The following is a 57,671-nucleotide window of genomic DNA, read 5'->3' as shown; positions in this document are numbered from 1 at the left end:
AGCTCATGGGAAATAGTGGCTATAAAATTGGTTTTGGCAAAATCAAGCTCTTTGAAAGGTGTAATATTCCTCAAAAGAATTACCTTTCCGATATATTTTGTCTCCTTTTCACCGGTCTTTACAATATTGATTGGAACAATATCCTGTTCAAAATAATTCTCTTTATTATCACGAACGATCTTGATAGGTTCTTTCGCCGGATGATCAATATTTTTAAGCAGTTCGCGCATCAGGTCATTATTGACCGCCACTTCATGAGCCGTTTTTCCGATGATCTCTTCTTTATGAAGATTGGTGATCTTTAATGCTTCATCATTAATCATATAAATGAAATGGTTTTCATCCAGCCCTATTACAGCATCATGCATGTTATTCACCAGCGTTTCTATTCTTTTTTTCTCCATCAATTGCTTGGAAAGACTGCTGCTTTCATATTCCTGAAGCTTTTCCGCCATGGTATTAAAAGAATCTGCAAGGCTGTTAAATTCTTCACTCCCTTTGAAATGTACCCTTTCATTATAGTTTTTAGCAGCAATCTGCCTGATACTGAATGTAAGCTGGTTAATAGGCTCTGCAATAGTTTGTGGCAGGTTAAAAAGCAGGGTAAAAGCAATCAGGAAACATACGGTTCCCAGGCTTACAATCCAAAAAGTGGCATTTTCAGCAGTAATAATAGCAATATCACTTTTTCTTTCAATGCCTTTCATATTCAGGGACATAATCTTGGCAAGATCTTCACGGATCAGTTTTTCCTTTTCCGGAGAAGGCTGGTTGAGATAACTGTTGAAATGAAGATTCAGGCTTTGGGTAGCCTCTTTTTCTCCAAATTCAGTAAGATTCTTTTCCTGTAGTTTATTGTTTTTCTGAAAATCCGTAACGGCAACAGCACTGTCGGTACTGATCTTATCCAGCGCAAGAAGCATATTTTTGGAAAATTCCAGGCTGTTGTAATTGGCAGTAAGGATCTTTTCAGTATCTGATTTCAGTTTATTGATATAGACAGACCCTATCACTGACATGAGAACGATCAGTAAAAATAAAAGACCTACGCCTAAGGTGAGTTTTGTTTTAAGTTTCATTACTTCTAAGATAAAATAATAATATCTATCTGTCTTTCGTTCAGCCTGTTCATTAGCGTATAAATCCAACTGTAACCGGAAAGACGCTGCCAAAGCTGTGCATGAGGTTTCCCAATACAGACTGTCGTGATATTATGGGCAATCACATAGTCCAGAATTCCTTTGTGGACACTGTTTTCTTTTACCCGGACCACTTTTGCCCCCAATTCCTGTGCTAAATTAAAATTATTAATTAAATACCGCTGTTTGTCAAGCGCAATTTTTTCAGGATTTTCCGAAGGCTTCTGAATATATAAAACCGTCCATTGGCTGTTGTAATAACTTGCCAGACGGGCTGTTTTCCGGATGATGTTTTTGGCAATTTTCTCATTGCTGCTGATGCAGGCCAGAAATTTTATAGGCTTGAAATTCTCTGTCTTAATCTCCGTTTCTACCTTTCTTTCAACATGGGCTGCAACTTCTTTTAAAGCAAGTTCCCGAAGCTGCAGAATATGCCCGCTCTGAAAAAAATTGGTAAGCGCAGTCTGAATCTTTTCTTTTTTATAAATCTTTCCTTCTTTCAGACGGGTCAGCAGTTCATCAGCGGTAAGATCTATATTGACTACCTCATCAGCCAGGCCTAGGATTTTGTCAGGAACACGTTCCGATACTTCTATTCCCGTAATATTTTTTACTTCCTCGTTCAGGCTTTCGATATGCTGGATATTCATCGCACTGATGACATTAATCCCGCTCTCAAGGATTTCCAGCACATCCTGCCATCTTTTTTTGTTTTTTGAACCCTCTACATTGGTATGAGCCAGTTCATCCACCAGAACCACTTCCGGATGCTCGTTGATAATAGCCTGAACATCCATTTCTTCCAAACTTTTGCCTTTATAAAAGACTGATCTTCTTGGTATTTCAGGGATTCCATCTGTAAGAGCTACCGTTTCTTCCCGGCCGTGGGTTTCTATATACCCTATTTTTACATCAATGCCGTTACGCAAAAGAGACTGCGCTTCCTGAAGCATACGGAATGTTTTCCCCACACCTGCGCTCATCCCGATATAGATTTTGAATTTTCCTTTCCGGGATTTCTGGATCAATTCTAAAAAATGTTTTGCTGATGACATTGATTTTTGTTTTATTTTTTGCTACAAAAGGGACAAAATTTGGATATTCGACATACATAAGTAAGTTACAGTTATTCTGAATGTTTTTTTAAACCACCCCGTCAAAAATTCTTTGAATTTTCGCCACCCCTCCAAGGGAGGGGAATTCTTGTCGGGTAATTTGATAGTGATTATTGCCAGAATCTTTGGTTATTTTAAAACTGTCTTATCTTTATAGTTAATATTTTTCATCTCCCACAGAGTACACGGATTATACAGACCTTTATAAACTGGCAGAGTAAAACTTTTATGACTTTTGTGGTTAATTATACTATTTTTCAATCTCCATTTTTCACTACCTAAAACCATGCTGCCAGACTTGTTGTGATAAAGAAATTTCCCTGTTTCATTTCATCATTTTTTACAAAAATGGCATCTTTGGAAGTAAATCCTCTCGCCTCTGTACGGAAAACTACGTTCTTCAGAATTGCATAGTCTATATTCAAGGAATACCCGAATGTTTGAAAACCATTTGGAGTTTTTGTACTGATAATTACTCCGTTTTTATCGTTATAATACTCAAACCTTCCTGCAAGAGCCCATTTACTATCAAATTGATATTTCATCAATATGTTTGGAGTGTACCAAATGTTATAACTATTGCTTCCTTTCGTTTTCTGCTCTGCTCCGATATCAAAACCCAGTAAAGCTGAAAATTGCTCCATCAGTTGAAAACTTCCATAAAGATCATGGAAATAGCGCATTCTTTTTTCCTCCTTAGATTTGTCATTTCCGATGAATGAACTGCTGTTCAGTGTAATTTTTTCATTCGGTTTGTAGGTTACCTGATGCCCGAAAGAGATACTTTGGTTTCCTTCCGGTTTTGCAATACGCTGCCAGCCATTAAGCACCAAACCACTTAAAAACCATTTTCCACTATCTGATGTATAGGAAATCTTGGCTCCGGTTTCGAAATATGGCGAATTTTCAGCGGCCAAACTTCTTGTCAGGTTGGTATTGTCTTTTCCTATTGCACTTTCCCAACCGATATGGGAGGGCATGATTCCTGCATCAATCCACAGGTTTTTAGTTCTGGAAATCCTGATTCCCACATTGGCTTCATTTACATAACGTAAAGCTTCCTGCTCGGCCACCATATTGTCCTGAGCATAGGTTCCGGCCATTAAAGCTACATTAGCACGGAGGTTCTCACTTTGGTAGTTTGCTTTTACCAATCCTAAATTCAGATTGACTTCATTATGTCTGTTGTAAGAATACAAAAAATTCTGACGGATATGGTTGGACGGTTCATTAAAATCATAAGTATAGAAAAGTTCCGCATAGGCAGAAAATGTTACTTTATGTTCTGTTTTTAATGAATCCGATGATTGTGCTTTTGGGAAAAATATTCCTGATAATACTGCACTGATGATGATATATCTTTTCACGGTAGTTTTTATTATTTTAATTGATCCAAAGCTATATTCAGCTTCAGTACGTTTATTTTTGCAGGTCCTAAAAGCCCTAAAAGTGGTTTTTCTGTCTGATTTTTAACCAAATCTCTTAATTTTTCCTCAGAAATATTTCTTACCTGTGCAATTTTCTTTATCTGATACAAAGCACCTTCTTCAGAGATATCAGGATCTAAGCCGCTTCCACTTGCTGTAACCAGTTCTACAGGAACTCTTGTATTTTCCATTCCCGGATGTTCCATCTTTAAGGTGTCTATCCTTTTCTGAACAACTTCCAGATATTCCGTATTGCTTGGACCTTTATTGCTTCCGCCGCTTCCTGCCGCATTATAATTAACGGATGACGGACGCCCGTGGAAATATTTCTCGGATTTAAATTCCTGTCCGATGTTTGCGTAAAATTTCTGTCCGTTTTGGGCAATGATCTCAGCATTTCCATTGGTAGGCAATACTTTCGAACCTCCATAAACAATTAATAGATAAATTCCGATAACAGCCAGCATTACCAAAGTTAGCCTGAATGCTGTAATAATATGATTTTTCATTTTTTAAATTTTAATAGAATAAACTGATCAATAAATCAATAATTTTGATACCGATAAACGGAACAATCACACCACCCAAACCATAAATCAAAAGGTTTCTTCTTAAAAGCGCACTGGCGCCGATCGGCTTATAGGCAACTCCTTTTAAGGCTAATGGAATAAGGAAAGGAATGATCACAGCATTGAAAATAACAGCCGATAATATTGCGGTTTCCGGGCTGTGAAGATTCATGATATTCAATTTTTGAAGTGAAGGAATAAAAGTGATGAACAGTGCCGGAATAATGGCAAAATATTTAGCAACATCGTTCGCAATACTGAAAGTAGTCAGCGTTCCGCGGGTCATCAGCAATTGTTTTCCGATTTCTACAATTTCAATCAGTTTTGTCGGATCATTGTCAAGATCCACCATGTTTCCTGCTTCTTTGGCAGCCTGAGTTCCGCTGTTCATTGCTACACCTACATCGGCCTGGGCCAGCGCCGGAGCATCATTTGTTCCGTCTCCCATCATGGCGACCAGTTTTCCCTCCTGTTGTTCTTTTTTGATGTAATTCATTTTATCCTCAGGTTTGGCTTCAGCAATAAAATCATCTACTCCAGCTTTTTCAGCAATAAATTTTGCAGTCAGAGGATTATCTCCGGTTACCATCACCGTTTTCACCCCCATTTTTCTCAATCTCTGAAAACGTTCCTGAATTCCTGTTTTAATGATATCCTGAAGCTCAATCACTCCCCATACTTTTTCATTTACACTTACTACAAGAGGAGTTCCTCCGTTTTCGGAGATTTTGGTAACGGCAGCCTGGGTTTCTTTCGGGAAGCTATTCCCGGCTTTTTCAGTCAGTTTTTTTATCGTGTCATAAGCTCCTTTTCTGATTCTTGTCTCTTCAAAATCAATTCCTGAGGTTCTGGTTTCTGCTGTAAAGTCTATATAAACTGGATTGGGAACAAGAAGGTCCTCAGATTTCAGCTGGCTTAATTCTATGATGGATTTTCCTTCCGGCGTTTCATCTGCTACAGAACTTAATGCAGAGGCTTTAATAAAATCCGGCAGCCTTATTCCGTCTGCAGGATGAAATTCTGTTGCTTTACGGTTTCCTATGGTGATAGTTCCTGTTTTATCAAGCAAAAGAACATCAATATCTCCGGCAGTTTCTACTGCTTTACCACTTTTGGTGATTACATTTGCTCTTAAAGCCCTGTCCATTCCGGCAATTCCGATTGCAGAAAGCAGACCTCCAATAGTTGTAGGAATCAAGCAAACGAAAAGTGATATAAATGCCGCAATGGTAATCGGAGTCTGCGCATAATCTGCAAAAGGTTTTAAAGTGAGTGTAACGATAATAAAGGTCAGGGTAAATCCTGCCAGAAGTATGGTTAATGCAATTTCGTTGGGCGTTTTCTGTCTTGAAGCACCTTCCACAAGGGCAATCATTTTATCTAAAAAAGATTCTCCCGGTTTAGTGGTTACTTTTACTTTGATTCTGTCCGAAAGAACCTTTGTACCGCCAGTCACAGAGCTTTTGTCTCCTCCGGCTTCACGGATCACAGGGGCGCTTTCGCCTGTAATGGCAGATTCATCAATGGTGGCAAGTCCTTCAATAATCTCACCGTCCATCGGGATCTGATCTCCTGTTTCGCACAGGAAAATATCTCCAAGCTTCATTTCGGCGGATCTTTTTAAAGCAGTCTCTACCTGAAATCCCGGCTTGTTCTCCAAAACTACTTTAGCAGGAGTTTCTTCGCGCGTTTTTCTAAGGGTGTCTGCCTGTGCTTTTCCTCTGGCTTCTGCGATCGCTTCCGCAAAATTGGCAAACAGAACAGTAAAAAATAATATAATAAATACAGTAAAATTATAAGTAAAGCTTCCCTGTGATGTATCTCCCATAAGACTGAAAAGACTTACGATGAGCATGACAACAGTTCCTACTTCCACCAGGAACATTACAGGATTTTTAAACATGATTTTCGGATTCAGTTTAACGAAGGACTGTTTAATGGCTTCGTTTACCAAATCTTTTTGAAACAATGTCTGGGATTGATTTTTCATTTTTTTGAAAGAGTTATATCATTATAAACCAACGGCAACCATTAAGACAGATTAAAACAGCAAGGAGTGAAAATGGATAATATATTCAGGTGAATGTTTGATGAGACTAGTTTCCTTATATTTCAACCTTCCTAATGGGTTACTATTGATTTTAATTTTTTAATATTTATTTAGAGAAATACTGGATCTGTTCTGCGATAGGCCCCAATGTGAGTGCCGGGAAGAAAGACAGTGCTGCAATAAGAAGGATCACCGCTAAAGTCATAAAACCAAAAGTAGCCGTATCCGTTTTCAATGTTCCTGAGCTTTCCGGAATGAATTTTTTCTGAGCTAATAATCCGGCAATTGCTATAGGTCCGATAATTGGAATAAATCTGGATAACAGCAACACAATTCCTGTTGAGATATTCCACCAGGGAGTATTATCGCCAAGCCCTTCAAATCCGGAACCGTTGTTTGCAGATGAAGAAGTAAATTCATACAGCATTTCACTGAAGCCGTGGAAGCCAGGATTATTCAATGTTTTGGCTCCGAATTCCGGCAAATAAGCCGTTAATGCTGTTCCTACAAGTATTAAAAACGGATGAAAAAGGGCTACAATCATTGCAATCTTCATTTCTTTAGCTTCAATCTTCTTACCCATAAATTCAGGTGTTCTTCCCACCATCAGACCACTGATGAACACAGCAAGAATGATGAATATGAAATAATTCAGGATTCCTACGCCGCAGCCTCCGTAGAAACAGTTGATCATCATGGCCAGCAGCTCATTCATTCCTGAAAGCGGCATTGTACTGTCGTGCATGGCATTTACGGAACCAGTTGAGATCACTGTTGTTGCAATACTCCAATATCCTGAAGAAGCACTTCCGAAACGGATCTCTTTTCCTTCCATAGCACCAAGACTGCTGTCGGCACCCATTTGTGTGATGAGAGGATTTCCGTTTGTTTCATTTACGATATTGGGAACGGCGAGTGCCAGAAAACCGACTGTCATTACAGTAAAGATCACCCAGGACAGTTTTCTCTTTTTCAGGTAAAATCCTAATGCGAAAACCAATGCAAACGGAATGATCATCTGAGTAACCATTTCAGTCATATTGGTCACATAATTAGGGTTTTCAAGCGGGTGTGCTGAATTGGCACCAAAGAAACCTCCTCCATTGGTTCCCAAATGCTTGATCGCTACAAAAGCGGCTACAGGACCTCTGGAAACATCAACTTTCTGACCTTCTAACGTTGTTATATGGTCTTTTCCCTCGAAAGTCATCGGACTTCCGTTGGCAGAAAGAATCAAGGCAACAAGGATGCTTACCGGAACTAGTATTCTGATTACAGATTTGGTAAAAAAATCATAGAAATTTCCTAATTCTGTGGTGGTTTTTTCTTTGAAAGCTTTAAAAAGGACAGCCATTGCCGCCATTCCGGTGGCTGCGGTCACAAACTGCAGGAACATCAGATAAAGCTGGCTTAAATAGCTTACTCCCGTTTCTCCGGAATAATGCTGAAGGTTGCAGTTCACCAAAAAGGAAATAGCCGTATTAAAAGCAAGATCCGGTGACATATTCGGGTTTCCGTCAGGATTTAAAGGAAGCCACGACTGGTTCAGCAGGATCAGGAATCCTATAATGAACCAAACCAGATTGATCGTCAGCATGGCATACATATTCTGTTTCCAGGTCATCTGACGAACCGGGTTGATTCCGGATATTTTATAAATTAATTTTTCAACAGGTTCAAAAACGGGATCTAAAAAGGTCTTTTTGTACCCGTATACATTAGCAATGTATTTTCCAAGAAATATTCCAATCACTAATGTTATCACAAACATGGCAATAACGCCTATAATTTCTGTATTCATGACCGGTTAAAATTTTTCAGGTTTTATCAGAACATAGCAGATGTACACAAAAGCCAGAACTGAAAGAAAAAATAAACTCCACATAATTTTATATTTTATCAAAAAATTCAACGGATTTATAGAGAAGCCAGAACATCACTGCAAAAAGCAGGATTAAACCAATAAGCATCATATACAAATTATCAGGATTAAAAGGGTCAGAATTACATACGATACCAACAGCCGGCTGAAGACGGCATGTTCACGTTTTTTGAACGTTTTTCTTGAAATTGTCATTTTTAAAATATTTTATTCATAACCTACAGGCCAAAATAAAGTCCATTTTAAAAACAAACTACATAAAAAACTGATTTACAATTATTTAAATTATAAAACATTCATATATAAAAACAGAAAAACCTATCAAAATGATAGGCTCGTTTATTGAAATGATAATGTTCAGAGATTAAAAAATTGTTTGAAACCTATTATCGTAATCCATATTCTTCCAGTTTGCGGTAAAGTGTCGCAATCCCGATCTCTAACAGTCTTGCGGCTTCAGCTTTGTTTCCTTTGGTATATTGAAGAACTTTCTGAATATGTATTTTTTCCAGAGATCTTATGCTTAAAGAATCGTTTTCAGGGACAGCTTTATCCGAATAATGCGGAAGACTTTCTGCATCCAGCATATTGTTTTCCATTAAAATAAGACTTCTTTCCACTGCATTTCTAAGCTCGCGGATATTTCCCTTCCAGTCGTTTTTCTCCAATGTTTTATAGTAGTCCGGACTTATCTGAAGGCCTGAAAGATGTAGTTTTTGGGAAAAAATATCTAGGAAATTTTTGGCCAGCATTTTCAGATCTTCTTTTCTTTCACGTAGCGGCGGAAGATGAATTTCAAAAACATTCAAACGGAAATAAAGGTCTTCCCGGAAATGTCCCTGTTTTATTTCTTCTTCCAGATCTCTGTTGGTCGCAGCGATAAGTCTGAAGTTGGATTTGGAAACTTTGGTCTCTCCCATTTTGATAAACTCTCCCGTTTCCAGAACACGAAGCAATTTGGCCTGTAATTCTACCGGCATCTCTCCTATTTCGTCTAAAAATAAAGTTCCCCCGTTGGCCTCTTCTATAAGACCTTTCTTGTCTTTTACCGCACCGGTAAATGCCCCCTGTTTATGCCCGAAAAGTTCGCTTTCCAGAATTTCTTTACTGAATGCCGAACAATTGATTGCCACAAAATTATTTTTCTTTCTTTCGCTTCCTTCGTGGATGGCATTGGCAAAAACCTCTTTCCCGGTTCCTGTTTCTCCGGTCAGAAGGACGGCAGCATCCGTTAAAGCTACTTTTTCAGCCAGTTTTTTAGACTGAAGGATCAGTGGTGAAGTTCCTATGATCTGCCCGAATCCTTTTGATATGACGGTTTTCTGGCTAATTTTCGAACGGTTATCCTTTACTTTTTCCAGGGCTTTATACACCAGCGGAATGATCTTTTCGTTGTCATCCCCTTTTACCAGATAATCATAAGCTCCGTTTTTCATGGCCTGAACTGCATCGGTGATATTTCCGAAAGCGGTCATCAGAATAATTTCAAGATGCGGATATTTGGTTTTGATGGATCCCGCCAGCTCTACTCCGAAAGCATCAGGAAGCCGGACGTCGCATAAAACGACATCAAATTCATACTGTTCAAGCATAGTCATTGCGGAACGTGCTGTTGAAGCTTCTTTTACGTTAAAATCTTCCTGGGAAAGAATCATTCCTAATAATTTCAGGAGCTTGATCTCGTCATCGATGATCAGAATGTTTCCGTGCATGGTGTGAATTTTTGGAAAACTACTGCAAACTTATTGATTTTATTTTGGAAAAGAAGCAAAGAAAGGGAATGATCGTTTTTTAATATTTACTGATTTTAATGTAAATGAAAACCATAGATGCAATAATAAGGAAATTCCGGTTTGTTCTTTTCTGATTCCTTACATTTGTAATGCATTCTGATTTTTAAGAATGAAATGAGTTAGCTTATGATTGACAAAAGATACAAAGAAACGGTTCACACAGATAAAAACAACTACGAATATATCACAATTCCCAATGACGAAAACAAGGTAAGAATTTATACTTTAAAGAATGGTTTAAAGATTTTTCTTGCCCAGAATTCTGATGCTCCGAGAATTCAGACTTACATTCCTGTAAGAACGGGAAGTAATAATGATCCATCTGACAATACAGGTCTGGCGCATTATCTTGAGCATATGATGTTTAAAGGAACTTCCAGGATCGGCACTCAGAACTGGGGAAAAGAAAAGGAGCTTCTTGACCAGATTTCTGCCTTATATGAAGAGCATAAAGCGGAACAAAGTCCTGATAAAAAGAAGGAAATCTATAAAAAAATAGATGAGGTATCCCAGGAAGCCAGCCAGTATGCTATCGCCAATGAATATGATAAGGTCATTTCTTCACTGGGAGCCAGCGGTACGAACGCCCATACCTGGTTTGATGAAACGGTCTATAAAAATAATATTCCGAATAATGAGCTTGAAAAATGGCTTAAAATAGAAAAAGAGAGGTTTTCAGAAATTGTATTACGTCTTTTCCATACAGAGCTGGAATCTGTATATGAGGAATTTAACAGAGCCCAGGATAATGATTCAAGGCTTGTGAATTATGAGCTGATGAGCGCTCTTTTTCCAACGCATCCGAACGGGCAGCAAACGACACTCGGAAAGCCTGAACATCTGAAAAATCCTTCGATGAAGGCAATCCATAAATATTTCGATGAATATTACGTTCCGAATAATTATGCTATGGTTTTGGTGGGAGATCTGGATTTTGAGGAGACTATTCAACTTGTTGACGAATATTTTGGAAGTATTCCTTACAGAGAACTTCCGAAAAAAACTTCGGTAGTTGAACAGCCATTAACTGAAATTGTAAAAAGAACAGTAAAAAGCCCTACCACTCCAAGGGTACAGTTAGCCTGGAGAACGGACAGCTATGGTACCAGAGAGGCTATGCTTGCAGATATTACAGCCAATATTCTCAGCAATAAAGGGGAAGCCGGCCTTCTTGACCTTAATATCAATCAGACGCAAAAAATGCTTTGGGCACAGGCGTTTTCTGTAGGCTTGAAGCAGTACGGATATTTTTCCATTGTAGCTGTTCCAAAGGAAACACAAACGATGGATGAAGCAAAAGAAATGGTTCTGGAACAGATCGAACTGATTAAAAAAGGAGATTTTCCCGACTGGATGCTTCCTGCCATCATCAGTGATTTTAAACTTCAGCGTTTGAAGGGACTTGAAACAGCCGACGGACTGGCTACCAATCTTTATGATACTTACATCAAAGGAAGGTCTTGGGAGCAGGAGCTGAATGAATTAGATGAATATCAGAGTTTCACGAAGGAAGATGTGGTAGATTTTGCCAATACTTTTTTTAAGGACAATTATGTGATTGTTTATAAGGAGAAAGGTGTTAATGATCAATTGATAAGGGTTGAAAATCCCGGAATTACACCAATCAAAATAAACCGTGACGCACAGTCTGATTTTCTAAAGGAAATTATTTCAGAAAAAACGGAAGATATACAGCCGGAATTTATTGATTATGAGAAAGAAATTCAGACAGAAACAATAAAGGATAAGAAGCTGAGTTTTGTCCGTAATAAATACAATGATATAGCGCAGGTTCATTTTATTTTTCCTTTCGGAAGTGATCATGACAGGGATCTTGGAATTTCCACCCAGCTTCTGCAATATCTCGGGACTGAAGATCTTTCGCCGGAGGATTTAAAGAAGGAATTCTTTAAGATCGGGATCAGCAATGATTTTAAAACAACGAATGACCAGCTTCTGATCTCACTGAGCGGACTGGAAGAAAATATAGAAAAAGGAATTGCTCTCTTACAACATTGGATGTATGGAGTGAAGCCGGATCAGGAGATTTACAGGCAGTTTGTAGAGACAGTATTGGAAAACCGTCAGGCTACGAAAAAGGACAAAAACCGTATCATGACCGCCCTGACCAACTATACAAAACTGGGCAGTTTTTCACGGTACACGGATATTATTTCGCAAGAGGAGCTTGAAAGCAGCCATGCAGAAGTGTTTACAGACAGGATGAAAAAACTTTTCAAATACCCTTATGAAGTATTTTTCTATGGAAAAGATCTTGAAAATTTCAGACAGTATATTGGAAAATACGTCGAAAATGAAAGTTATCAGATTCCTGAGCCTAAAAAATATCCTGAACCGGAAACGGACGGAAACGTTTATTTCATGAATTATGACATGGTACAGATGGAAATGAGCAAAGTGGGAAGAGGACATGAGGTGAATACATCAAACTTTGGAAAGGTCAATGTTTTCAATGAGTATTTCGGAAGAGGGCTTTCATCTATTGTTTTCCAGGAAATCCGCGAAAGTAAAAGCTTAGCTTATTCTGCTTATGTTTCTTATGCTGCCAATTCAGAATTGGGCCATCCCGATTATGTCACCACTTACATCGGAACACAGCCGGATAAACTTCAGACTGCTGTAAGCACGATGGGAGAATTGATGAGTGAACTTCCTGAAGTTCCGATCCAGTTTGAAAATGCCAGAAATGCTGCCCTGAAACAGATTGCCTCAACAAGAATCACCCGTAATAATATATTTTTCAATACGTTACGGCTAAAAAAACTGGGAATTTATCATGATTTCAGAAAAGATATCTATGGACAGATTGAGAATCTGAACTTTGAAGAACTGAAAAAGTTCTACCAGACAGAAATCAAACCTTTATATTTTAATACGGCCATTATCGGTAAGAAAGAAAACCTGGATATGGATGCAGTGAACCAGATGGGAACATTTAAAGAATTGACTTTGAAAGAGATTTTCGGACATTAATCAAACAATGTATCAATAAAAAAGCGGGAATTGTTTCCCGCTTTTTTATTGATATTTAGAAATAGAATCTTTTAGAATTTCCTTTGCATTTTTCTCTACATTCTGATAAGAATAAAAACCATAGATCGTATCAAAGCGGATATTTTCAAAACGGTTTTCAATCTTCTTAATTTCACTCAATGGTAACGGAATCCTGTTTGGATAACTTCTCATAATGGCAAAATGCTTCATAGAGGGAGATAAATACATGGTATCACCAATTAATAAGGTTCCGTTTTCACTCATCCAAGGAATTTCAATAATAGAGCTTCCGTCAAAATGTCCCCCGATATTATGCAGTTTCAAAGTATCCCAAAGCTCCAGTTCTTCACCGCTCCAGTATTCTACTGAATTTCCTCTGTTTACGACCCATTCTTTATCATTTTCATGAATCAGAATTTTGCAGTCAAAAGTTTCCGCCCACATTCTCATAATGGAGTAATAGTGAGGATGAGAAAGAGCAATAGTTTTTAATCCGCCTTTTGATTTGATAAATTCAATGACTCCTTCATCAATTAAGGGAATACAGTCCCACATAAGGTTTCCATGCTCAGAAATTACAAAAAGAGCACGCTGGCCTATGGAAAATCTGGGATTTACTGTAAATTCATAGAGGTTATCGTTTATTTTTTTGATTTTTACGCTGTGGTTTTCCAACAGCTTGTCATGAGTGGTCCAGGACTGGCCGCTTTGTGGTACGGACTGACGTTCATCAGCACAGATTATACATACATTTCCGGTATAACTGTCTGGATATTGTGTTCCGCATTCCGTACACATTCTGAGAGTATTACTTTCCATAAGAAGTTTTTCTTAAAGTTACATAGGTCAATGCAATTGAAATTTATTTTTCAAGAGAAAAAATCTATATTTAATGTTGAGATTCCTTACTCTTATGTCATCATACAATCACCGTCACCATCCTGATATTCGGGATCAAATCTTTCAGGAAGATGTTCAATCAGCTGTTTGTGAAAAAGATATCTCCTTTCAAAATCACGTTCGTAGATTTTCGGGAATATTTTAGATTTCTCCAGCTTTTTATTAAGTTCCTTTTGATAGCTGGTTAAGTTTTTTATTTTATGCTGAACAATATAATAGCTCAGGAATTCAATAAAATAATCTAAATCTGAAGTTTCTGAAAACAGGTAAGGAATTTTAAGGTTTCCGTCCCTGAGCTGCAGCAGTGAACAAGCCGCAAGCTCTCCGTTAATACCATATGCTTTGACCCAAATATATTTAAATACCTCAGCATAACTCGAAAACAGATATTGGTCTTCTTTCTTTTTACTTTCCAGAACCCACGGATTTTTCATGTAAACATTGATTTCACCAGCGCTACGTCTGCATTGAAATTTAGACATAAATTCAGAGCTTTCCTCATCAATCTGATCAAGGATTTCAAACCTGAATTCAGGCTTTTTTATAGCAATATTTTTTACCTTCAATAAAGAATTGGCAGCAGCATCCGCTACCTGGAAAAGTGGTTTCAGTGCCTTTGTTCCGGGCTTCTTCTCGGGAATAATAAAGGCTGCATCGGAACGGAAATAATATCTTTTCCCTACTTTTGGATAAACATATTCGAAAACACCCAGCATATTGTAGAGAGCTTCTGCTTCTTTGGTAAATTCAGTTGCGATGATATTGCCGTCATATTCCTCAAACATCTTATTCAACAGAGCTTTTGCAATCCTTTTTCCACGGAATGCTTCACTTACAAACAGCGTACTCAGCCAGGCATAATGGAATATTTTTCCGTCAATCAGATAGTTATCGGGAAAACATCCTACATACCCTGCCAGTTTGCCATCATAAAAAGCCAGCACCAGAAGAGTCTGGTCATCTAAAGCTTTTGGATTCCTGATCTGGGATTTTGCCCTGTGCTCTGAAATGGGAAGAAAATCATAGCTGCTGAATTCTCCTGATGAAATAAAATCCTCAAGTTCTTTTTTATTAAATGTCTTCAGCTCCGTCATCTTCTCACTATTTTATTTTTATTTATGATTTTTTTCAACCTGAAATAGGCCGTTTCCTTTTTTACTGTTTTCTCTGCACTTTCTCCCATTTCCATAGGAATTCTGTGGAAAAGTCCCGGGACACTGTCTAATTTTGCCCCTGCGCTTCCAAAACAGCAGAACATATCCTCGTTTTTAAATAACTCATCAAAGAAATCTTTTTTTACTCCAAAATCCGTAAACGGAAATGCAAAGCTTTCGTACATAAATCCGTTTTCCTTTAAATAATGAAAAGTCCGGTCCGTACTTTCCATCTGCTCCTTTAATAACAATTCCCCGTATTTCGGATGGTCCCAGCTGTGGGAGGAAATTCCGAATCCTTTTCCGGTAAGTGTTTTTAACTGATCTGTTGTGAGATAGGGAGTGTGCTCTTTTAAGTAAGCATCACAATCAATTTCCATTCTTTCGGTAAGTTTATCCAGAAAATCTCTTTTATGATAATTAATCTTTAAAATTGCCTGTTTTACACTTTCTTTTGATGAATTTTTTAAAGAAAGCAACTTATCAATTTCCGGATCCGGTGTTTTTGTTTTTTCTGCAGCGTCAATAATTAAACTTGCCTTACATCTGAACATCAGCTCCCGGTTGTCAATAAATGCGGGATTGATAAAATTACAGGCGTATATTCCTTTCCGTTCCAGAACCGGAAGAACTACATCGTAAAACTCCCTGAAACCGTCATCAAAAGTCAGCAGGGCAATTTTTTTCTTAGGTTTAAAATTTCCTTTGACAAAGTCTTTGAATTCTGACCAGCTTACAAACTGAAAATGCCTTGAAAGATAATCCAGATCCTCTTCAAACTGCTTCGTATTTTTATACTGAATAATGTGTCTGATATGCGGTAAATTTTCATCAGAAACACAGTGATAAACAGGCAGACAGTAATCCATTGGAAAAGATTTTCCAATATTTTCCGTCTCAAAAGCGGCGAGTAAACTGATGATCTTATCTTTCATCTTTATTAAATAAAAAGAATCTATTCAAAATGTATTCAAATAGATTCTTAAAGGTATGATTTTTATGTATTATTTTATCACCTTCATTTCGTCGATAAGCCATTTGGAATCGGCATATTTGTCGATAATGAAAAGGATGTATTTTGTATCTACCATAATGTTTCTGCTGAAACGCGGGTCGTAGTTGATGTCACTCATTGTTCCCTCCCACTGTCTGTCAAAGTTAAGTCCGACAAGGTTTCCGTTGGCATCAAGCGCCGGACTTCCTGAATTCCCTCCGGTAGTATGGTTGGTAGCCGTAAATCCTACAGGAACATCACCTGTTTTGTCTTTATAAATGCTGTAATCTTTTTTGTTGTAAAGATCGATCAGCTTTTTAGGAACATCAAATTCATAATCTCCAGGAACATATTTTTCCATCACTCCTGACAAATGGGTCTGGTAATCATAAGAAACAGCATTTCTAGGTGTAGAGCCTTTTACTTTTCCATAAGTTACACGAAGTGTAGAATTGGCATCCGGGAAGAATTTTCTGTCTTTATCGGTAGCCATCTGCTGTGCCATGAATTTTTTCTGAAGATCGTCAATTTTCCCCTGAAGAGAAGTAAACTGAGGATCAGCATTTTTCATATATGTTTCTTTCATAGAAGCATACAGCTGATAAACAGGGTCTTTTTTCAAGGTTTTAACCAATTTGTCCGGATTGGAGAATGCTTTTTCAATATCTCCGTTCAGAGCTGCTCCATTGACCTGGGTTCTTCCTGTGATGATTGAATTTTTAGACATTTCTTCGATCATCGGAATGTTCTGGTTCTCGTCCTTATATTTGGCAAAACCTACAGGCAGGAATTGGGAAGCAGTTTTATTGGCATACAGGGCAAGCAATTTTGCCGTCACTTTAGCATCAAGCTCTGCGCTGTAATCTTTATAGAATGAAGTCAGCTTGGTCTTTAATTTGGCAAGATCTTTTTCGTCCATCTTTCCTGCCTCAACGGAAGCTATATAGTCGTAGTAATCACCTGCAAGCTTCAATGTTTCTGCATTTTTTACCACTTCTGTATAGTATGCATTGTTCAGAGCGTAAGGAGCCTGATCATTGTACAGTTTATTCAGCTGATCCAGTGTAGACTTGATCTCATGATTTTTAGAGACCAAAGAACCTTCGTACATTACTTTTTTCTCAACTGCATTGGATTTTTTCAAACCTTCTACCTCACCGATCCATTTTTTCCAGTAATTGGCTACTGAAGCATATTTTGAAGCATATTTAATACGGGTTTCGCTGTCTGTACGCATTTTTTCGTCCAACGTCTTCAGAGCCACTTCACGTACTGCAATTCTTGCAGGATCTATATCCGTCATGATTTTTTCAACAGCCACTGCCGGAAGATATTCTGTAGTTTTTCCAGGGAATCCGAATACAAATGTAAAATCGTTCTCCGATTTATCTTTTATGGAAACCGGAAGGTAATGTTTCGGAACATAAGGGACATTGTCTTTTGAATATTCTGCAGGCTTATTATCTTTTCCTGCATAAATTCTGAACATTGAGAAGTCTCCGGTATGTCTAGGCCAAACCCAGTTGTCCGTATCACTTCCGAATTTACCTATGCTCTGTGGCGGTGCTCCAACCAGACGGATATCTTTGTATGTTTCAGTAGTAAAAGCGTAATATTTATTTCCGTAATACATTGATTTTACAACGATCGACTGGTAAGATTCTATTTTCTGAGAGTTTTTATAAACCTCGATATTTTTATTGATCTTTTTAGTCAGCTCAGGTTCTACAAGGTTATCCGTACCTTCGAGGATCTGATCTGTCACTTCTTTGATATCAACAATAAAGTCTACTTTTACCCCCGGATTAGGAAGTTCCCCGTCCGGATTTTTAGCCCAGAAACCATTGGAAAGAAGATCATTCTGAACGGTAGAATGTGCCTGAATCTGGCCATATCCACAGTGGTGGTTTGTCAATAATAATCCTTTAGGTGAAATGATTTCAGCAGTACATCCGCCGTTAAACTGTACCACTGCATCTTTTATGCTCGGCTTCTGAGTGTTGAAAATGTCTTTGGCAGAGATCTTCATTCCCAAATCCTTCATTTCCTTTTCATTCAGCTCTGTAGGAATCCACATTCCTCCATATTGTTGTGCAAATGCCATTGCAGCCGGCAAAAGAAATACAGATAAAAGTATCTTTTTTGTCATAATCAAAATTTTGCCCCAATTTACAAAGAATATTATACATATGCCTTATGAAATGACAGCGAAAATTGGTTTTTGATGGATGGAAGAAGATAGATGTCAATGGTGAATTTTAACGAGTAAGTAAATAATCAATTTTTAATAAACAGAAACCGGGTCTTCATCTTCATTCTTTCGTGTATACATCAAACTCCAAACACCCGTAAATTCTGAGATTTTACAGCATTATAACTCCTCCTATGGCTTAATTTTTGCATTGCATGAAGGACTTAAATTATTAATATATCTAAATTATTTTATCATGATGAATAACAAAATGTTCATTCTGGGAATTGCATCTGCCGCATTTTTAGCATCGTGCAACCCTAAAGAAAAAACTACTGAAACTACCAATGCAACAACGGATTCTGCAACTGTACAGACAGCACCATCTGACAGTATTACAAAAGCAACTCCTATTGCTGCGGGTGATACTTCGGAAAATTCTCTTGACTGGCCGGGAACCTATGAGGCTGTAGTGCCGTGTGCAGACTGTCCGGGAATCAAGACAGCCCTTACCATTAATAATGATAAAACATTTAGCATTACTGAGGAGTACATTGACAGAAATTCAAAAAACCAGGATAAAGGGACTTTTGAATGGGACGCTGCAGGAAGTGTAATTACACTAAAGGGCAAAAGCGCAAATTATAAATATAAAGTAGGCGAAAATGTCTTATTCCAATTGGATATGGAAGGAAAAGAAATAACAGGTCCGAATAAAGACTTATATATTTTCAAGAAAAAATAAAGGCTCAGGCCTTTATTTTTTTGTTTTGTCCTAAAACTGATAGGCTGTAATCTTAGGGTCGTTGATCAGACTTTTTATTACCTCATCATGTCTTGTATGCTTTCCTGTAAGCCTCCAGGTTATAGAAAGACTTCCCTGTGTATACTGTAGTTTCAGCATAAAATGCTTTAGATGATGTTCATCAAATATTTTTTCTAAATATTTAATATCTTCTGATCCTGCAACAGTTATCCTGTATTCCCTTATCTTATGGCTGCTGTCAATAAAATTCTGAAGATAGATCAATGCACTCAGGATCAAAAGTACCAAAACGGTCCCCAGCAGTGAAAGATAAACATAGCCTGAACCTACTGCCATACCTATTGAAGCAGTAGCCCAAATGGTAGTTGCGGTAGTAATTCCTTCTATCTTATTATCTCCTTTAAAAATCACACCTGCTCCCAGAAAACCAATTCCGGTAATGATATTGGCGGCCAGGCGGTCCGGATTCTGTACTCCTATTTTAACGGAAAGTATGGTAAAGAGACAGGATCCGAAGCACACCAGAATAAAGGTCCGGAGACCTGCTGATTTGTTCCGGTATTCACGTTCTGCCCCGATCAGCAGTCCCAGAAGGACGGAGATCAGTATCAGCAGCAGCTCGTTTTGTACCGCGTAATGATCCTGAAGGAATTCCATTGTATCAAGTTTTATCTGAATAAATTTACAATAAAAAATTATCTTCTGAGTACAGGCTTTGTATTGATGAAAATTCCGGTTTAAAAGAAAAGTTTTGTAATATTACATTTTAATACCACTAAAAGGATTCACAATGACACCTACATTTTTTGCAACAAAAGAAGAATTCAGAAAATGGCTGGAGGAAAATCATACAAAAGAAAAGGAAATTCTGGTAGGCTTCTATAAAAAAGGTACGGGAAAACCTTCTATGAACTGGTCTGAATCTGTGGATCAGGCATTGTGTTTCGGATGGATAGACGGTGTAAGAAGGTCTTTAGATTCAGAAAGCTTTTCCAATCGTTTTACACCGAGAAAGCCGAACAGCAACTGGAGTATTATCAATATCAGAAAAGTGGAAGAGCTGACGAAAGCAGGACTGATGACTTTGGAGGGACAAAAAGCATTTGAAGCCAGAAAAGAAGAAAAAACAGGTATTTATTCGCATGAAAAAGAGAATATTATTCTTGACCCTGTGTATGAAGCGCAGTTTAAAATCTATGAAAATGCGTGGAACTTTTTCGAAAAGCAGGCTCCTTCTTACAAAAGAACAGTTATTCACTGGCTGATGAGTGCAAAACAGGAGAAAACAAGGCTATCGAGACTGGAAAAAGTTATCCGTGAAAGCGAACAACTGAAAAGATTAAAATAACATACAATATACTTAAAAAAATAATTTATGGAGAAAGAGATTTCACACTTTTGGCTGGGATATTTTAAAAATGAAGAGGCATTTAATGATTTTGCGGAAGAGGACGAAAGATATTACACGGAAGAGGAAAATGAGGACCTTTACGTTTCAAAATTTGCAGAATCACAGCACATACAATGGTTTGATTATGATTTTATAGAGTATGGTTTCGAGGAGGAAAGTTTAGGTATCTACGAAAAGTTTACAGATTATTCTTATGCTGATCAGTGGCTTCCGGTTGTTGAGCAAAAGATCAATCAACTTGGGTTGGAAACACCTGTAAATGCCATTATTTTTGCCAACAGACATGCGGTTCCCAAACCCGTTTCCGTGAATGATGAAGAATATGCACTATATTATATCGGCGAGATTGAATATACTATCTAGCCCTGTATGAAAAGTGCTTCAATAAAGGATCATAAGAATCTGCTGAAGGTTTTTATGATCCTTCTGAATTATGGTGTCATTAGGAAAGGTGATGTTACGGCATGGGCGGATTCCGTTTTAGCTGATGAAGATGAGTCTGAGTATGCATTCATTGAACTATCTACCTCTGATAATGTGCATGATACTATCCAAATTTTAAAGAAGAATTCTACAGATGCAGATCCGGAAATTACTTCCAGAGCTGTATTGGGGATTCTGTATCATATACTTCAGGATGAGAAAGTCTTTTTAAAAACTGTTTTTGAAATCGCGACCTATATTTCCTATGAAGAAAAGCTTACTACTGATGAACAGTTTCTTCTTTACCGTTTTGATGAACATATTGAGTTTAATCTGAATGATGTCTATGAAAGATTAAGACTTTTCAAAGCCAATTTTATGGATCTGCTTACCATATATAAACTATTTACACTTGAGAATCATGACCACTGGCCTGCTATTAATGAGAAAACACTGCTGGATCTGGATATGAGGCTTGAAGTAGTCAAAAACAATTATCCTTATTGAAAATTTTAATTATCCTAGGTTTAATAAATTACTGATGACACAGATTCTGTTTCTTTTGCTGATATACACTTCCACTGCATTCATTTGTCAGATAATATAAATTTCTTTTAATTTCTCAAATTTAATCTATTTTTACAGTTAAATGAACATTTATTCTACCTCTCAGATGGGAGATTATCATACCCATCACTGTGAAGATTATTTAATAACTAAAAAAATTAGCTCTGATAAAATTATATGTGCTGTAATGGATGGCTGCTCTACCGCTATGGATAGTCACTTTTCCTCAACATTAGTGGGAAAACTTTTACGAAAAATAGCAGTCGAAAAAGGTTATCAAGAGCTTTATGAAAATAACAGTATTAAAAGTCTGGATGAAGAGCTGAAGGATATTGTACAAAGTCTTTTCAAAGAAATATTTTTTCTTAAAAACCGACTTATGCTTGATGAAAAAGAATTATTAACCACTTTTATTATTCTTCTCTACAATATTAAAGAGAATAAAGGTATTATTCTATCAATTGGAGACGGTGTGATCTGTGTTAATGGCAAAATAACAGAATTCGATAGAAACAATAAGCCTGACTATTTAGCATATCATCTTCATGAAGATTTTGAACAGTGGTATATTCAGCAAAATCAAAAAATTTCATTTGACCATTTGAATGATATTTCTATTTCCACTGATGGCATTCTAACCTTTTCAAAGGTAAAAAAAACGAATACCCCGGAAACAATTAATGCTACTGAATATTTGATGATTGATTCATCCCAAGATGATAGTGAAGAAATGCTTAATAAAAAATTAAAAAAATTGGAACATCATTACGGATTAAAACCTACTGACGATCTTGCAATCATCAGAATAATACGAAAGTATTAGCTTATGAGGTATCATTAGATTTCAAAAAAACCACAAAAAACAAAAACTATTGAAAAAAATTATTCCCCTACTCCTTCTTCTGTTTCTTTACGCCTGCAAAAAAGATAAAAACAGTACTGATAAGAAAGATGAGATACCTGAAAAAATTATAAAACAGGATACAGTAAATAATTCTGTTTCTGAACATAAGGCCCTCCTCAAAAGCGAAAAACCTTCTGATCTTGTTCCCAACGGATATGAAATTCAGTATGATGCGGAAGGAGACCTTAACCAAGATGGACTTTCTGACATGGCCCTTGTTATCAGGAAAAAAGAAGATACGTTAGCAAGTAGAAAAATGATGATCCTGTTAAAAAATACTGATACAACTTACAGTCTGGATAAAATCTCAGATACCGTTCTTCCCGATGAATATAACGAAGCCGGCTACAAGATACATGATCCGGAAGATATTTCTATTGAAAAAGGAGAATTATCTATTAACCTATATGATATCGGTCCTTATGGAAATCAGTTCAGCAGATTCAAATACCTGAACGGAGATCTCATTCTCATCTATATTGAGACGTATAATATGGGGGCAGGATCCCATTCAGCTTTATATTATGAGCCGATGAAGGGAAAACTGATTCTTGAGACCATAAATACCATGCAGGAAGAGATGCCTTCGGAATCAAAAACATTTCATCTCAGAAAAGAAAGATATTTATTTGAAAAAACTTCTCCGGATGATGTTATACAGAAAGCTTACGGGTCTGTAAATGAGAAATAAAATTTTACTTCATCTGAAAAGTAGCGAAAAAGGGTAATTGATATCGTGCTGTTATTGTTTGAAATTTGTCTTATCGGGTTTGAAAAAGCCAATACAACAAAAAACAAACTAAAAACAACAATACCATGAAAACTCTACATTTCGGACTTTTAGGAAAGGAAAATACAAGTCCTTTTATCGTTACTGCCATCCTGTACAGCATTATTCTGAGCCTTCCTTTTATTTACTTTTTATACCTTAAAGGACAGCCTCATTATTCAAATTTTCAGAACATTGATGAGGATGGAAAAACTATCGTCGTAAAAGACTGGAGAAATGATGCGGAATCCAGACAGTTTAAGTTGTTAACAAGGGTCGCTATTTTCAGTTCTGCTTTATCTTTTGGTGCACTTGGTGCAGCGGTAAGCCTTATCACCCGTGCAAGAAGGTCCGGTGTTTTCAATCATAAGATCACCATTAAGGAATTAATCTCCATACAGACCATAGGGGCGGTTTTTGCTTTTATTCTTTCTTTAATCTTTATGGGTGAAATGATTGGCGGTACGTTATTCCCTAATTCTGATGAGTTTTATTACATCGTTTACATTCCCGCGGCTCTGGCAAAGCTTCTCGTCTGGTCGTTCCTTGCCGGTTTTGCTGAAAGATTTGTCCCGAATATTCTTGAAAACCTGACAAAACTGAAAGATACAAACGAAGAATCGTGAAATAATTAATAATTTTTCTAAAATTACTACAAAAGTAGTATTTCATAAGAAGTTTAAAGTTCTTATCTTTAGCTTGTATTGAACTGAATGAACATTCATTCTTTTAAAATACAGACCTTAAAAACCCGAGACGAAGGTAAAATCAATGAGGTGAAAAATGATTACAAAAAATTTCCTGCCAATGCAGAAAGTTTTGGAAGGCTAAAGTTTTTAGTCTTCTTTTTGTTTATGATATATTTAAGATCAATCATTTTGAATTTTCAAGGCTTTTGGAAGATTTTCTTAATAACTTATTATTTCGTAATTGTTCACAAAAAAGGTGAGTTAAAACCCACCTTTCCTGTTCTATAATATTTTCTTAATGTGCTTCCAGCCAGTTATTCCCGACTCCCACTTCTACCAGTAAAGGCACCTGTGTTTCTAAAGCACTTTCCATTTCGGTTTTAATTAGTTTTGAAGCCGCTTCAATCTCATCTATCGGAGCTTCAAATATAAGTTCGTCATGTACCTGAAGTAGCATCTTGGTTTGCAGCTGTTGTTTTTGAAGCTCATTGTCAATTTTGATCATAGCAAGTTTTACAACATCTGCTGCACTTCCCTGAACCGGTGCGTTTACAGCATTCCTTTCTGCATGACCTCTCACTACAAAATTATTGGAATTGATATCTTTTAAATGACGCTTTCTTCCTAAAATTGTTTCCACATATCCTATCTGGCGGGCTTTACTTACCTGCTCTGCCATATACTCCTTTAATTTGGGATAAGTTTCAAAATAAGCTTCTATCATCTGTTTGGCTTCAGTTCTTGAAAGTCCGGTCTGCTCTGCCAAAGCAAAAGCTCCCTGCCCATAGATAATTCCGAAATTCACGGTCTTGGCCTGACTTCTCTGAGTCTTGGAAACCTCTTCCAAAGGAATTTTAAATAATTTTGCTGCTGTTGATGCGTGAATATCTTCACCATCCTGGAAAGCTTTGATCATATTTTCTTCTCCTGAGATCTCGGCAATCAGACGAAGCTCAATCTGAGAATAGTCGGCAGAGATGATTTTTTTACCTTCTCCTGAAACGAAGGCTCCTCTGATCTGTTGTCCGCGCAGTGTTCTGATCGGAATGTTCTGAAGATTGGGATTTACACTTGCCAGACGCCCTGTAGCAGCTGTAGTCTGGGAGAAATTGGTATGTACCCTCTTGTCCTGCTTATCAATCTGTGAAGGCAGTGCATCTACATAAGTGGATTTTAATTTCTGGTAGGTTCTGTATTCCAGAATATGTTTAATGATCTCATGCTTTGAGCTCAGCTTTTGAAGAACATCTTCGGAAGTTGCATACTGTCCGGTTTTTGTTTTCTTTGCTTTTGGATCCAGCTGCATTTTTTCAAAGAGAATTTCTCCAAGCTGTTTCGGTGAATTCATGTTGAATTCTTCTCCTGAAAATTCAAAAATTTTGGTTTCCAGCTGTCTCAGATCATTTTCAAGATCAATACTTTCCTGGGCCAGCCATTTTTCATCAAGTGAAATTCCGGCCAGTTCCATTTTAGCCAGAACTTCCATCAGAGGCATTTCTATTTTGAAGAAAAGTTCTTCCAGGTTTTCTTTTTTCAGTTGCGGTGCAAACAGCTCATACAGCTGGAAAGTTACATCAGCATCTTCGGCAGCATAGTCAGTTTGGGTTCTCAGGTCTGCATCTCTGAAAGTACCCTGGTTTTTTCCTTTTTTCCCGATAATGGTTTCGATGGAAACAGGTTTATAATTCAGGTAAACTTCGGAAAGATAATCCATTCCGTGTCTTCCGTCCGGATTCAGCAGATAGTGGGCAATCATGGTATCAAACATGGCGCCTTTTACCGTAATATCGTACTGTTTTAATATTTTATAATCGAATTTTAAATTGTGTGCGATTTTCAAAAGATCTTCCTTTTCAAAGAAAGGTCTGAAAATTTCCAGCGTCTGAAGCACTTCGCCTTTGTCCTCAGATAAAGGGATATAATAAGCTAATCCTTTTTTATAGGAAAAACTCATCCCAACAAGTTCTGCTTCCAATTCGTTCAATGAAGTGGTTTCTGTATCAAAGCAAACTACTTTCTGCTTTAACAAATTATCCACCAGGACTTTCTGTGCTTTAGGATTATCTACAAACTGGTAAAGATGATCATTTTGGTCAATAGAACTTTTGGTGGACGTTGCCTGATCGAGTTCTTCAAAATTGGCAAACAGATCCAGCTGCATCACCTGTCCTTTTATTTCAGTACTTGCGGGAGTCTGTTTGACCTCAACTTCACTTACTACCATTGTTTCCGCAGGGGCAGAGGCAAATGCACGGTAAAGATTTTCATATAATCTCCTGAATTCAATCTCGTCAAAAACTTCTTTTACTTTCTCAAAGTCAGGTGTGTCAAGATCATATTGTTCCTGATGGAATTCTACAGGAGCATCACAGATAATGGTTGCTAATTTTTTGGATAAAATTCCACGTTCTGCTGAAGCTTCTACTTTTTCTTTAAGTTTTCCTTTCAGCTTATCCGTATTGGCGAGCAGGGTTTCTATATTTCCGAATTCTTTAAGGAATTTCATGGCAGTTTTTTCTCCCACACCATCCAGTCCCGGGATATTATCTACTGCATCTCCCATCATAGCAAGGAAATCGATGACCTGTTTCGGATCTTCTATTTCGTATTTTGCTTTTACTTCTTCTACTCCAAGAATTTCTATATCGCCTCCTTTCAGGCCGGGTTTATAAATCTTGATTTTATCTGTAACCAACTGGGCGAAATCTTTATCCGGCGTTACCATGAAAGTGGTATAGCCTTCTTTTTCTGCTTTGCAGGCAATAGTTCCTATCACATCATCCGCTTCATATCCTTCTACTCCTAGAATCGGAATATGCATGGCATCCAGAATTCTATGAATATATGGAACAGCTATTTTAATGGCTTCAGGAGTTTCGCTCCTGTTGGCTTTGTAGTCTGAATAGTCATCCGTTCTTACACTTGCCTGCCCTACGTCAAAAACGACAGCCAGATGGGTTGGCTTTTCTCTTCTGATCAGTTCAATCAGGGAATTGGTAAACCCGAAAATAGCAGAAGTATCCAAACCTTTGCTCGTTAACCTGGGATTCCTGATCAATGCGTAATATCCTCTGAATATCATCGCATAAGCATCGATGAGAAAGAGTCTTTTATCTTGTGTTGCGTCCATAATGTCTATAATGAACAAATATAAGAAAATAGGAATATTTTCATAGGTTATAAGTAATGAATTATGAGTTATAAGTTTTGGGAAGTATTTTCCTGAAATGTTCCGAAATGACATAAAAAAAACAGAACAGCATTTCTGCTATTCTGTTCAGTTGTTATTTTTTTACTAAAAGACTTGGGTCTTATTAATGACCTGATGAAGGCCACATTCCGCGGTACTCAGAGTTACCAAGAGTGATAACTTCTGCGCTGATTACGAAACTGATCAGCATACTGTTACTGTCTACTGCATCAAAGTCTACTTCGTGCTGAATTACATATCCGTTTTCCCACTTCAAAGTAGTTAACGTACCTTCTTCGTGAGATTTATTGAAAGTAACTTCCCCTGTTGTAGGCTTATATTTTCCATTCAGTAAGCTTTCTAAAATATCAGATTTTTCAGTAGCTTCTACTGTTACTTTGATAAGAGCATTTGACGGATCTGATGCTACACGTCCTGAAACGTCTGTAGATCTGGATACGCTATAGTTAAGCTTTAATAATTTCTGACCTTCTCCGTTGTTGAATTTTAAGATTCCTCTTGAATTTGCTGCCATGATTGGTGAATTTTAATTGTTATATATTGTGTGAATAGTGATTGATTACAGAGCAAAGATAGCCCCGACACAGGTAAAGAAAAAGTTTTTGAATGCAAATCTGAAATATTGTAGTAATTCTACGATTTGATGTAGTAATTCTACGACTTTTGATTTAACATAATGCAGAAAATGCTTATTGGTAAAGGTTTAACACATATATAATGAAGTAAAATGCATATTATTTTACACTTTAAAGGGAAATATTAAATAAAAAAGACCTTTTAGGTCTTTCTTTATACTTGTTTAAACAAACAACAATTATTTCATTTTGGTTTCTAATTCTTTTAAATTATTCAAGCTTGTTGTATTTCCTAAATTTGCTGCTTCTTTCCAATATTTTAGCATTTTCTATATCATTAAGTTTAAAATAAGCAACTCCTAAATCATTGAGTGCAAATTTTGAATCTTTATCATTCAAACCAATTTTATTTATATATTTTTTCAAATTTAGCAACGGCTTTCTGAGGTTCATTGGTTTCCAGATATATTGTTCCTGAATACTTTAGTGCTTCAGCATTGTCTAATTGTTCAGATTTTTCAAAATAAAACAGAGCTTCATTATATTTTTCTGCCCATAATATTCTACTCCCCGGTCAAAAAAAATTATCGTTCCCTTTCTTAAATAAAAATAGATAAGCCATTCCGGCAAGTAATACTAAAACTCCTAATACAGCAATTAGTTTTCTCATAATATTAAGATTCCTAAAAATAAATAAACAACAAGTAAAATTTCAAAAACCTTACTTTTTAGCATAGTAGTTTTATAGCTTGAAATGACCTTTTACTTTGTACGGATATGTTCTAAAGAGTCCAAGATCTGCAGATTTCTTCTACTATCTGGATTTCCTGATTTCTGCGCTTCTTGTAAAAACAACTTTGCTTTGTTGAGGTCTCCCTTTTCCATATAACATATCCCAAGAGTATTGGATATTTTATCATAATACCCTTCTTTTTCACCTATCCTCTTGTTGTGAGCCTCTTGTAAATTTATTATCGCATTCTCAAAATCTTGTTTCTCAAAATAAGAAAAGCCCAATGGAGCTAATACATCAGGAAACTTATTTTTATCCACATGATTAAGATAAAAAATAGTCAAATCATATTGCTTATTTTCGTAGGCTGTCCATCCATCTTTATAAAATTTAGTGTCATTATCAGTAAATAACTTATATTTTATAATAACACCCAGCAATAATAAAGCTATAATCAGGATAATAATTTGTAATATCTTCTTCATAATATGTTGAATAATCAGTTTGAATTACCAGAAAAGTAAAATGACGAGATAAAGTACATCAAAAAAAAATAGGATCCCCATAGTTTTGTATTGTGTAACGCCACCCAGATAATCTAAAATCCAGCCGGATCCAACTACATAAATTAAACAAATAACTAATAAGTAAAAAAAGTAATTCTCTTTTACATATTGAAATATATCTGAATAATAATCAAAATTCTTTTTTTCATTATTCAGACTAAAAAAAGGGACTTCATTATCATCATCTGGCTTACTCAAATTTGTATAAAATGAAAGTTGGTTTTCATATACAAAATCTTTGTTTTTTGAGACAACATTCCAACTAGTAATCAGTCCTCTATAATTTCTTTTATACTGTATTATTTCAGAATCTTTTTTTACAAAAAAATAAATTCGTCTTTTACTTGCATGTTTATCAATGTAGAGTTTTACCTTACTATTTTCCTTTGCAATTGGTTTCTCACTGATATATTGAAGTTTAGAACTAATATCACGTACTTTGGAAACACATAAAAGGGTAACAATTAATGGAAATATAAGAATTAATGCAAAAAGGATATTTTTCATGTATACTTGTTTTTATTAATCTTTTCCTGCCAATACAGTTATCTTAGCCCGTGCCGCAGCTTCTTCATTAAGCATGGCGCTATTTAAATCTTTTATTTGAGAAGCTAAAGCCCAATTTGCTGTAGCTCTGAATATATCAATACCTAAATTGATCCCCAGTCCTTTCAATAAGCCATTTATTCTTAAACGACCACCTCCAAAGGTTTCTTTAACTCCGGTTGACATATTGCTTCTCAAAGAGTTGTTATATTGGGTCCCATAAACAGACGTCACATTTGTAGTAGAGGCTGTGGTAGTGTTCGGAGTGATTCTAATACTGGAATTTGTTTGACTGACCTCTATCCTGCTTGCACCAATACTGGAGTTAGGCAATTGATTATTAGCAGAAATTGTTGAATTTGTAACTGTAGTGCCGGGAGGAGTAACATTCCCGGCATTATCGGCAATAAACACTCTATTTTGAGACAATGTAGAATTACTTGCAGTTGTGCTGCCATATCCTGAAATCTGTCCATTTGCAATATCTTTACCTGCTCCCAATCCATCAGATGCAGCCCCATATAATTTATCTGTAGCTTCTACCATTTCTACATTTTCTTGCATGTTATTCAGGCCATAGGCTTCACCTGTCACATAGTTTTCAAAGCCGGTATAATCTTTAACCCAATCATATCCAGCATTTACCCCATATGACATTATGAAAATACCTGCCATACTACTTCCTTGTACAACTGCAGAAGTTATACCATACTCTAAACCCGTTAATATTACTGTACCCACTCCACTCACAATAGCAGTAGCTAGAGCTGTAGCAAGATAAGAAACACAAATAATAGCCCCAACTGTTAATACTGTTTCTGCTATAACTTTATCCGTAAATTCATCGGCTGCTTTTTCCGAATATAAAATCATAACATTTCCTCCTAAACGGCATGGTATCATTGAGTTTTCTAATAGAGGGTGTTTTCCCACCGTCAGAACATCTTTATCATAGGGTGTCCAATCTTTTAATAGCATACCACAAATCGACGGCAACATTGCCGCCCTTAAGCCAACTCCTGCACCAATAGCAGCTCCTGCAGCAACAGCCAAAGCCCCACCTGTAACTATAGAACCTGCTACTAATACCGCAGCAATTGCTGCTCCCAGTATCGCTCCTCCAATTACCATTTTTGCGCACATAAAGTTTCCCCCGGGACGATCATCTGTTGTAGCTTTAAGATAGCCTCCAGCAATAGTTACTGTACTTTGGCTTGTAACTTTTATCTGCTGTTTTTTCATTCCATCCGAGCAGACTAACCATGCTCCGTCAGGTACATATAATTTACTCATTATTTTATTTATGTGGGATTTATAATATGTTCCATTAAATGACTATAACTGTTGCTTGCCTGTTCTTTAATCTTAGAATGACAGAATAGCATTTTACCTTTTTCAATATCATAATGATATTCTAAAGACCAGGTAAGCAGATAACCATAATCTTCTTTCAAAAACTCTCTTAATTTAGTGTTATAAAGCTCTCTTAAATGCTCATTTTTATCAGATTGAGATTCAGAATAAAATTTTAGCTTAGCAATATTACCTTCCTTTTCTATTTTTCTTTTTATTGTAATATTCACTTTTTCATTATTAAAAATCTGGGAGTTATATTTTTGTTGCCCTAATTGAACAAATTCTCCCACATTATTATATTCCTGGAATACTTCATTAAAAAATAAATTATAAAGAATATTATTTTTTATAAGCGGTAAAGTATCACTAAAATCTTTATCTCCTCCTTCCAACATATTTTTTTCTTCTAATGTATCGCCCATCTCAGATTGTAATTCCTTTCTAAGGTTTTTCCATTCTGATTCTATTTCCGATTGGTTAGAAATTGTTTTTACTGATCCTTGAGGAGTTAATTCTACTACAAGATTTTCAATAGGTTTATTAAACCTCTGCATATATTCAGTCAATTGACGATACATTGATTTAATATATTTTATTTTATGGGATGTTTGTTTAACATTACCATTAAAAAAATCTTTTTTTCTTGATTTTTTAAATTCCCAGACAATTTCGGTTTCAGAATCAATCATGCTGCTTCCAGAAACTTTCATATCAATCTTTTGTAGAATTGTATATCTTGTTTCTAACTCTTTATGAACTAAATTAACAATATTTGGAGACTCCCTCTGTTTTTTTAAATTTCTTAAATTTTCGGCAGTATCTGGAATAATCAATTCTTTGACCCATGGTGCAACCGTCAAATCTTTTCTAATCCATTCATGTGGTTGTGAACTGGCATTATGATATTCTATGAGAATCTTTAAATCTATTCCAAGATCTATTGCTATATCAGAAATACTATCCTTTTCTTTTAATTGAATTGTATACAAATTGAACTTCATATTAATTTTCAATTATTTTTCCTCCTTTGATTGTTACATTACCATCAACAGATATTCCCGGATCTGCCTCTTTTTTACCAATTTGGGCAAGTGAGCTTCCGATAACTTTAGTGTTAGTACCTTCTATTGTAATATTAGTTCCTTTTATTGTAATATTTCCACTTTTATCCATCGTAATTGAACTACCTCCAGTCTCAAGCTTTATCTCTGCAGCACTTGTAATATTGATTTTCCCAGCATTATCCATTGTTATTTTAGACTTTCCTTTGCCTACGTTAATCGTACTGTTTGTGCTTACATTAACAGTCTGATTATTCCCAATATTTTCCGTACTGTCATTACTAACATCTGTCTTAATATCTCCTGTACCGCTTAGTGTAACATGATTTCCGCTTCTATCTTTAATTTCAATTCCGCATCCATCATGAAACTGAATGATATTCCCACTTTTGCTGCTTAGGCTCATGACATTATTCCCAGCACCTCCGCCTGCACCAACGCCTCCATGAAACATACCTCCCATCACAAAAGGACGGTCCGGATGCTGATGAACAAAATTTACAATTACCTGGTCATTTACTTCCGGAACAGACATGAAACCACGGTTTTTGCTTACTTTATCACTACTTCCTGCATCCGGAGACATCACGCGGATAAATTCCGTAGTATCCTGCCCTCCCTGCCAGTCAAACTGTACTTTCACTCTTCCCTGATTCATAGGATCTGTATTGGAAATAACTTTGGCAAACTGTGGTTCTGCTTTCGGGTTTTCAAATTCCGGACGGGGAATAAATCCTGTATCTGCTGCAATGGCTTCAAAAGAGCCATCATAATAACCTCTGCCGTCTACTTCATGGGTAACCCCTATGATCATTAATTTTGTAAAATAAGAGGTATCATTGGTATCTGCTTTACGCATTTCAATATCTGCTGTACATCCCGGATATAAGAACGGAACCGTTGTAGACCCTGAAGTTATGAAAACCTCAGATGCTTTACTTCCTGCTGTCCCTTTCTGAGATGCATCAATATCCATAAATGATGTGGCTTTTATAGGAGCAACCCGTAGAGAAGGGGTTTTAAAGGTTTTTTCCGATATTTCGTAAGCACGCTTGGCAATATCTGAAGTATGGCTAATTTTTGAGCTTCCTGTAGTCAGTCTCTCATTTTTACTGCTGTTATAACCATAAAAACTCGGGCTTACATGTTGAGCTTTCATTGTGATAGCAATATCACTTACACTGCTTCCATAGGTAAGCTTAACAGGTTTTTCCTGTGGCGGAAGTTTACCGAAATGTAAAACTTCACCATCATAATAAAATTGTTCGCCGTATGCTTCGGCAATCCTTGCCAGATAATTATAATGGGTTTCTTCGTACTGAGAGCTGTAAGGAACATTTCCGTGCTGGGCATCTACCCTGAAATCGAATTTATTTTGTCCCAGACCTTCTTTTATCACATGATCAGCAATACTGTTCAGGCTTACTTCCTGCCCTCCTCCGAAACTTTGAATGTGAGGTGCCGCATCCAGCAGCACTGTCGGACTGAAACCTTTAAGAACAATATTTCCTAAGCTTCCTTTTTCCTGGCTGAAACCTACTTCTGTAATAACGCCGACGAAATTACGCTCAGGACCCTGTTCTATATCTTTATATTTAAATATTACTGTGATTCTTTTTCCTAAAAAGTTCTGGGCTTCCTGCAGATTATGATTTTCTGCACTGCCTAAAGTATCATAAGCCAACATCAGCCTAAATTCATGGTGCTTTGAAGCGCTCTGAACCAGTTTAAAATGTTTGAAATGCCTGATAATCTGCCCCTCTATCACAATGTCCAGCATGACAACACGGTTGATTCCTGCAATAATGCTTTCCGGAATCGCCTGTGCGTTATGTATCTTGGATGTAGGCTGCTTTGACCATACTTTATTTTCAATCACAGATGGATTGTTAGGTACAAAGGTCTGATTCATGAACATTTTGGAGCCCTGGGAGGCACCGGAATAAACTTCCTGAGCCTTTTTTGCAGATTTCTTAATTGCTTCATCTGCTTTATGAAGCTTATCATCTACTTTTTGTACAGCTATATTTTCAGCATTTTTCAGCTGCTCTCCTGCTGCATCTTGTATGCTGCTTTTAGGGCTTTGTACTTTTATCGATTGATCATCCTTAAACATAATGTGTGTTTTTTTAATTAAATAATACAATTGAATGCTTTCCAACGCTATAATCATGTGGAAAAGAATATTCCCTATAAAAACTCAGGCATGGAAAAAAGTTAATTTATACTGCCCGAAATGGCAAAAACAGAATAGTATACTCTTACGAATACACTATTCTGTACCAATTTATTTTTATTGAGGTGATTGTTCAGGATTAATGACCTGATGAAGGCCACATTCCGCGGTACTCAGAGTTACCAAGAGTGATAACTTCTGCGCTTACCACAAAACTGATCAGCATACTGTTTTCGTCTACGGCATCGAAGTCTACTTCGTGCTGAATTACATATCCGTTTTCCCACTTTAAAGTAGTTAATGTACCTTCTTCGTGAGATTTATTGAAAGTAACTTCACCTGTTGTAGGCTTGTATTTCCCGTTCAGTAAGCTTTCAAGGATGTCAGACTTTTCAGTAGCTTCTACTGTTACTTTGATAAGAGCATTTGATGGATCTGATGCTACACGTCCTGAAACGTCTGTAGATCTGGATACGCTATAGTTAAGCTTTAATAATTTCTGACCTTCTCCGTTGTTGAATTTTAAGATTCCTCTTGAATTTGCTGCCATGATTTGTAAATTTTAATCGTTAATATTTTGTGATTTGGTGATTGATTACGTAACAAATATATAACGTCAAAATTTGTTAAAAAAGCTTTTGAATATAAATTTGAAATTTTGTAGTAATTCTACGACTTCATGTAGTAATTCTACGATATTAGATTTAAAAACACATTTCAATCAACTGGTTTTCAATTAATTAAATTTAAATCAAAGCTGTACTTTTAAATACATTTTTACACTAAGAAGAGAAATATTAAGACTTTTTAAGAATAATTATAATGGTTTTAACAATCATTAATCATTATAAAAAAACCGTCGCTAAAAGTGACGGTTTTAAGAATTATATAAAAAAGTTTATTGCTGTTGTACCCGGCTCCCTTCTTTTATGGATCGGGAAAGAATTTTATTCTTTTTAAGTAGGAAATCCGGCATAATATCGGTAGGAAGATAGAACATGCTTTCTCCTTTTTTCTGCAATTCATCCAGGATTCCAGGATTCCAGGCAAGGATTTCATTCATTTCCACATCGAGTTCATCGGCAATAACATCCAGATTGAATCCTGCATTGATTTCCGTTTCCTGAAGAGGCGCAGCATTATTTCTCCCACTCCCACCTTCTGTAAAGAAAACTTTATTGAGCCTTGAAGAATTATAGTTGCTCAAGACACTTTCCAACTCACCTGTTGCATAGCATGCGTTCAGGTATTTTTTTACATGATTGATCGTTTCTGCCGGGAGATATTTGGAAAAAACATGATATTGTGTGGAGCCTGCACTCTGCATGGCTTTGGCAATATTTCCTTCACCACAGTTATACGCTGCAACAACAGTGATCCAGTCACCATACTTTCTGTAAAGATTTCCCAGGGAAACAACTGCTGTCTTCGTACTTTTATATACATCTGTACGGTTCTGCTCCGTAAGACCATACTGATTGGCATGTGCAGCCATAAACTGCCATATTCCCACTGCTCCTGCTCCCGAAGTTATATTTCTGTTGAAATGAGATTCAATCAGGGCAAGATTTCTCAAATGCTTGGGTAAACCTTTCTGTACCAGTGAATATTCGATGAATTCAACGATTTCTTTATTGGCATTTATAATATTGGTATATTTTCTTACGCTGCTTTCTGAAGTATCGGAAGCTGTAAGAAATTGTCCGTTCATCATTAAAAAAGTCCCTGTAAGCATCAGTGCTGTAAAGATATTCTTGAATGCGGTTTTCATTTTAATATGTTTTATGGCTAAAAGACAAAAGGACTTACAAGCAAATCTGCCAATAAGCCTTTCTGTTTTATAATTAATCTACTTTCCAGCTTAATTTTTCCTCTTCGTTATTCCAGTCTACATAAATGGTCTGGCCGGATTTCACTTCCTCTCTTACAATCATTTTAGAAATCGGTCTTGCCAGCTGTGCGCGGATCACTCCTGAGATCTGTCTTGCTCCGTACTTGCTGCTGAATCCTCCCAATGCAAGGTTTTTCACCGCTTCATCACTGATCTTTAAGGTCATTCCCAATCTTGTCAGTGAAGTATGCAGGGACTTCAGCTGGATATTGAAAATTCTTTCTGCAATAGATTCTGTAATCGGCGCAAAAGGAATAATCTCTGTAATCCTGGCTAAAAACTCCGGCCTGAATCTTCCTGAATTGGACATAATCTGCATCAGTGAGGAAGATTCCGGAACTTTTCCTTCTTCAAACTGTTTTACAATCTCTTCGCTTCCGATATTTGATGTAAATAATATCAGAGCGTTACTGAAATCACCTTCTTTTCCAAGTTTATCATGAACTTTTCCTTCATCCATAATCTGCAGGAATACATCAAAAACGGAATGGTGAGCTTTTTCAATTTCATCAAACAAAACAACGGTATACGGCTGCTGTCTGATCTTATTAACCAGCATTCCCCCTTCTTCATAACCAACATAACCCGGAGGCGCACCATACAATAATGCCGCAGAATGTTCTTCTTTAAATTCGGACATATCAAAACGTACCATAGCTTTTTCATCATTGAAAAGAAGTTCTGCCATAGATTTTGCCAGCTCGGTTTTCCCTGTCCCGGTAGGTCCCAGAAGGAAAAATGATCCGATTGGCTGTCCCGGTTTGTTCAATCCGCTTCGGTTTTCAACAATGGCATCTGAAAGGATTTTTAAGGCATGATCCTGTCCTACTACCCTGTTTAGTAAAAGGGATTCCATATTCAGGAGCTTTTCTTTTTCCTGAGCCTGGATTTTCCCAATTGGGATATTGGTTTTTGCCGCCATTACTGCCGCCAGTTCCAAACGGTCTACTTTCTCTCTTTTTTTGGCTGCATGCTGTAAAAGCTCTGCATAGGTATCATCAATGATCTTGTGAATCTGGTCAACAGGCATAGAATTGTCTATAACCGGCTGTTCATTTAATGATCCCCAAAGAATCGGGCTTATCTTATCTCTCAGAAGATTATAATTCCAGATCAGTTCGTTCGCCTGGTCTTTGCTATCTGTAAATTCTTCTTTTAAAATAGCTTCGTAAGTTTCTTTCCAGCTTGCCAGTTCTTTTTCTGAAAGTTCATCCAGCATTTTTATAGCAGCCATGGTACGGTCTAACAGGTCAATCGCTGCATCCGGCAGTTTTTTGCCTTTTGCATATCTTTTTGCTAAACGTACACATTCTGGAATAGATGTTTTTTCCACTTCAATGCCGTGATGTTTTTTGTAACCGTCAAGAAGTACGTCAATCATTTTTACACACGTCTGTTCATCCGGTTCATTAACGGTCAGAACTTCAAAACGGCGGTTAAAAGCCTGCTCAGGCTCGATTATTTTCCTGTATTCTTCCTGTGTTGTAGCACCAATAACTGTAATTTCACCTCTTGCCAGTTCAGGCTTAAGAAGATTCGCTACATTTCCGATGCTTCCTTTCGGATCTAAAAGGGTATGAATTTCATCTATGAAAAGAACGGCCTTTTCAATTTTCTTACATTCGTTGATTACTTTTTTCAGGCGGTCTTCAATTTCGCCTTTATAGGATGTTCCTGCAAGTAATGCTCCTGTATCCAGTTCCAACAGGGTTGCATTTTTAAGCATTTCAGGAACGTTTCCTTTGGTGATCTCTATGGCAAAACCTTCTACCAAAGCTGTTTTTCCTACACCGGGTTCACCGATGATAATAACATTCGGTTTGCTTCTACGGCAAAGGATCTCAACAAGCATTCTGAGTTCTTTATCTCTTCCTATGATGTTTTCAAGATCCCCTTTTCTGGCTTGTGCTGTTCTGTCTACACAATAACTTTTAATGGACGGAAATGATGAATCTGTATAATCTGATCCGTTTGAAAAAAGTGAAGCAAAATCTCCGTCTGCCGATACTGCAAAAGGAGTATCTTTTCTATACAAATTGAAGATCTCATGCTCTCTAAGCGGAAGTGATTTCAGCTGCTGTAATGCAAAAACAACTTCAGGCTTTACAATAGCGGTAAGGATACATATAGGTGTGATCTCATCCAGCCCAAGTTTCAGCCGGATATCATCTGCTTCTTCTGTAAGGGTATCCACAACATCATCGGGGCGTACATCATCCGGGAGATGGGCTGTCTTCGGATATTCTTCAATGCGGACATCTGCCCATTCATAAAAGTAGCCGGGATCTTTATCAATGCTTTTAAGGAATTCGCTGAGGCCGATATCTTTATGCATTAAAGCCTGCAGGATATGCGGACCGCCATATGTGGCATTATAATTTTCTTTCGCTATCGACTGAGCAATATGAAATAGCTGTTTTACTGTTTCGTTGGTTACTAGTACTCCCATTATAATTTTTTAATATTAATATGTTTGTGTTTCTTTTAGTTGTATCAGATTATTTGGTGAAATCTGTCAAAGTATGTCTTTTTACAAATATATCTTTTTTATGTAAAATGTGTGTAGGGTAAAGATAGTTAATTCTTTGATTAGAGAAGTAATAAGTTTCTGTCTGATGGCATCAAATGTTTTTTAATCTTAAAGTTTCAAGCAAAAAAGACCGCCTTTGGGGACGATCTTTTTTTATGAATGTTGATGTGTAATAGTGTGTCTTTGTCAGATGCTTCCAATTCGCAGATCATCGCTGTATTCCAGCCCCAATAACTTTGTAATTCCCCGTCATTGAATATTATGATTCTTTGAATTTTCCGTCATAATTGTAAATTTTATTCACTATTAATATTTTGTGATGTGGTGTGATTGTTTAACAAATATAGAACGCTTATTTCTATTTCAAAAGTATTTCGATATAAATTTCACATTTTGTAGTAATTCTACGACTTTTGATTTAAAAATCCTTCTCAGAGATCAATAGAAAAGGGTTTGCAGTTATAGGGATATGTACAAAAATCGAGAGATTTTACACTTAAATGAGAAATAGATCGTTTTTGGAGTTCAAAATCGGGTTCTAAAATGAAAGTTTTTGAACCACTTGTTTAAAAAATCATCTATTTCCGGTTTGAAGTTCTGAAAGTTTTTGGTCTTTTATAAATAAAAAAAGCAGAAGTTATACTCCTGCTTTGATATGATACAATTAATGGTTAATGTTTTGTGTATTCCGGCTCGTCCACGGTTTGAGTGGTCGGCATGAAATACTCATTCAGCCAGTAGAAAGTTTGCCCGTTCTGCTGAATCTTCACTGCCGGATTATTTCTGTGGGAAAGCATATGCTCTGCCAATTGCTTATAGTTCTTGAAATATCCTCTTACCGTTTCTTTTAAAACAATTTTGGATTTTTTCCATCCTTTCAGCTTGTATTTTGACATCAGCTCGTCTTCTGAATTATCAAATCCTGTACTTATTCCTACTGCATAAGCCATTGGCTTTTCATATAATTCAGATTTATCCAGGAATGTTAAGGTAGGATTATATTTTTTCAGAAGCTTGATATATTCTTTAACGGCTCTCGATTGGTTGAAGTCTGCTCTTTCAGGTTCAGTCTTATGATACACTTCAGTATAGAAGTTCTTTAAGTTATCGTATTCCGTTTCAGAGATAAGGATTCCCTTTTCTATACCCGGTTTGAAATCTTTAAGCTCTTTCGGGATATAGCCTTTTACAAGGAACGGATTTCCATAGTTGATCAGCTGTGCAGCAATTCCTGCAGAAACAGGGTTGGTAAGCCCCGGGAACAGGTATTTATATTTAAGATCTACATCTGTTCTTCCTGCACCTACTGAAGAATGGAAATATTCATTCAGTGATTTGTCAATTGTTGCATTATCTAAAGTTACCTGAGCAATAAGGCTGTCTACAGATTTTTTCAGGTAGCCGGGTGTTGCTACGTCACCTTTTTTAGGGAAAATAACAAATCCCTGGGACATACTTTGTTTTGGATAGTCCAGTGAGAAAAATCCATCGTCACCTTCCACAAGGTTGAAGTTATTTTTAGTAAGAACATCACTCTGGTTGATGATCTTCTGCTTTTTCAGTTCGGCAATATTTTTTGCAGTATTGGTCACTACATTTTCAGCCATTAATACAAAGTCGTTGTAAGTATCGGATGATCTTGCGCTGGTCTGGAACATAATCAGTCTGGCCTGAGCCTGTGTAAGAGAACTGATCACACTATACATATTCCCGTCCTGATTGGCAGAAGTACCCACAGTCACTACTACATTGGTTTCATCCGGAACATTGGAAAGCAGGTTTCCAGCAGCAGAAAGCGCCTCACCTACCGGCTGATATCCGCTGTTGCTCGCACAGTTCATTTCATTGGTTTTTTCGTCAATGAATTTGGTGATTTTGCTATAGTCTGTGCTTAGATTGGAAACCAGTACATTTTCTCCACAAGGATTATTTTTATATAAAACAACTCCATATTTTACTCCACTGAAATAAGAAGGCTTTTCAAATCTAAGCTGAAGGTCCTGAAGAAGGGATTTCACAATCGGAGCGTAAGGAGCATTCGGAGCACTTACATCCAAAGCAAAGACAATGTTGATATTTTTGTCTTTTTCCGTAATCTCCCTGTAACGGTCAAAACCAATTTGTTCCCCTAAAACATTGAATACATAGTTTTTACTGTAATCTAAGATGTTGGTGAAATATTTTGTTTTGGAGTCCGGTGTGGGAGCTTCATTTAATGCAAGGCTTACGGGGTAAATATTCTCTAAAGGAGTTCTCTTATTGGTGTCAGTAAGAAGAATCGCTGTTCTGCTCTCTGAATCTGATGCTCCCGGATATCCTTCATGCACTCCTAATGTAGTTTCTGTAACTTTTGTATCGTTTTTCAGTTTTACGGCGGAACGCTCACCCCACGCAGAAATTACATTCGCATTTACCCATCCGTAAAGATTGGTGCTAATGCTGTCTATATCAATAGAAGGTTTCTTACCTACCAGGAATCTCTTATTATTTTCCGCCTGTTTATAGACGTATACCATCTGTCCGTTTGGAATCTTCACATTCGCAGCTTCTATAAGGCTGGGTGAGTTGAATACCATAATGGAATCATTCTTATAATATCTTTCTGCACTTCGGATCACTTCACTGTGATTCGGAACTACGGCTACTCTTACAGGGAAACCTGTTTTTTCGCTTTTTAAAGAATTGTTCCACAGAAGAAGGTCAGATTCAGGGATCCAGCCATAGGTTTTAATGGATTTTGATGAGACTTTTTTCATCAAGGCATCCGGAACGTATTCTGCTACTTTTACCATTCCGTCTCTATGTTTCAGAACCATTAAAGGCTCCAGAAATTTAACTTCCTTGTAAGACTTTTCGTCACTTTTATCAAGATAAGCCGTATTTCTGGATCTGTCTGAAATAACGATCCATGGGACTGATTTTTTAGGATAGCCGTTCACTACCGGCGAATTATCTACCTGCCCGTATTGTGACGGCTCAGGGGTTCTTTTTGAGGGCAGCTTTACCTGACAGCTTGCCAGTAATACTGATAACCCTATATAATATGCTGCTAGAGGAAATTTATTCTTCATGCTATTTTATTTTTATGATTGGTGTGTATCCGGATGCCGGATTATATTATTTGCTTTGGTTGATGTCAACTTTCGTTACACAGTTCTGCTTATCATCCAAGTTAACTTTTACACTCTGGATCACAACATTTTTATCAAACTGAAGTCCCGCACAGTACATATAAAAGTTATTTGCTTTACTGTCGCTTACCTTTACTACGGTATTTTCGTTATTACACAGATAAGTCCTTAACAGGTAATTGTAATGCATATTAAAACTGTTTCCGTTGGCAATCTGCTGCAGGTGGTATTTGAAATCATCATCAACCTTTTTGTAAGAATCTTCCACAGGTATTTCATCTTCCTGCAGTGAGTTGTATGCCGGAAGGATCTTTATCATATGATAGATAGGTTCCTGACTTTCCTCAGTGAATAATGTAACACGATAATCTCCTGGTTTTTTATAGGAATAGATTGCCAGTTTGTCTTTAGAATCTGTATTTCCCGTTTCACCGAACTTCCATGCAAACTGATTGGCTTCTGAAACGGCACGAAACTGTACGTTTTCATTCTGCATTGCCTGCGCCGGAGCTTCTATAGTGGTAACAATCTTTGTACTGTCTTTCTGCTTCTGATACCTTGGCGAAACCATCACGGGGAAGGTCTTGGTATATTTATTGTCAATAATCAGACTTACCGAATAATATCCCGGTTTATTATAAAAGTGTATCCCGGTACTTTTGTCCGAGGTGGTCCCGTCTCCAAAATTCCATCTTTTGGTTTTTGCGAACTGGGTTTTATCCTCAAATAAAAGCGTATCTCCTACAGATAATGAGGAAGGATAGACTACTCCCACAATATCATCGGCAGAATGGATCACCTTTTTCTGCAGCCATAACGCAACGAGTGCCGCAATGAGCAGCGTTGCGATAACACCAATAATAATGTTCTTTTTGTTTTTTTGAAAATAATTCATAGTTAAGTGATTGTGTGATGTGTTGTATTCCTTTAATGTTTAATTTTTATAAGGTATATTTTGGGATTACTGAGTTCTTTCCCTTAATGCATTCTGTCTTTCGTAAAGGCGGTTTTGCTTGTCTTTAAAACCTATTCTGCAGTCTTCCACTTCTTTTTCGAATCGCTTTATATCTTCAGTAGTAGTGGAAATCACCTTTTTATCCTCAAAATACATTTTGTAGAATTTAGCGATCTGCGGATAGGCATCTTTACGGATGTCCATTACATCATTGCCATGAAAATAACTGGCAAGACCATTAATCCCATTAAAAATATTGTTTTCCGCAAAAGGTTCCGGAGATTTATCTGCAATCCTGCTGATCATAACGTAAGTGCTGTCCATTTCAGGCTGCAAAATCTTTTGATGACCTTCGAATGCCGATTTCTGTTCAAGACTTTGAATTCCTCTTACATCTTCTTCTGAGAATGGAGAATCGTAACCTTTTAAAAAGATGATCCCGAAGAATATCATAGCTGCTAAAAGCATCAGTATTAAATAAAGAAACTGATAATGCCTTTCTTTCTTAGATAGTGTAATAGTTCCCTGCATATGCTTTCTTGTTTGTTATTTTCGTCTGCCCCCGGTAAAATTTCTTGTAGGATCTTTTCTAAGCTGAGTATTTGCTTTTCCTACTTTTCCCATACACTCCTCAAGATCTCTGAGGACTATCTTTTTATTATATTCTACTCCCATAATATCTGCTTTCAGGTTCAGCATCGGGACTATCTGTTTCATCAGAACAGCATAATGTTTGAAATTATCAACACTGTCTTTGCCCATAATGTTTTTCACTTCTCGCACATCATCCATAATCCTGGTTTTGAGGAAAACATCATTTTCTACCTTATTGATATTAAGCTGGTTCATCTGGTCATAGATTTTATCTACATGAGCTCTGAGAACATCGCCACGCATCATAAGTTCTTTGTAAGCATCGGCATCTCTTACGATTCCTTCCCGTTGCATATTATAGCTTTTAAAAAAGAGGAATAAACACAGAAAAGATACCATTGACAGAATGACAAAGGATAGAATAAACTTCCAAATGCCCGCTCTGACATCGGATTTGTTTAATTTTTTTTCTCTGTTAGAAGACATATTTATGTGATTTGTTTGGCCTGTGAAAATATAAAAAAAAAATTTGATGCACAATACGTATTTTCCCCAACATAATTTAGTAAAAACCCCTAATTAACTAAGTTTAATTTCAACTTTAATAAGTTTTTCATAAATTAGGCCTCTGAATTTTCAATATCACACACCAAATCGATATTAAAAGTGAGTAAATTATTATCAAACACAGTGCGGTTTTCTATAGCTGACAGTGACTTCTATTTTAAGAAGATCATGATTAAAACGCTTATGGAAAACCCGTTCTATATGCTTCTGAATGACTGTAATAACGGGCATGAGCTTGTGAACAGGATTTACAGGAGACAGGAAGATGTGTTTATTATAGAACTGTTCATGCCGGTATTAAGCGGTATAGAAGCCATTAAGTATATCAGGAAAAACAATACGGAAACTCCTATTGTAACTTATTCCAGCACCTACCAGGAAGACATGGCCGAGATTCTCTCGAAAATCCCTAATATCTACTATTGCCAGAAAAAGAGCAATATCATAAAAGATCTCATTAAAGGAAGTATTGCTTCCGACGGGTTCGATTATGAAAAATATTCCAAGGAATGGGAACAGCAGCCGCTTGCAGTGCAGAACTATATGGAAAGGCAGAAGAAAGGCCAGGAAGAGCTCAACCCTACTGAAATTCAGCTTATGAAATTCTGTTATGAAGGCTACAGTAATAAAGAAATTGCAGAAAAACTGAACCTGAGCACCCGTACCATAGATACGTACATCAACAGGCTTACAGAAAAGCTGGGACTGAAAACAAAACTGCATCTCATCCGTTTCTGTGTGGAAAATGGATACTACAATTCCAGCATGTAGGGAGATTTAATGTAATATTAATATGGGGTAAACATTAAAACTCCAACTCTTTAAACAAAAATAATTTGCCACTAATTTGCTAGTATTCAATTTTTTTAACTAAATTTGCACACCTAAAATTTAAAATTAAAAAAGGAAATGACAAAGGCAGAATTGGTAAACACCATCTCAAATAAGTTGGGAACAGAAAAGAATGAAACACAGAAAGTTGTAGAAGCTTTTATGCAGGAGATCAGGACTTCTATGTATAATGGGGATAACGTTTATCTGAGAGGTTTTGGATCTTTTATCATTAAAACGAGAGCTGCTAAAACAGGAAGAAATATTTCTAAGAACACTGCAATTGAGATTCCTGCTCACAATATTCCTGCTTTCAAACCTTCAAAATCTTTTGTAGAGAAAGTAAAAACAAAAGTTGTAGTAAAATAAAGAATTAACTGAATATTAACTAGTTACTAAAAAATTAAAATTATGCCAAGCGGAAAGAAAAGAAAAAGACACAAGGTTGCAACTCACAAAAGAAAGAAAAGAAGAAGAGCAAACAGACATAAGAAAAAATAATCTCTTTTTTTCGGGATTTACAATATAATAATATAGTTGGTGGTTTTAATTATTTAGAGTTCACCGACTATATTTTTGTTTGCAACCATAAGATTCTCAGGAAAAGACAAAGGCTTTTGCAGATATTTTTAAAAAGGTATAGCAATTTCATTCTAAATTCTTATATTTAAAATTATTTATTCGCTAAAAAATACGCCAGTTTCCTATAATCTTAATAAATTTTTATCTTATACAAAATGAAGAAAGAACTAATAGTTTCGCATGAAGATGATCTTACAAAGATTGCACTGCTGGAAGACGGAAGACTATGTGAACTTCATGAGCAAGAGGACAAAAGCGAATTTATAGTTGGAGATCTGTTTGTAGGAAAAGTAAAAAAACTGGCACCTAACCTGAATGCTGCATTCGTAAATATCGGATATGATAAGGATGCATTTCTGCATTATCAGGATCTGGGGCCGCAATATCTTACTTACAGAAAGTTTTTAAAAGATACTATTTCTAAAAAACAGAGTACTTCAAGCTTAAAAAATTTCGAGATTCAACCCGAAATAGACAAAAACGGAACCGTAGACAAAGTCATTGCAAAAGATGATCTTGTTCTGCTTCAAATTACTAAAGAACCCATTTCCACCAAAGGTCCGAGGATCTCTACCCAGGTTTCTTTAACAGGACGTTTTCTGGTCCTGATCCCTTTCGACAACAAAGTTTCCATTTCCAAAAAAATCAAAACCACCGAGGAAAAAGAAAGACTGAGAACACTTATTGACAGCATCAAGCCTGAAGGTTTCGGAGTCATCATAAGAACCGTAGCGGAAGGGAAAAAAGTAGCAGACCTTCACAATGATATGAATCAGCTGATCCAGAAATGGGAAAGCACGTTCAAAAACATCCAGAGAAGCAAAGTTCCGGCTAAAGTTTTAAGCGAAGAAGATAAAGCTTCAGCTATTTTAAGGGACAATTTCAACCAGGATTTCGTAAGCATCATCTGTGACGATGAACAGATGGTAGATGAAATGACCAACTATGTAGAAGTCATAGCCCCGGAAAAAAAGAATATTGTCCAGTTTTATAATTCACACATTCCACTTCTCGAATATTACAACGTTGAAAAGCAGCTTAAACAAAGCTTCGGAAAACACGTTAATATTCCAAGTTCAAAAGGTGCTTATCTTGTTATAGAGCATACAGAAGCACTTCACGTAATCGACGTAAACTCCGGTAACAATATCACAACCGGAACAGCAGTTAACAAAGAACATGCTCTGAAAGTAAACAAAATGGCAGCCACTGAGATTGCCAGACAGCTTCGTCTCCGCGATATGGGAGGCATTATTGTCATCGACTTCATCGATATGCAGAATCCCGAACACAGAAGGGATCTGTACGAGCATCTGAAAGAAGAAATGAAACGTGACAAAGCACGCCACAAAATTCTTCCACCGAGCAAATTTGGACTGATCCAAATCACCAGACAAAGAAACCGCCCGGAAAAACAGATCGAAACCAAAGAAGAAAACCCGAACAAAGACGGAGAAATTGTAGCTCCGATCGTTATCGTGGAAAGAATGGGAGAAACTCTCAGAAGCATCCTGCAGAAAGAGAAAGGAAAAGTTTTCCTGCATGTACACCCATTCGTGGAAGCCTACCTTACCAAAGGCATTAAAAGTATCCAGGTAAAATGGTTCATGAAATACAAAAAATGGGTAACCATTATCCCAAGGGATTCTTTTAAATATTTAGAATACAAAATTTACAATTCGAAGAAAGAAGAATTGATTGAATTTTCTAATTAAACAAAATTTAAACCTCTTACCCTGTTGTAAGAGGTTTTTTTGTTATCTTCGCGAGGTTCTGAAAAATTAAAATTTTATCAGTTCATTAAAACACAATTAAAAACTCAAATGAAAAAAATTTTATTACTGGTTATTCTGGTGATCCAGAATATCTCTGCCCAGATTATTTCCAAAGACAATGCTTTTGCCACAAACGGAATATACAATTCCGGTATTAATGTCTACTTTTCCTGGACAATGGTTCAGGATTCTGCCGGAAGAATTTACTCATCTTATACTGATCCCAATGGTACTGACTCTGTCTTATTCAGGCTAACAACCAATGGAACCTTAGATCCCTCTTTCGGAAACGGCGGAACAGTTCACTTACCTCATCATACCTATCAGAACCAGCTAAAAATACAATCAGACGGAAAACTGATAATTTTTGGCTATAGCAACACAGCAGGTATAATATACAGGATACTTCCTAATGGTCAACTAGATCCCACCTTTGGAACAGGAGGCATTTCGACAATTCCACCTACAGGCAGTGATATAAATGTCCGTTCTTATGGACTGATTTTACAGCAGAATGGAAAAATAATTATTCATGGTATGATAGATGGTCCGAATGGTACAGGTTGGCACCAGGTTTCCAGACTCAATACCAATGGAAGCATTGACAGTACTTTCGGTAACAGCGGCTCTTTCCGCACGGCAGGAAATCCTGTAAATGGCACATTTGTATTTACTGACAATCAATCCAATATCATTACTCTCTCCAATATCAATTCTGCTAATAATGCTAATGGTATTATGAAAAAATTTAATTCGGAAGGACAGCCCATAACAAGTTTTGGAGATAATGGCACTTTACAAATGACTTTTAACCTGGGGTATGCAGGCGGCGCGATGATGGACAGCAATAACAGGATTGTTTATTCAAACCAGGATCATGAAATTTTCAGAATAAATCCTGATGGAACTCTTGACAATACATTCAATTATAATTTAGATACCTATTCCGGCCTTAATGGCGGTGCATGGATTCAAAGCATTGTAGAAAAAAACGGATATTATTACATCGGCGGAAATGGTGAAGGAGATTTCTCATCTACTTATTTCATTTCAAAACTTAATCAGAATGGCTCCATTAATTCCAGCTTTGGTTATTATTCGGAAGCAGCTGCTTTAAGTTCAATAGAAGAGATGGTTATTAACGATAATAATATCATTGTTAACGGAAGCGGATATATCGTAAAATACCTTTTAAACAATTCCACATTATCTGCTACAGAAGCAGTAAAAAACAATCCGGAAATCGCGTTTGAAAATCCGGCTAAACAAAATCTGGTTTACCGCTCAAAAGAAAAAGTAAACAGGATTGAAATTTATTCTCTTGACGGAAAAATTTTAAAAACAATGCAAAAAGACGACTCAGATATTTCAGAACTTCCAAAAGGAATTTATGTTGCAAAAATAACCTTTGAAAACGGAAAAATTTCAACAAAAAAACTGATCAGGAATTAAAAGATAAAACTCCATAAATTTGATTTAAAAAGTATTTGCTTAATTTTAGCAGGTACTTTTTTTATGTATAAATCCAAATTATTTAATTAAAAATGAGCAAAGAACATCATTACAAAGCAACAATCAACTGGACGGGAAACAAAGGAACAGGGACCAGCAGCTACAGAAACTACGAAAGAAGCTATACCGTTCAAATAGAAAATAAAGCCCTTATTGAAGGTTCTTCGGACCCTGCATTCCGTGGAGATAAAACCAAGCACAATCCGGAAGACCTGTTTCTTTCTTCACTTTCCTCCTGCCATATGCTTTGGTATCTTCATTTCTGTTCTGAAGAAGGCATTATTGTCACCGATTATACAGACGAAGCCACCGGAATCATGACAGAAACAGCTGATGGAAGCGGGCATTTCACATCAGTTACCTTACATCCTACTGTTACCGTTACAGACGAATCAATGGTTGATAAAGCAAAGGAACTTCATTACAAGGCAGGACAATTTTGTTTTATTGCCAAGTCGGTTAATTTCCCGGTAGAACATATCCCTACCCTGTTAGTTAAATAATTTTTAATTTAAGTTTAATATCATATAAATTACCATCAATACTAGGTTTCAATTAAAATAACTCTAAAATTATCTTTCAAAACTCCACAATAAGAGAATTATTTATCAAATAATCAATAAAAATTCAATTTCTTAATCATTATTATTGCAATAAATTGTAATTAATTGTTATTTTTTTATATAATGTGAATATTTTTTTATATTTTTATATAAACAAAACTAACCATGATGAAACCAAGATTAACCATTTTTGATGAGCCATTGCTGTATACAGAAGGTTTATCAAGACTGCTCTCGCAGAGCAAAATCTTTAACACGATTGACATTTGTAATTCTTATGAACCTCTATTTAAACAATTAAAAGAAAATCCTCCGGAAATACTGGTTATAAGCTCCAATATGCTGATGCTTACAGATATTTTCAGACTTGTAGAAGAAATTACCGCCAACAACAAAAACATCAAAATTATTGTCATAGGCAATAATTATGATATGATTGACATCCGGAAGCTTTTTAACAAAGGCATAAAAAGCTATCTTGATAAAAACAGCAGATACGATGAATTCCTAAAATCTATCAATATCCTCCTTCTGAATGAGATCTACATTTGCGACAACGCAAAGGAAAGAATGATCAACTTCATCAGCAGTGAGGAAGGAAAACCGAATCCGCACATTAAAGAGCCTCTTACGCGCAGAGAAATGGAGATCCTTAAACTGATATGCGACGGCTTCAGCAGCAAAGATATTTCTGAAAAGCTGTTCATAAGCATTAATACGGTAGAAACCCACCGCAAAAGGATCCTTCTAAAATTAAACGCAAAAAATTCTGTAGGAATCGTAAAATACGCCTTAGAAAACCACATTATCGACTGATGAAAAAAAGACCATTTCGATTACTCCCCAAAAAAATTCCAAACCTTCGGTTTGGAATTTTTTTGGGGAGTAATCGAAATCAATAGTGAAACCTAGCTTTACAAATAAATCATTCAGAACCAAAAGTAACATTTAAGATTTCAAACAATAATCTGCTCCGGTCCTCATCATTCATCATTTATAATTTACCATTCGTCTCATAACCTACAAATACTTCTGCATACAAAAATGGTCAATTATCTTTCGACAATTGACCATTCCCCATTGACCGTACTTCGCTACTCATAATCCGGCATTTCGCCGTTACTGAAAAGAGAAGCTCTTGAAAGATCAGTCATTGTACTGTTGAGATCAATGACCATCACATTTTTCTGTGATATATTGTCATTGGAAGTATTCATAAAGATGACTTGGGCATTATTCGGTGAGAATCTTGGGTCAAGATCATTCGTTCCCATTGGTTTTTCGCTTTCCGCGGAAATATCGTATACTGTATCATTTGTCAGATTGTAGATAAAGATATGGGAATCAAGCTGTCGGTAATTTCCGCTTCCATCCTGATATCCTGAAATATCACGTGTGAAGACCAGCATTTGCCCATCCACAGAGAAGTTCAGTCCGCCTGCAGCTCCTGCAGTTCCTGTCAGAACGGTTTTCAACACACTTCCTGTCATATCTATGATGTAGATTTTTGTATTGTATCCGTTATAATCATTTGTTTTTAAAGCAATCCTGCTGCCGTCATAGCTCCAGTCGCATTCAGAGATCATACTGCCATCCGGAGTGGTATAGACAAGATTCAGTCCGCTACCGTCCTTATTGATCCTGTATAATTTATTAAAGTTTGAATAGAGGATTTCCTGGCCGTTTGTACTCCAAGCAAAATCCATTTCATAATTATTAAACCCTGCTACAGCTACCGTAGTTACTTTAAAAGGGTTTGAACCATCAGGATTTGCCGTATAAATATGGGTACTTCCGCCTTCCGTACGCAGAAATGCAATCAGTCCGGCGTTATTGTTTTTCCTTGGCCTCCAGCTGTTATAAGATGAATTGGTAAACTGGAAACTGTTTCCCTGCTCATCACTGGACATGATCACAAAATTTCCGTTTTGTTTCTGTACGTAATGATAGCGGTTTGCCGGAATCGTATTGGTTGTAAATTTACTGATGGAGCTTAAAACTGGCGGGTGAATGCCGTCCGAAACAGACACCTGCCAGAAGTAACTAACACCAAACTTCAAATTGGTAAGCGAATAATGATTCGCCGCCAAATCATTAACCTGAATCACATTCGTGTCAAGGTTATTTTTTATTGTTAAACTATATCTTAAAACATCAGCCGTATCAGGATCTGTAGCGGTCCACGTCAGCTCAACGTTTAAAGGTTGATTTACCGCATTATCTACCGGACTAAGCAGTTGCGGTGCAGAAGGAGGAGAATTGAGCGATTCGTCATCGTCCATTTCAAAAACCACGGTAACAACCTGGTTCTGGTTTTGTATATTAACACCCTGAAAAGTGGTGATATAGCCTGAGAGTTCAGCCTTCACAGAATAATTTCCCAGTGGCATCGCGGCAATTTCAAATGTACCGTCTGTTCCGCTGAAAACCGTCTGTGTAGTAGGTGCTGTGAAAATTTTCACGTTAGAAATAGGCACATTCGTACCTCTTTTTACAACCTTTCCTTTCAATGATCCTGTCTGAGCCTGTTCTATGAGGTCTTCATTACATGAAAACAGACAAAAAGTAAGGATGAATATGCTGAGTATTTTGATTAAAGTTTTCATAGTTCATGTTTTTATTTGTTTCCAATGTAAAAGTTGATTCCAATCGCGAACCGGAGTGCCTGATCTTTTCTTTTCCCGTTCACCATTCCTTCCCAGTTGTCTTTAAAACCGATATCATATTGTGAAGAAGCCCGGATTGCGGTATTATTCCCGATCATGAATTCCAGTCCTCCGCCAACCTGGCCTTTATACTGAGGTTTATACTTTGAAAACATAGCACCCACCCCGCCGTAAACATATGGGCTGAGCCTGTATTTCGGGAACAGCAGAAATTCGAGATTAAGCTCAGGAACAAGATAATTTCTTTTAATTATATTTTCGTTCTCTAAAGTGAAATAGCTCCCACTGGCTTCAAGATTGAAATTGGGGCTTATAAAATACTTTATCCCGAATTTCCCACCCACATTCATTTTAGGATTTACATAATCATCTTTAATTTTCTGAGCTTCTATATTGGCAAAAATGGACATCTTTTGTCTGTAGTTTTCAGGGAATTTATTACCAACCGTTCTACCCACATTTTCATCCTGCTCTCTGTTGTAACTGTTGATGAGCGCCTGATAACCGTTTAAGTTTTCTGATGCTTTACCCCATATTTTATCCCTGATCCCCTCAATAATCAGAGATCTTACAGCTTTTTCAATCGCTTCGGTTACAGCGAGCTGTACAGGTTCGTTTTGGGTAAGCCCTACTTCAGCCTCCAACAGTCTTTCCGTATCTATATACCTGAAAAAGCTTCCATTCACACTTGTGGAAAGGATGGTTTTCGAAGTGTAAACAGTTTTGAGAATCTCACCGTTAAGGGTAGAAACCGCACGTAAATAAATGGTAATTCTATCCTGACGGTACTGTGTAGATGCTCCTATTCCGAAGTATCTTGCCCCAAGGCCACCGGTCATAATATTACTGTCGTAAGAAATCACACCCCCTTCGAGAAGAATTCCCGCATAGAGAAGAGGTGGAAGTGACTGGCTGTTTTTATCAGCATCTTTCATATATTCCTGTCTTGTGGACCGGATAATTTGTCTTTCATTTAAAAGATTGGCGATATTTTCTCTTTCAATCGGAATAAACCACCGGCTGTCTTCCAGTGCTTTGATCAGAATAGTCGTCGTTCCCTGAGGAACAGCCGTACTCCAGTTGTTTCCGTTTTCCGACGGCTTATACTGACCGGTCTGATCTCTGAATTTGTAGACGCCAATGACTATTTTTTCCTGGGGAAGAGGAAGGTTCCTCAATTCCGTAGTAGAAGGTGTGAGCTCTCCCATCGTAGATCTTTCAGGATCGGAAGGAAGACCCAGGATTGAACTGCAGGCCTGCATTATGCACAGCAGGAACGTACAGAAAAAAATTCTGGTGTAAGTGTAAGTTCTCATGGTAAGTCTGGTTTTTAGTTATTTTTTATTTTGGAATTACGATCTCGGACTGATCGCCTGAACTGGTATCCAAAATATTGATCAAAAGGCCCTGGGCTGTTGCAGTAATCTGCAGGTAAAGCGATCCGAAAAGATAATTTCCGGGCTTTATACTGCCCTCCCCGAACTGATCTTCAAACAATTTCCGGGACAGTTCGCTCAGGATTTGCCTGTTGAGGCTCTGGCTGAAGCTGTCCAGAGAATTAACATTATCAAGCAAACTGCTGAAATCGTTATCTTTTTCATCAAACTGATTCTGGGCATTTGCTGAACTTAAAAGCCACTGATAATTAAAAGTATCACCTCCGAATGCCGGATTGACGGGCTTATAAACTAGCTGCTGGGCTTTTCCGGAGAAAATACCCGCAATAAACATTAAAATAATGATAAAAGTTTTCATGGCGGACGTTTTTAGTATATAAATTCATTTTTAATGAGATTTTTTTTGGCATTAAATTCTTTGATATATTTTAAGCTGGCTGCCAGCTGTTCTTTCAGGTAATCTTCGCTTGGATTGGTCATAAAACTGTAAATCACCTTATCGTCAATCTGGATATTGATCTGGCCGCTGGTACCGCGAAGAGGAAGTTCGGAAATGGTAACTGCACCGTTGCTTTTGTCGGGAATCTGGCTGTACTGTATATAAAAAAGATCATAAAAGTCTTTTCCAACCTTGGTTTTGGTTTCGTCAATGGTAAGACCTTTAAGCTCAAATACAGCATCTTCTTCCACCTTAGCTGTTTTCTTTTTGAAGAGATCGTTATTGAGTTCCAGACTGTCTTTTGCAATCAGTTTCTGGGTTTCTTCATCTTTTATATAAAGGAAAGCTTTCAGAGCGTCTTTTGGCTCGAGATTGACATTGATCTCGGATAGAACTTTTACTTCATTGGGATTAATGGAAAATTTTCCGCTCTGCTTGTTATTGGAAAGGTTTCCGGAGTTTCCTTTTTTAATGGAAATCAACAGGTAATTCAATTCTTTATAAACCGCTGTATTATTGGTCACAACTGCTTTGAGCCTGATCTGATTTTCGAGGATACTGCTTTCAATCTTTGCATTCACTTTTCTATCTTCCTGCCCATCAACCATAGCAGACAGGAAGATAAATAAAGTGCACAGATTTAAGGAATATAAAAATTTCATCACTTGTGTTTTAATAATTTCTCATAAAAATAGTTTTGTTGTCACCTTTTACATGGATCTGCATTCCGTCTGAGACGCTGTTGCTTCCGGTAATATCAATGATATTGTTATTCCCTTGTGCAGTAACAGCTGTTTTGGTTTCCTTATCTGTAAAAGAATTGATAAAGTAAAGTGTATTGAAGTCTCCCAGCTGTTGCACAGCGATATTTGTTTTAGCATTAAGGAAAAGTTCCGCATTATTGTAATCCCCTATCTGGATAACGTTGGAACCGTAAAGCCCTTGCTGCTCTGTCTGCTGTCTCAGTATAAGATCAAGAACCGTATTGCTGTTGACCTTGTCCCAGTCTACCTGCTGTGCCTGTACGCACAGTACTGCGAAAAGTGTAAAGGCACCCCATCCCAGTTTAAACATGGTATTAATTTTTAATAAAGGTACACGAATAGAGAATTGAGAAAAACACACCCAGCAGGTACAGATGTAAAATCATGGTTTCTGGGTATGTTCATCATGAAAAGCTTAATTTAAAAAAGGAGAAAACCATATAGCTTCTCCTTTTTATTCTAAATTACAGTACATCATTAATTGGATTGATTTATAACCATTGAGTTTCCGTTACCCATTTGAGTTCCTAAATGGACATGGGCATCTCCGCTTTGACTCACCCAGGTAAAGTTATTATTACCCATTTGAGTATCAATTGCCGTATTAGAATCTCCTGCCTGAATTTGATATAGCTGGTTACTGTTTCCAACCTGTACCCCCACGGCCATATTATCATTACCGAGCTGAACTGAAGCAGCAATATTATTATTTCCTACCTGAGTATGTGTAGCACTGTTATCATTACCATCCTGATACTGTATCAAAAGGTTATCACTACCCACCTGAACACCACTTGCATCATTTCTTCTTCCAAGCTGAATCTGATAAGCATCATTTCCACTACCTAGCTGAATAGCAGAGGCATCATTTCTTCTACCATCCTGATATTGCACTACAGTGTTTCCTATACCCAACTGTACAGAAGATGCATCGTTTCTTCTTCCGATTTGAGTTTGATCTGTAGCGTTAAATGCGCCAAACTGCCAGGTTGATGCAGAGTTTCTGTTTCCTAACTGTAATACATTATTGACATTAGCAAGCCCTGTTTGGTCTACATCAACTGAGTTTCTGTTACCAATACTTTGAGCAGTGTTAACGTTAAAAGCACCTACCTGATCAATATCTGCCGTATTACGGTTCCCATCCTGTGTAAGGGTGTTGATGTTCAAAAGACCTGTTTGGTCAACAGTAGCAACGTTCAAGTTTCCGATCTGGGCAGTAACATCAATATTTGATTGTGCGAAGCTGAAACTCATGGCCATTAGTGTAAATACACCTGTAATAAAGTTTTTCATTTTGATAAAAATTAATTGGTTAATAGTATGACAAAGGTATATGCTAAACCAAAATGAAAAACCACTGCTAAAGTGTAAATTTTCAAAATCACTGTTTACAGTTTTGAAAGTAACTGTTTACCGTTTCTTCGGAATCACTCATTTCAGTTACGTGAAAATACGGTACATTACACAGTGATTTTCATACAGATAAAACAAATAACTCCTATTTTATCCATATAATTTTACATCTCATAAATTTTTATTTTTTTTAATCTCCTTAATTTTTCAATCAGAGTCTGATGGTTAATTAATGTTAATGCCTGTTCTTTTCTTCAGTATATATTGCTAAATTTGAGGTATGGAAAGTTTTGGAAAAGATTTATTGAGGAAAATTACAAATGTAGAGCTCCCGGGGATAAATGCCCATGGAGTATTTTCACCTCCTTCCCGACCTGTATTTACGTATGATGAAGTGTTGGCAAAAAATCCAAAATTTGCAGCTGTTAATATCGTACTCTATTTAAAAGATAATGAATGGTATTTCCCATTGATTCAAAGAACCATTAACGAACATGACAGACACAGCGGACAGATCTCCTTACCAGGCGGCAAGCGCGAAGAGATGGACAGAGACTTTGCTGAAACTGCAGTACGTGAAACGTCAGAAGAGATTGGTATCGACAAACATTATATAAGGGTGATCAGGGAGATGTCTCCTATTTATATTCCACCAAGCAATTTTTATGTATATCCTTACATTTCGTATACTAAAAAGAATCCGCTTTTCGTTCTCCAGCAGAGTGAAGCGGTAGAAACTATAGAATTTCCTATCACTTCTTTCCTGAATCTTCCGGACAGCCCTGAAATTATGGCAATACCCGGTGCTGCCGGACATGAAGTTCCGGTTATTAATTTCAACGGATATATTATCTGGGGTGCTACAGCAATGATATTGAGCGAGTTTAGCCAGTTGCTGAAAAAAATGTAACTTTGCACTACCGTGTTTAATTGAGAGATGGCGAAGAAAAATATTTTCACCGATGCATTCGGAACACCTTATTTTTTAAAAAGGTTTATTATTTTTATTTTAGGGATTGTATCTTACAGAAGGTTCAACGGCTTTAATAAATTAAGTATAACCGGTACGGAACACCTTGTGGATCTTCCCGATTCCAATGTGCTTTTCGTATCCAACCATCAAACCTATTTTGCAGATGTAGCAGCAATGTACCATGCATTCTGTGCTGTAAACAACGGATATCTGAACACGATTAAAAACCCTATCTACCTGCTCAATCCAAAGATCGATTTTTATTATGTGGCAGCAGAAGAAACCATGAATAAAGGAATTCTTCCGAAGATTTTTAAGATTGCCGGTGCTGTAACGGTAAAAAGAACCTGGAGAGCAGAGGGTAAAACAGTCAACAGAATGGTAGACCTCACTGAGGTTGACAATATTATGAAAGCTTTGGACAACGGCTGGGTAGCTACCTTCCCTCAAGGTACTACATCTGCATTTGCCCAGGGACGAAGAGGAACAGCCAAACTGGTCAAAAATCAGCGCCCGATTGTGATTCCTATCAAGATCAACGGGTTCAGAAGGGCATTTGACAAGAAAGGCCTCCGTGTAAAGGTTACAGGCGTAAAACCTACCATGGAGTTCAAAGCACCTTTGGATATAGATTACGATAACGAAAAGGCGCCGGAAATTTTATTGAAAATCATGACTGCCATTGAGCAGACAGAAGATTTCAATGTACTACACAATTATGATGAAGAACTTAAAGCTAAAAAATTAGAACAAAAGGATTCAAATAATTAAAGTAAGTAGAAAATTATGAACAAAATATTAGGGATCTTATTCACGGTCATAGTATTAGTTTCGTGTAACAGCCAGAAAGTATATTCAGACTTTGATATAAGCTATTCCAGAAGCGGAGGTTATGCTCCCAGATATGAGAATTTACTCATCAAAGGTAATAATGCCCATTATTCTCTTGAAGAAGGGGGGAAAAAACACAAACAGGACTTCAAAGTTTCGGATGAAGATTTGAAGAAACTGGATCAGACGCTTTCCCAGAACAACTTCAGAAGGATACAGGAAGATCACAAAAAACTGTATGATAATGTGACCACTTCCATTAATGTAAAGAAAGGCCCGAATGAAGGCAGCAAGTCTGACGGCAGCCTGATGATGCCTAACTTTACTACAAA

General features: G+C 36.9%; 50 protein-coding genes (2 of these 50 running past the window's edge). 17 read left to right on the top strand and 33 right to left on the bottom strand.

Going from position 1 to position 57,671, the window contains the following annotated elements:
- From ACQWU4_RS14195 to ACQWU4_RS14165, 7 genes are all read right to left on the bottom strand, one after another.
- Window positions 1-1,079: the 5' portion of an ATP-binding protein gene (locus ACQWU4_RS14195; protein ID WP_429936406.1), read on the bottom strand. The gene continues 637 nt to the left of window position 1, outside the view; 1,079 of the gene's 1,716 nt are visible here — the first part of the coding sequence; its start codon is at window positions 1,077-1,079; the stop codon falls past the left edge of the window.
- A 5-nt stretch (window positions 1,080-1,084) separates the two neighbouring features.
- On the bottom strand, window positions 1,085-2,194 hold the full coding sequence (locus ACQWU4_RS14190; protein ID WP_429936405.1) for a sensor protein KdpD: 1,110 nt from the start codon (window positions 2,192-2,194) through the stop codon (window positions 1,085-1,087).
- Window positions 2,195-2,532: 338 nt separating this feature from the next.
- Complete coding sequence (locus ACQWU4_RS14185) at window positions 2,533-3,621, bottom strand: porin (RefSeq protein WP_429936404.1); 1,089 nt, start codon at window positions 3,619-3,621, stop codon at window positions 2,533-2,535.
- 11 nt (window positions 3,622-3,632) lie between these two features.
- Window positions 3,633-4,190 carry a K(+)-transporting ATPase subunit C gene (gene kdpC, locus ACQWU4_RS14180; RefSeq protein WP_429936403.1) on the bottom strand — a complete coding sequence of 186 codons (558 nt, stop codon included), beginning with the start codon at window positions 4,188-4,190 and terminating at the stop codon, window positions 3,633-3,635.
- 10 nt (window positions 4,191-4,200) lie between these two features.
- A complete protein-coding gene (kdpB, locus tag ACQWU4_RS14175; protein ID WP_429936402.1) occupies window positions 4,201-6,240 on the bottom strand; it encodes a potassium-transporting ATPase subunit KdpB in 2,040 nt (679 codons plus the stop codon).
- 166 nt (window positions 6,241-6,406) lie between these two features.
- Window positions 6,407-8,101, bottom strand: a complete 1,695-nt coding sequence (gene kdpA, locus ACQWU4_RS14170) for a potassium-transporting ATPase subunit KdpA (protein ID WP_429936401.1) — start codon at window positions 8,099-8,101, stop codon at window positions 6,407-6,409.
- Window positions 8,102-8,568: 467 nt separating this feature from the next.
- The gene (locus ACQWU4_RS14165) at window positions 8,569-9,894 is read right to left on the bottom strand and encodes a sigma-54-dependent transcriptional regulator (RefSeq protein WP_429936400.1); all 1,326 of its coding nucleotides are present in this window, start codon (window positions 9,892-9,894) and stop codon (window positions 8,569-8,571) included.
- Between the two features lie 207 nt (window positions 9,895-10,101).
- Here ACQWU4_RS14165 and ACQWU4_RS14160 point away from each other — a divergent pair, with 207 nt between their 5' ends.
- On the top strand, window positions 10,102-12,969 hold the full coding sequence (locus ACQWU4_RS14160) for a M16 family metallopeptidase (protein ID WP_429936399.1): 2,868 nt from the start codon (window positions 10,102-10,104) through the stop codon (window positions 12,967-12,969).
- 45 nt (window positions 12,970-13,014) lie between these two features.
- Here the strand turns inward: ACQWU4_RS14160 and ACQWU4_RS14155 are convergent, their stop codons facing one another.
- The 4 genes from ACQWU4_RS14155 to ACQWU4_RS14140 all read right to left on the bottom strand — a co-directional run bounded on the left by ACQWU4_RS14155 (window position 13,015) and on the right by ACQWU4_RS14140 (window position 18,187).
- Window positions 13,015-13,809, bottom strand: a complete 795-nt coding sequence (locus ACQWU4_RS14155; protein WP_429936398.1) for a hypothetical protein — start codon at window positions 13,807-13,809, stop codon at window positions 13,015-13,017.
- A gap of 92 nt (window positions 13,810-13,901) precedes the next feature.
- A complete protein-coding gene (locus ACQWU4_RS14150; protein WP_429936397.1) occupies window positions 13,902-14,984 on the bottom strand; it encodes a GNAT family N-acetyltransferase in 1,083 nt (360 codons plus the stop codon).
- Entirely contained in the window at window positions 14,981-15,979 is a 999-nt protein-coding gene (locus ACQWU4_RS14145; protein ID WP_429936396.1) for a polysaccharide deacetylase family protein, read from the bottom strand. The genes ACQWU4_RS14150 and ACQWU4_RS14145 overlap by 4 nt, the downstream gene beginning before the upstream one ends.
- A 69-nt stretch (window positions 15,980-16,048) precedes the next feature.
- Window positions 16,049-18,187, bottom strand: a complete 2,139-nt coding sequence (locus ACQWU4_RS14140; RefSeq protein WP_429936395.1) for a S46 family peptidase — start codon at window positions 18,185-18,187, stop codon at window positions 16,049-16,051.
- A gap of 298 nt (window positions 18,188-18,485) precedes the next feature.
- Here ACQWU4_RS14140 and ACQWU4_RS14135 point away from each other — a divergent pair, with 298 nt between their 5' ends.
- Complete coding sequence (locus ACQWU4_RS14135; protein WP_429936394.1) at window positions 18,486-18,974, top strand: copper resistance protein NlpE; 489 nt, start codon at window positions 18,486-18,488, stop codon at window positions 18,972-18,974.
- Window positions 18,975-19,004: 30 nt separating this feature from the next.
- On the opposite strand, the gene ACQWU4_RS14130 is transcribed toward ACQWU4_RS14135, so the two are convergent.
- Window positions 19,005-19,652 (bottom strand): MgtC/SapB family protein, encoded by a 648-nt coding sequence (locus ACQWU4_RS14130; RefSeq protein WP_429936393.1) that lies wholly within the window; start codon window positions 19,650-19,652, stop codon window positions 19,005-19,007.
- 133 nt (window positions 19,653-19,785) lie between these two features.
- Between ACQWU4_RS14130 and ACQWU4_RS14125 the strand changes: the two genes are divergently transcribed.
- The 6 genes from ACQWU4_RS14125 to ACQWU4_RS14100 all read left to right on the top strand — a co-directional run bounded on the left by ACQWU4_RS14125 (window position 19,786) and on the right by ACQWU4_RS14100 (window position 23,695).
- A complete protein-coding gene (locus ACQWU4_RS14125) occupies window positions 19,786-20,343 on the top strand; it encodes a YdeI/OmpD-associated family protein (RefSeq protein ID WP_429936392.1) in 558 nt (185 codons plus the stop codon).
- A 27-nt stretch (window positions 20,344-20,370) separates the two neighbouring features.
- Entirely contained in the window at window positions 20,371-20,769 is a 399-nt protein-coding gene (locus ACQWU4_RS14120) for an immunity 22 family protein (protein ID WP_429936391.1), read from the top strand.
- Between the two features lie 6 nt (window positions 20,770-20,775).
- Complete coding sequence (locus ACQWU4_RS14115; protein ID WP_429936390.1) at window positions 20,776-21,336, top strand: hypothetical protein; 561 nt, start codon at window positions 20,776-20,778, stop codon at window positions 21,334-21,336.
- Window positions 21,337-21,502: 166 nt separating this feature from the next.
- A complete protein-coding gene (locus ACQWU4_RS14110) occupies window positions 21,503-22,219 on the top strand; it encodes a protein phosphatase 2C domain-containing protein (protein WP_429936389.1) in 717 nt (238 codons plus the stop codon).
- A 49-nt stretch (window positions 22,220-22,268) separates the two neighbouring features.
- Window positions 22,269-22,991 (top strand): hypothetical protein, encoded by a 723-nt coding sequence (locus tag ACQWU4_RS14105; RefSeq protein ID WP_429936388.1) that lies wholly within the window; start codon window positions 22,269-22,271, stop codon window positions 22,989-22,991.
- Window positions 22,992-23,116: 125 nt separating this feature from the next.
- Entirely contained in the window at window positions 23,117-23,695 is a 579-nt protein-coding gene (locus ACQWU4_RS14100) for a hypothetical protein (RefSeq protein ID WP_429936387.1), read from the top strand.
- 358 nt (window positions 23,696-24,053) lie between these two features.
- Here the strand turns inward: ACQWU4_RS14100 and polA are convergent, their stop codons facing one another.
- The 15 genes from polA to tssO form a co-directional block, all read right to left on the bottom strand.
- Window positions 24,054-26,888 (bottom strand): DNA polymerase I, encoded by a 2,835-nt coding sequence (gene polA, locus ACQWU4_RS14095; RefSeq protein ID WP_429936386.1) that lies wholly within the window; start codon window positions 26,886-26,888, stop codon window positions 24,054-24,056.
- Window positions 26,889-27,072: 184 nt separating this feature from the next.
- Window positions 27,073-27,483: a type VI secretion system tube protein TssD gene (tssD, locus tag ACQWU4_RS14090; protein WP_429936385.1), complete on the bottom strand. Its 411-nt coding sequence runs from the start codon at window positions 27,481-27,483 to the stop codon at window positions 27,073-27,075.
- A 331-nt stretch (window positions 27,484-27,814) separates the two neighbouring features.
- Window positions 27,815-27,970, bottom strand: a complete 156-nt coding sequence (locus tag ACQWU4_RS14085) for a hypothetical protein (protein WP_429936384.1) — start codon at window positions 27,968-27,970, stop codon at window positions 27,815-27,817.
- Between the two features lie 336 nt (window positions 27,971-28,306).
- Window positions 28,307-28,762 carry a tetratricopeptide repeat protein gene (locus ACQWU4_RS14080; RefSeq protein WP_429936383.1) on the bottom strand — a complete coding sequence of 152 codons (456 nt, stop codon included), beginning with the start codon at window positions 28,760-28,762 and terminating at the stop codon, window positions 28,307-28,309.
- Between the two features lie 24 nt (window positions 28,763-28,786).
- A complete protein-coding gene (locus ACQWU4_RS14075; protein WP_429936382.1) occupies window positions 28,787-29,350 on the bottom strand; it encodes a hypothetical protein in 564 nt (187 codons plus the stop codon).
- A gap of 15 nt (window positions 29,351-29,365) precedes the next feature.
- On the bottom strand, window positions 29,366-30,682 hold the full coding sequence (locus tag ACQWU4_RS14070; RefSeq protein WP_429936381.1) for a PAAR-like protein: 1,317 nt from the start codon (window positions 30,680-30,682) through the stop codon (window positions 29,366-29,368).
- A gap of 8 nt (window positions 30,683-30,690) precedes the next feature.
- On the bottom strand, window positions 30,691-31,746 hold the full coding sequence (locus ACQWU4_RS14065) for a hypothetical protein (RefSeq protein WP_429936380.1): 1,056 nt from the start codon (window positions 31,744-31,746) through the stop codon (window positions 30,691-30,693).
- A gap of 1 nt (window position 31,747) precedes the next feature.
- Window positions 31,748-33,922, bottom strand: a complete 2,175-nt coding sequence (locus ACQWU4_RS14060; RefSeq protein WP_429936379.1) for a type VI secretion system Vgr family protein — start codon at window positions 33,920-33,922, stop codon at window positions 31,748-31,750.
- Between the two features lie 199 nt (window positions 33,923-34,121).
- The gene (gene tssD, locus ACQWU4_RS14055; protein WP_429936378.1) at window positions 34,122-34,532 is read right to left on the bottom strand and encodes a type VI secretion system tube protein TssD; all 411 of its coding nucleotides are present in this window, start codon (window positions 34,530-34,532) and stop codon (window positions 34,122-34,124) included.
- Between the two features lie 348 nt (window positions 34,533-34,880).
- Window positions 34,881-35,753, bottom strand: a complete 873-nt coding sequence (locus ACQWU4_RS14050) for a lytic transglycosylase domain-containing protein (protein WP_429936377.1) — start codon at window positions 35,751-35,753, stop codon at window positions 34,881-34,883.
- Window positions 35,754-35,826: 73 nt separating this feature from the next.
- A complete protein-coding gene (locus ACQWU4_RS14045) occupies window positions 35,827-38,322 on the bottom strand; it encodes an ATP-dependent Clp protease ATP-binding subunit (RefSeq protein ID WP_429936376.1) in 2,496 nt (831 codons plus the stop codon).
- Window positions 38,323-39,074: 752 nt separating this feature from the next.
- Window positions 39,075-41,474 (bottom strand): type VI secretion system protein TssR domain-containing protein, encoded by a 2,400-nt coding sequence (gene tssR / locus ACQWU4_RS14040; protein ID WP_429936375.1) that lies wholly within the window; start codon window positions 41,472-41,474, stop codon window positions 39,075-39,077.
- Window positions 41,475-41,520: 46 nt separating this feature from the next.
- The gene (locus ACQWU4_RS14035) at window positions 41,521-42,429 is read right to left on the bottom strand and encodes a PKD domain-containing protein (RefSeq protein WP_429936374.1); all 909 of its coding nucleotides are present in this window, start codon (window positions 42,427-42,429) and stop codon (window positions 41,521-41,523) included.
- 66 nt (window positions 42,430-42,495) lie between these two features.
- A complete protein-coding gene (locus tag ACQWU4_RS14030) occupies window positions 42,496-43,020 on the bottom strand; it encodes a type VI secretion system transmembrane protein TssO (RefSeq protein WP_429936373.1) in 525 nt (174 codons plus the stop codon).
- Window positions 43,021-43,035: 15 nt separating this feature from the next.
- The gene (tssO, locus tag ACQWU4_RS14025; RefSeq protein WP_429936372.1) at window positions 43,036-43,569 is read right to left on the bottom strand and encodes a type VI secretion system TssO; all 534 of its coding nucleotides are present in this window, start codon (window positions 43,567-43,569) and stop codon (window positions 43,036-43,038) included.
- 249 nt (window positions 43,570-43,818) lie between these two features.
- On the opposite strand from tssO, the gene ACQWU4_RS14020 reads away from it, so the two are divergent.
- From ACQWU4_RS14020 to ACQWU4_RS13995, 6 genes are all read left to right on the top strand, one after another.
- A complete protein-coding gene (locus ACQWU4_RS14020) occupies window positions 43,819-44,421 on the top strand; it encodes a response regulator transcription factor (protein ID WP_429936371.1) in 603 nt (200 codons plus the stop codon).
- A 138-nt stretch (window positions 44,422-44,559) separates the two neighbouring features.
- Entirely contained in the window at window positions 44,560-44,850 is a 291-nt protein-coding gene (locus tag ACQWU4_RS14015; protein WP_429936370.1) for an HU family DNA-binding protein, read from the top strand.
- Between the two features lie 368 nt (window positions 44,851-45,218).
- The gene (locus tag ACQWU4_RS14010) at window positions 45,219-46,778 is read left to right on the top strand and encodes an Rne/Rng family ribonuclease (protein WP_429936369.1); all 1,560 of its coding nucleotides are present in this window, start codon (window positions 45,219-45,221) and stop codon (window positions 46,776-46,778) included.
- Window positions 46,779-46,886: 108 nt separating this feature from the next.
- Window positions 46,887-48,290, top strand: coding sequence for a T9SS type A sorting domain-containing protein (locus tag ACQWU4_RS14005; protein ID WP_429936368.1), 1,404 nt, complete (start codon window positions 46,887-46,889; stop codon window positions 48,288-48,290).
- Between the two features lie 92 nt (window positions 48,291-48,382).
- On the top strand, window positions 48,383-48,853 hold the full coding sequence (locus ACQWU4_RS14000) for an OsmC family protein (RefSeq protein ID WP_429936367.1): 471 nt from the start codon (window positions 48,383-48,385) through the stop codon (window positions 48,851-48,853).
- A 225-nt stretch (window positions 48,854-49,078) separates the two neighbouring features.
- A complete protein-coding gene (locus ACQWU4_RS13995) occupies window positions 49,079-49,729 on the top strand; it encodes a LuxR C-terminal-related transcriptional regulator (RefSeq protein ID WP_429936366.1) in 651 nt (216 codons plus the stop codon).
- 278 nt (window positions 49,730-50,007) lie between these two features.
- On the opposite strand, the gene ACQWU4_RS13990 is transcribed toward ACQWU4_RS13995, so the two are convergent.
- From ACQWU4_RS13990 to ACQWU4_RS13965, 6 genes are all read right to left on the bottom strand, one after another.
- Window positions 50,008-51,519: a carboxypeptidase-like regulatory domain-containing protein gene (locus ACQWU4_RS13990; RefSeq protein ID WP_429936365.1), complete on the bottom strand. Its 1,512-nt coding sequence runs from the start codon at window positions 51,517-51,519 to the stop codon at window positions 50,008-50,010.
- An 11-nt stretch (window positions 51,520-51,530) separates the two neighbouring features.
- Complete coding sequence (locus tag ACQWU4_RS13985) at window positions 51,531-52,895, bottom strand: CsgG/HfaB family protein (protein ID WP_429936364.1); 1,365 nt, start codon at window positions 52,893-52,895, stop codon at window positions 51,531-51,533.
- 25 nt (window positions 52,896-52,920) lie between these two features.
- Window positions 52,921-53,334, bottom strand: coding sequence for a curli production assembly/transport component CsgF (locus tag ACQWU4_RS13980; protein ID WP_429936363.1), 414 nt, complete (start codon window positions 53,332-53,334; stop codon window positions 52,921-52,923).
- An 11-nt stretch (window positions 53,335-53,345) separates the two neighbouring features.
- Window positions 53,346-54,077, bottom strand: coding sequence for a curli-like amyloid fiber formation chaperone CsgH (csgH, locus tag ACQWU4_RS13975; RefSeq protein ID WP_429936362.1), 732 nt, complete (start codon window positions 54,075-54,077; stop codon window positions 53,346-53,348).
- Between the two features lie 10 nt (window positions 54,078-54,087).
- Window positions 54,088-54,489 carry a hypothetical protein gene (locus tag ACQWU4_RS13970; protein WP_429936361.1) on the bottom strand — a complete coding sequence of 134 codons (402 nt, stop codon included), beginning with the start codon at window positions 54,487-54,489 and terminating at the stop codon, window positions 54,088-54,090.
- A 167-nt stretch (window positions 54,490-54,656) separates the two neighbouring features.
- Window positions 54,657-55,475 (bottom strand): hypothetical protein, encoded by an 819-nt coding sequence (locus ACQWU4_RS13965; RefSeq protein WP_429936360.1) that lies wholly within the window; start codon window positions 55,473-55,475, stop codon window positions 54,657-54,659.
- Between the two features lie 340 nt (window positions 55,476-55,815).
- Here ACQWU4_RS13965 and ACQWU4_RS13960 point away from each other — a divergent pair, with 340 nt between their 5' ends.
- The 3 genes in view from ACQWU4_RS13960 to ACQWU4_RS13950 are tightly spaced (at most 27 nt apart) and all read left to right on the top strand, a layout consistent with a single transcriptional unit that may run on beyond the window.
- Complete coding sequence (locus ACQWU4_RS13960) at window positions 55,816-56,445, top strand: NUDIX hydrolase (RefSeq protein WP_429936359.1); 630 nt, start codon at window positions 55,816-55,818, stop codon at window positions 56,443-56,445.
- A gap of 27 nt (window positions 56,446-56,472) precedes the next feature.
- On the top strand, window positions 56,473-57,279 hold the full coding sequence (locus tag ACQWU4_RS13955) for a lysophospholipid acyltransferase family protein (protein WP_429936358.1): 807 nt from the start codon (window positions 56,473-56,475) through the stop codon (window positions 57,277-57,279).
- Window positions 57,280-57,294: 15 nt separating this feature from the next.
- Window positions 57,295-57,671, top strand: the 5' portion of a protein-coding gene (locus tag ACQWU4_RS13950) for a hypothetical protein (protein WP_429936357.1). The gene runs 64 nt beyond the window's last position; the window shows 377 of its 441 coding nt (coding positions 1-377); its start codon is at window positions 57,295-57,297; the stop codon falls past the right edge of the window.

Source organism: Chryseobacterium sp. MIQD13 (genome assembly GCF_050496705.1).
Taxonomy (GTDB): domain Bacteria; phylum Bacteroidota; class Bacteroidia; order Flavobacteriales; family Weeksellaceae; genus Chryseobacterium.
Note: the sequence above shows the minus strand (reverse complement) of the source record. Positions and strands in the feature narration are given on the sequence as shown.

What these genes read in the sequence shown, in the direction of transcription:
- ACQWU4_RS13970 (WP_429936361.1), bottom strand. Translation starts at nt 54,489, where the DNA reads ATGTTTAAACTGGGATGGGGTGCCTTTACACTTTTCGCAGTACTGTGC.
- tssD (WP_429936378.1), bottom strand. Translation starts at nt 34,532, where the DNA reads ATGGCAGCAAATTCAAGAGGAATCTTAAAATTCAACAACGGAGAAGGT.
- ACQWU4_RS14145 (WP_429936396.1), bottom strand. Translation starts at nt 15,979, where the DNA reads ATGAAAGATAAGATCATCAGTTTACTCGCCGCTTTTGAGACGGAAAAT.
- ACQWU4_RS14020 (WP_429936371.1), top strand. Translation starts at nt 43,819, where the DNA reads ATGATTAAAACGCTTATGGAAAACCCGTTCTATATGCTTCTGAATGAC.
- ACQWU4_RS14115 (WP_429936390.1), top strand. Translation starts at nt 20,776, where the DNA reads ATGAAAAGTGCTTCAATAAAGGATCATAAGAATCTGCTGAAGGTTTTT.
- ACQWU4_RS14070 (WP_429936381.1), bottom strand. Translation starts at nt 30,682, where the DNA reads ATGAGTAAATTATATGTACCTGACGGAGCATGGTTAGTCTGCTCGGAT.
- ACQWU4_RS14065 (WP_429936380.1), bottom strand. Translation starts at nt 31,746, where the DNA reads ATGAAGTTCAATTTGTATACAATTCAATTAAAAGAAAAGGATAGTATT.
- ACQWU4_RS14135 (WP_429936394.1), top strand. Translation starts at nt 18,486, where the DNA reads ATGATGAATAACAAAATGTTCATTCTGGGAATTGCATCTGCCGCATTT.
- ACQWU4_RS13965 (WP_429936360.1), bottom strand. Translation starts at nt 55,475, where the DNA reads ATGAAAAACTTTATTACAGGTGTATTTACACTAATGGCCATGAGTTTC.
- polA (WP_429936386.1), bottom strand. Translation starts at nt 26,888, where the DNA reads ATGGACGCAACACAAGATAAAAGACTCTTTCTCATCGATGCTTATGCG.
- ACQWU4_RS14005 (WP_429936368.1), top strand. Translation starts at nt 46,887, where the DNA reads ATGAAAAAAATTTTATTACTGGTTATTCTGGTGATCCAGAATATCTCT.
- ACQWU4_RS13960 (WP_429936359.1), top strand. Translation starts at nt 55,816, where the DNA reads ATGGAAAGTTTTGGAAAAGATTTATTGAGGAAAATTACAAATGTAGAG.
- kdpB (WP_429936402.1), bottom strand. Translation starts at nt 6,240, where the DNA reads ATGAAAAATCAATCCCAGACATTGTTTCAAAAAGATTTGGTAAACGAA.
- ACQWU4_RS14155 (WP_429936398.1), bottom strand. Translation starts at nt 13,809, where the DNA reads ATGGAAAGTAATACTCTCAGAATGTGTACGGAATGCGGAACACAATAT.
- ACQWU4_RS14000 (WP_429936367.1), top strand. Translation starts at nt 48,383, where the DNA reads ATGAGCAAAGAACATCATTACAAAGCAACAATCAACTGGACGGGAAAC.
- ACQWU4_RS14165 (WP_429936400.1), bottom strand. Translation starts at nt 9,894, where the DNA reads ATGCACGGAAACATTCTGATCATCGATGACGAGATCAAGCTCCTGAAA.
- ACQWU4_RS14035 (WP_429936374.1), bottom strand. Translation starts at nt 42,429, where the DNA reads ATGAATTATTTTCAAAAAAACAAAAAGAACATTATTATTGGTGTTATC.
- kdpC (WP_429936403.1), bottom strand. Translation starts at nt 4,190, where the DNA reads ATGAAAAATCATATTATTACAGCATTCAGGCTAACTTTGGTAATGCTG.
- ACQWU4_RS13955 (WP_429936358.1), top strand. Translation starts at nt 56,473, where the DNA reads ATGGCGAAGAAAAATATTTTCACCGATGCATTCGGAACACCTTATTTT.
- ACQWU4_RS14100 (WP_429936387.1), top strand. Translation starts at nt 23,117, where the DNA reads ATGAAAACTCTACATTTCGGACTTTTAGGAAAGGAAAATACAAGTCCT.
- ACQWU4_RS14150 (WP_429936397.1), bottom strand. Translation starts at nt 14,984, where the DNA reads ATGACGGAGCTGAAGACATTTAATAAAAAAGAACTTGAGGATTTTATT.
- ACQWU4_RS14130 (WP_429936393.1), bottom strand. Translation starts at nt 19,652, where the DNA reads ATGGAATTCCTTCAGGATCATTACGCGGTACAAAACGAGCTGCTGCTG.
- tssD (WP_429936385.1), bottom strand. Translation starts at nt 27,483, where the DNA reads ATGGCAGCAAATTCAAGAGGAATCTTAAAATTCAACAACGGAGAAGGT.
- ACQWU4_RS14080 (WP_429936383.1), bottom strand. Translation starts at nt 28,762, where the DNA reads ATGAAGAAGATATTACAAATTATTATCCTGATTATAGCTTTATTATTG.
- ACQWU4_RS14050 (WP_429936377.1), bottom strand. Translation starts at nt 35,753, where the DNA reads ATGAAAACCGCATTCAAGAATATCTTTACAGCACTGATGCTTACAGGG.
- ACQWU4_RS14030 (WP_429936373.1), bottom strand. Translation starts at nt 43,020, where the DNA reads ATGCAGGGAACTATTACACTATCTAAGAAAGAAAGGCATTATCAGTTT.
- ACQWU4_RS14125 (WP_429936392.1), top strand. Translation starts at nt 19,786, where the DNA reads ATGACACCTACATTTTTTGCAACAAAAGAAGAATTCAGAAAATGGCTG.
- ACQWU4_RS14140 (WP_429936395.1), bottom strand. Translation starts at nt 18,187, where the DNA reads ATGACAAAAAAGATACTTTTATCTGTATTTCTTTTGCCGGCTGCAATG.
- ACQWU4_RS13980 (WP_429936363.1), bottom strand. Translation starts at nt 53,334, where the DNA reads ATGAAAACTTTTATCATTATTTTAATGTTTATTGCGGGTATTTTCTCC.
- ACQWU4_RS14075 (WP_429936382.1), bottom strand. Translation starts at nt 29,350, where the DNA reads ATGAAAAATATCCTTTTTGCATTAATTCTTATATTTCCATTAATTGTT.
- kdpA (WP_429936401.1), bottom strand. Translation starts at nt 8,101, where the DNA reads ATGAATACAGAAATTATAGGCGTTATTGCCATGTTTGTGATAACATTA.
- ACQWU4_RS14190 (WP_429936405.1), bottom strand. Translation starts at nt 2,194, where the DNA reads ATGTCATCAGCAAAACATTTTTTAGAATTGATCCAGAAATCCCGGAAA.
- ACQWU4_RS14060 (WP_429936379.1), bottom strand. Translation starts at nt 33,922, where the DNA reads ATGTTTAAGGATGATCAATCGATAAAAGTACAAAGCCCTAAAAGCAGC.
- ACQWU4_RS13995 (WP_429936366.1), top strand. Translation starts at nt 49,079, where the DNA reads ATGATGAAACCAAGATTAACCATTTTTGATGAGCCATTGCTGTATACA.
- tssO (WP_429936372.1), bottom strand. Translation starts at nt 43,569, where the DNA reads ATGTCTTCTAACAGAGAAAAAAAATTAAACAAATCCGATGTCAGAGCG.
- csgH (WP_429936362.1), bottom strand. Translation starts at nt 54,077, where the DNA reads ATGAAATTTTTATATTCCTTAAATCTGTGCACTTTATTTATCTTCCTG.
- ACQWU4_RS14010 (WP_429936369.1), top strand. Translation starts at nt 45,219, where the DNA reads ATGAAGAAAGAACTAATAGTTTCGCATGAAGATGATCTTACAAAGATT.
- ACQWU4_RS14120 (WP_429936391.1), top strand. Translation starts at nt 20,371, where the DNA reads ATGGAGAAAGAGATTTCACACTTTTGGCTGGGATATTTTAAAAATGAA.
- tssR (WP_429936375.1), bottom strand. Translation starts at nt 41,474, where the DNA reads ATGAAGAATAAATTTCCTCTAGCAGCATATTATATAGGGTTATCAGTA.
- ACQWU4_RS13985 (WP_429936364.1), bottom strand. Translation starts at nt 52,895, where the DNA reads ATGAGAACTTACACTTACACCAGAATTTTTTTCTGTACGTTCCTGCTG.
- ACQWU4_RS14160 (WP_429936399.1), top strand. Translation starts at nt 10,102, where the DNA reads ATGATTGACAAAAGATACAAAGAAACGGTTCACACAGATAAAAACAAC.
- ACQWU4_RS14045 (WP_429936376.1), bottom strand. Translation starts at nt 38,322, where the DNA reads ATGGGAGTACTAGTAACCAACGAAACAGTAAAACAGCTATTTCATATT.
- ACQWU4_RS14015 (WP_429936370.1), top strand. Translation starts at nt 44,560, where the DNA reads ATGACAAAGGCAGAATTGGTAAACACCATCTCAAATAAGTTGGGAACA.
- ACQWU4_RS14110 (WP_429936389.1), top strand. Translation starts at nt 21,503, where the DNA reads ATGGGAGATTATCATACCCATCACTGTGAAGATTATTTAATAACTAAA.
- ACQWU4_RS13990 (WP_429936365.1), bottom strand. Translation starts at nt 51,519, where the DNA reads ATGAAAACTTTAATCAAAATACTCAGCATATTCATCCTTACTTTTTGT.